Origin of the sequence: Bradyrhizobium sp. 190, assembly GCF_023073415.1 — a bacterium.
Taxonomy (GTDB): domain Bacteria; phylum Pseudomonadota; class Alphaproteobacteria; order Rhizobiales; family Xanthobacteraceae; genus Bradyrhizobium.
The window spans coordinates 1-48,033 of record NZ_JADPJL010000028.1 but is presented as its reverse complement, the minus strand read 5'-3'; the positions used below and the strand labels follow the sequence as shown (position 1 = coordinate 48,033).

Sequence of the window (48,033 nt, the reverse complement as noted above, 5' to 3'; positions counted from 1 at the left end):
CGCACCAAACCCGGCCCCATCACCATCAGGCATGGCCTCCAATACTTCTTGGGCGTCGCCTCCGCGTGGGAAACCCTCAAAGATGTGTGAATCAGCTAGTGCGAACGCAGGGACGACAACGAAATTGTGCCTCAGCGCTTGCGCTCGGCGCCGCAGACCGCGCGCCCGGCTACCAGCGCTTCGATCTCGCTCTTCGAATAGCCGAACTCGCCCAGCACCTCTGATGTGTGCTGGCTGAACTTCGGCGGCGTCCGGCGTAGGCTCGGCTTGGTCCGCTCGAGCCGGATCGGGGAGGCGACGCCCTTGTACCAATCCTTCTCAATGATATCGCCGCGATGCAGCGTATGCGGATTGGTCAGCGCCTGGTCGATCTTCTGCACCGGGCCTGCCGGCAGGCCGGCCGCCAGCAGGCGATTGCAGAGCGGCTCGGCCTCGTGCTGGCTGAACACGGCGGCGAGTTCGGCGCGCAGCGCGTCGCGGTTGGCGATGCGGTCCTTGTTGCGGGCAAAGCGTCGATCGGTGCCGAGCTCGGGCTTGCCGATTTCCTTGGCGAGCTTGCGGAAGGTGCCGTCATTGCCGACGCCGATAAAGATGTCATCGGTCCTGGTCGGGAAGATCGCATATGGCACGAGGTTCGGATGCTCGTTGCCGGTCAGGCCAGGCGGCTTGCCATGCATGAAATAATTCGCGGTGTGCGGATGCATGATCGCAAGGCCGGTTTCATACAGCGTGGTTTCCAGAAACTGACCGAGACCCGACCGCTGCCGCTCCGACAGCGCCATCAGGATTCCGATCGCCGCGTAAAGCCCGGTGGTGATGTCGACCAGCGGAACGCCGATTCGCATCGGGCCGCTCTCGGGCGAGCCGGTCGCCGCGATCATGCCGGTCATGGCCTGAATGATCGCGTCATAGCCGGGATTGCCGCCGCGCGGGCCGTCGGCGCCGAAGCCGGAAATCCGGCAATGCACCAGCTTTGGAAATTTCGCGCGCAGCACGTCGTTGCCGATGCCCCATTTGTCGAGCGTGCCCGGCTTGAAATTCTCGATCAGGACGTCGGCGGTCTCCAGCATCTTCAGCAGAACGGCGCGGCCGCCCTCGGAGGCGAGGTCGAGCCCGATCGAGCGCTTGTTGCGGTTGATGCCGACGAAATAGGCTGCGTCCTCCTCGTGGAACGGAGGGCCCCAGTCGCGCACCTCGTCGCCGGCCGGCGGTTCGACCTTGATGACGTCGGCGCCGTGGTCGGCGAGGATTTGCGTGCAATAGGGGCCGCCGAGCACGCGCGTGAGATCGATGACGCGCAGGCCGGTCATTGCGCCGGGAGCGGCTGCAGAACTCATGGACAAGAACCTTCGCTCAAGGAGAAAATCGAGGTCTTGAGCTAGCGGTCTTCAGGCGCGGCGGCAATGGCGTCTCGCGCAAAGGCGCATGACGTAGCTGCCGTAGCAAAGCCTGCGGAAAATTCCGTGAGGCGCGCGAACGGCCCGCCGGTATCAGCGGCGGGCCGTTCGGACGTCGTCTTACACAACCGCCGGTCGTTACACGACCGTCAGGCGCACATCCACGTTGCCGCGGGTGGCGTTGGAGTAGGGGCACACCTGATGCGCTTTCGCGACAAGGGCTTCCGCTTCCGCCTTGGGAACGCCGGGCAGCGAGACGGCGAGGTCGATATCGAGGCCAAAGCCGCCTTCCGAACGCGGGCCGATGCCGACAGTGGAGGTCACTGTGGCGTCAGCGGGCACCTTCGGACCGCCCTGCGAAGCGACGAATTTCATCGCGCCGATGAAGCAGGCGGCATAGCCGGCCGCGAATAGTTGCTCGGGATTGTTGCCGGCGCCACCGCCGCCGCCGAGTTCCTTCGGGGTCGTGAGCTTGACGTCGAGCGCGCCATCGAGGGTCGCGGCGGTGCCGTCACGGCCGCCGGTGGCCTTGGCGCTGGTCTTGTAGAGCACGTTCACGGACATATCGGTCTCCCTTGGGTTTGCCGTTTCGATGAACGATATATTGCACGCAACTAGATTGTGCGCAATATAAATTGTTGCAGGCTGCGCGATTTAATTGTATGCAATTGAAATCAAGCGCTTAGCCACCATATCAGGGTCTGGGCGCTGCTCGTTGACGAGGACGTGATGGCCAGGAAATCTGCAGCAGACCTTCCGCTCCGGCTCGATAATCAGATTTGCTTCGCGGTGTATTCCACCGCGCACGCGTTCAACCGCGTCTACAAGCCGCTGCTCGACAAACTCGGTCTCACCTATCCGCAATATCTGGTCATGCTGGTGCTGTGGGAACGCGACGGTGTGCCGGTCAAGGACATCGGCGAACGGCTGCTGCTGGATTCCGGCACGCTGACGCCGCTGCTGAAGCGGCTGGAGGCGGCCGAACTGGTCAAGCGCACGCGCAGCACCGAGGACGAGAGGCAGGTGCTGATCGCGCTGACGCCAAAGGGCGATGCGCTGCGGGAGAAAGCGAGAGCGGTGCCGCAATCGATCCTCGCGGCATCAGCCTGCTCGGTCGGCGAACTGGTGGCGATGAAGAACGAGATCGTCGCGCTGCGCGACCGGTTGAATGCGGTGTTGGGGGAGTAGGGCCGGTCGGAGGCGTTTTTTCGCGAAGGCTCGGCCGGAATGGGATTTGAGATATTTCTCGAAGGCTAGCGCTTTGTACTTGTCAGGAAAGGCGCAGTACCAAATCAATTCCCAAGGTTTGAATTTGGCAGTGTGCGCGGATTTTCCGGCATTGTGCTCGGGTAACCGTCGCTTCAAATCTGCGGTTGCGCCGATGTATTCCTGATCGGGAAAGCTGATACTGCGGATGATATAGACGTACCACATGATAATCCGCGAGATCGCGATCAGAGGATATCACGCAACGTCTACCAGCCCGTCTTCGCCCTGCGGGCTACGCCGGGCACCACGCTTCGCCCTTCGGCCATCACGTGGCTGCGCCACGCGAAGCCCGAAGGGCGAAGCGTGGTGGAGCCAGGCGGGATCGAACCGCCGACCTCTTGCATGCCATGCAAGCGCTCTCCCAGCTGAGCTATGGCCCCGTCACAGTCAGGGCACGGTCTTCTTCGACCATGCTCCCGCAAGCCTTGGGCGACTTGCGGGGGAGACCCAGAACACAGTTCTGGGCCGATCTCAAGTCTCTTCGTCGCCTCCGACATCACCGATGATGTCGGTGACGTCCTCATCGCCTTCCTCCTCGTCGGGAATGAAGGTGGAATCGTCGTCGTCATCGCCCTCGATGGTTTCGTCGATCTCGATATCGTCTTCCGATTCGGGAACCACGGCCTTGACCTTGCCGGTATTCTCCTCCGCGTCGGCCTCCTCGAGCGAGACCAACTCTTCGGCCTCGGCGGCCTCCGGCATATCGGCAGCGGCGGTGGCCGAAGCGGCAGCCGCGGCGCGTGCGGCATCGCCACGGGCAGCCCGCGGTGGCGCAATCGGCGCAATCGGCACGACCTCGCCAGTGTAGGGCGAGATCACCGGGTTCTTGTTGAGATCATAGAATTTCTTACCCGTCGTCGGGCAAATGCGTTTGGTTCCGAGATCGGATTTGGCCACGTGTGGATCCTGGGAAATTCTGAAAAACGGTGCTTCACTTGGCTAGTTGAGGGGCCGGTGTCAATAGCGGTTTGTCGCATTTGACGGCCGCGTGACGCGGTGGGGCCCATGTGGTACTGCCGCCCCCGCAGAGGACCCCAATCTTGACCGATTCAACCACCCAAACCCCGCTGGAATCCCGCGCAAGCGGCGCTTTGAGCGGTAAAGTCCGCGTTCCCGGCGACAAGTCGATTTCGCACCGCGCCCTCATCCTGGGGGCCCTTTCGGTCGGCGAAACCACAATTTCTGGCCTGCTGGAGGGCGAAGACGTCCTCAATACCGCCAAATCCATGCAGGCGCTGGGCGCCAAGGTCGAGCGGACCGGGCCGTTCGCCTGGAAGGTCGACGGTGTGGGCGTGGCGGGCTTTGCCCAGCCGGCCGCTCCGCTCGATTTCGGCAATTCCGGCACCGGCTGCCGGCTGGTGATGGGGGCGGTGGCCGGATGCCCGATTACGGCCGTGTTCGACGGCGACGCCTCGCTGCGGTCCCGCCCGATGCGCCGGATCCTCGATCCTCTGGAGTTGATGGGGGCCAAAGCCGGCGAGGCCAAGGAAGGCGGCCGCCTGCCGCTGACGCTGCACGGCGCGCGCGATCCCGTGCCGATCCTCTACCGGACCCCGGTGGCCTCGGCCCAGATCAAGTCGGCGGTGCTGCTGGCGGGGCTCGCCGCGCCTGGTATCACCACGGTCATCGAGCAGGAAGCCAGCCGCGACCACACCGAACTGATGCTGAAACATTTCGGCGCCGAGATCATCTCCGTCAATGAAGGCAGCCACGGCCGCAAGATCGCGCTGACGGGCCAGCCTGAATTGCATGGCGCTGACGTCGTGGTGCCTGCCGATCCGTCCTCGGCCGCATTCCCGATCGTGGCGGCGCTGGTCGTCGAAGGCTCCGACGTGACCTTCTCCGACGTCATGACCAATCCGCTGCGGACCGGCCTGTTCGCGACGCTGCGCGAGATGGGCGCTTCGATCGAGGAAAGCGAAGTCCGCGGCGACGCCGGCGAGCCGATGGCGACCTTGCGCGTGCGCGCCTCAAAACTGCGCGGCGTCGAGGTGCCGCCGGAGCGCGCGCCTTCGATGATCGACGAATATCTGGTGCTGGCGGTCGCAGCCTCCTTCGCCGAAGGCACCACCGTCATGCGCGGCCTTCAGGAATTGCGCGTCAAGGAATCCGACCGGCTCGAGGCCACCGCCGCCATGCTGCGCGTCAACGGCGTCAGGGTCGAGATCGCAGGCGACGATTTGATCGTCGAGGGCCGCGGCCACGTGCCCGGCGGCGGCCTCGTCGCGACCCACATGGATCACCGCATCGCGATGTCGGCGCTGGTGATGGGATTGGCCGCCGACAAGCCGGTCAGGGTCGACGACACGGCTTTCATCGCCACCAGCTTTCCGGATTTCATCCCGATGATGCGGTCGCTGGGGGCGGAGTTTTCATGAGGCAGGCGCGATGAGTGCAGGCTTCGACCGCGACGCGCTACTCGACGCCTTCGACAGGATCGGCCGTGCAGCGGCGCAGGCGGGAACGAAGCTGCAGATCGCGATTTACGACGGTTCGGCGCTGATGTTGGCAAGCAATTTCCGGTTCGCTACGGAAGATGTTGACGTGTCCAAACTTGATCGCCCCTGGTTTACAGCGGCAGACCCTTCGGATGCCATGCGCGAATATTTGACCTTCAGCAGCCCCGCCGAGTTTGCATCGCGCAACATTTTCACCGAAGAACGGCCGCTGCGTCGCGCGCGCGGCCCGTATCCATCCAGGCAATAGGGTATCATGATCATCGCCATCGACGGACCGGCGGCATCCGGCAAGGGCACGCTCGGCAAACGGCTCGCTCACCATTACGGCTATCGCCATCTCGACACCGGCGTGATCTATCGCGCGGTGGCGAAAGCGCTGCTGGACGAAGGGTTTGACCTCACCGACGAGGCGCGGGCGGTGGCGGCTGCCATGGAGCTCGATCCCGAAAAGTTCGGCCACCCCGAGTTGAAGACGCAGCGCATCGGCGATGCCGCCTCTGTCGTGTCGGCAATTCCCAGCGTGCGTCAGGCCCTGGTCAATTTTCAGCGCCAGTTCGCAGCCGATCCGCCGGGCGCCGTGCTCGACGGGCGCGACATCGGAACCGTGATCTGCCCGAATGCCGATGTGAAGATTTTCGTGGTCGCCGACCCGCATGTGCGGGCCCGTCGCCGGACGCTGGAAGCGCTGGCGCGCGGCGAATCCGCGGACGAGTCGCTGGTTCTGGCCGATATCCTCAAGCGCGACGAACGGGACAAGAACCGCGCCGCCGCTCCCCTCAAGGCGGCCGAGGACGCCCATATCCTCGACAATTCAAATCTCGACATCGAAGCCGGCGTTCGGGCCGCCATCGCCATCGTCGAGGCGGTTCGCGCCGGACGGTGAAGGTTTCGCTAGAGGAAGCGAGGCGAGGGCGAGGATCAGTTCTTCGAGCGCTCGCGGTCGAACGGCAATTGCCGTTCGGCCATCATGACGGGCTTCGCCTTGGCCGCGGCAATCGCCTTATCGGTCGCAAAAGCGGCCGGCTTGCCGGCAACGGCAATGGCAACGGTAAAGACGGCGATGGCGATCACGGCGATCAGGCTCTTCATGGTGGCACCCCTGTTTTTGGACGGTGCCATCCTGTGGGGCGGCGCTTAAGGTTGGGTTCCATACCGCCGAGGGCTGCGGACCTTTCGCTTCATGCGGTCAACAGGGCGTTGAAAGCGCGGGCCCATGGTTAGCGTCCGTCAGCCTTAAGGGCCCGTAAAGCGGGCATTTCCGGCTTGCCGAAAATGGCCCTTGGGGCTATATCCACGGCCATCCGGGCCGCCATCGATAAGATCAGGGCTGTCCGAGCGGGCCGGCGGGAGGTTTGAACCCCCGCCGTCATTGGAGGAAAGTCCGCTCCAGGTTCTTGAAGTCGATACGCTCGTTTCAGGCTCCGGATAAAATCAAACGTACCGAACGTGCAGGCATGCTGCCGGCCCGCTTTTGCGCCTCCCGCAAACGCGGTCGTCAGGGTTCGCGGACCCCTGACACTTCACGCGCGATACGCCCTTTAACCCGAACGGCCGGCAATATCCCGCATTGGAGAACAAATGGCTTCGACTGCTGCTTCTTATAATCCTACCCGTGACGATTTCGCTGCAATGCTGGACGAGTCCTTCGCCGGCGGCAATCTGCAGGAAAGCTCCGTCATCAAGGGCAAGGTAGTTGCAATTGAAAAGGACATGGCCGTCATTGACGTCGGCCTGAAGACCGAAGGCCGCGTGGCGCTGCGCGAATTCGCCGGCCCCGGCCGCGAAAGCGATCTCAAGGTTGGCGACGAAGTCGAGGTGTTCCTCGACCGGATCGAAAATGCGCTCGGCGAAGCCGTGCTGTCGCGCGACAAGGCGCGCCGCGAGGAAAGCTGGGGCAAGCTCGAGAAGGCCTTCAACAACAACGAGAAGGTTCACGGCGTCATCTTCAACCAGGTCAAGGGTGGCTTCACCGTCGACCTCGACGGCGCGGTCGCCTTCCTGCCGCGCTCGCAGGTCGATATCCGCCCGATCCGCGATGTCGCGCCGCTGATGAACAACTCGCAGCCGTTCCAGATCCTCAAGATGGATCGCCGCCGCGGCAACATCGTGGTGTCGCGCCGCACGGTTCTCGAAGAGACCCGCGCCGAGCAGCGCCAGGAGCTGGTGCAGAACCTCGAAGAGGGTCAGGTGATCGACGGCGTGGTCAAGAACATCACCGATTACGGTGCGTTCGTTGATCTCGGCGGCATCGACGGCCTGCTTCACGTCACCGATATCGCCTGGCGCCGGGTCAATCACCCGACCGAGGTGCTCACCATCGGCCAGACCGTGAAGGTCAAGATCATCAAGATCAACCACGAGACCCACCGCATTTCGCTCGGCATGAAGCAGTTGCTGGACGATCCGTGGCAGGGAATCGAGGCGAAGTACCCGCTGAACGCGCGCTTCACCGGCCGCGTCACCAACATCACCGACTACGGCGCGTTCGTCGAACTGGAGCCGGGCATCGAAGGCCTGATCCACGTCTCGGAAATGTCGTGGACCAAGAAGAACATGCATCCCGGCAAGATCGTTTCGACCTCGCAGGAAGTCGAAGTGCAGGTCTTGGAAGTCGATTCGGTCAAGCGCCGCATCTCGCTTGGTCTCAAGCAGACCATGCGCAATCCCTGGGAAGTCTTCGTCGAGAAGTTCCCGGTCGGTTCGACCGTCGAAGGCGAAGTCAAGAACAAGACCGAGTTCGGTCTGTTCCTGGGTCTCGACGGCGATGTCGACGGCATGGTCCATCTGTCCGACCTCGACTGGAAACTTCCGGGCGAGCAGGTCATCGACAACTTCAAGAAGGGCGACATGGTCAAGGCCGTGGTGCTCGACGTCGATGTCGAGAAGGAGCGCATCTCGCTCGGCGTCAAGCAGCTTGAAGGCGATCCCTTCGCCGAGCCGGGCGACGTCAAGAAGGGCGCGGTCGTGACCTGCGAAGTGCTCGAAGTGAAGGAAGCCGGCATCGAGGTGAAGATCTCGGGCACCGACTTCACCACCTTCATCAAGCGCTCCGAACTGGCCCGTGACCGCAACGATCAGCGCGCAGAGCGTTTCGCCGTCGGCGAGAAGGTCGATGCCCGCGTGATCCAGTTCGACAAGAAGGCCCGCAAGGTGCAGGTCTCGATCAAGGCGCTGGAAGTCGCCGAAGAGAAGGAAGCCATCGCGCAGTACGGCTCCTCCGATTCGGGAGCGACGCTGGGCGATATTCTCGGCACCGCGCTCAAGAACCGCGACAAGTAAGTTTCAGCTTATCAGGCTGCGACATCAGGCCCCGGTTTCGACCGGGGCCTTTTTCGTTCGGGGCGCGCCGCCTCTTCCTTCTCCCCTTGTGGGAGAAGGTGGCGCGAAGCGCCGGATGAGGGGTCTCTATCCGCGGAGACAGACCCCTCATCCGGCTCGCCGCCGCTTCGCGCCCATAGCCGATGCAAAGCATCGGCGTCCTCTTCTAAGTACGGCGGCCGACGGCCGCCTATGCCACCTTCTCCCACAAGGGGAGAAGGAAGAGGGCCTTGTTTTCTTCAAATTGCGTCGCAATTGATGTAATCAGATAACGCTTCGCTAGCGCTGCGGATGCAAAACGCGCTGATGACTTCAGGAGAAATTCGATGTCGCTCGATTCGGACGTGATCGTCGATCGCCGCAGGATCCGCCGCAAGCTGACCTTCTGGCGCGTCGTGGCTGGCCTGGTTGCGATCGCGGCGATCGTCACCGTCGGCGCGATCGCGACAAGGAGCGGGCCGGCTGCGCTGACGGCATCGGGATCGATCGCGCGGGTCAATATCGAAGGGCTGATCCGCAGCGACCAGCAACGCGTCGAGGCGCTGGAGCGGTTGGAGAAAACGAGCCATGCGGCCGTCATCGTGCACATCAATTCGCCTGGCGGCACCACGGCCGGCTCCGAGCAGCTCTATGACGCGCTGGTGCGCCTGAAGGCCAAGAAGCCGCTGGTCGTGGTGGTTGAGGGGCTGGCCGCGTCGGGCGGTTACATCACGGCGATGGCCGCCGATCATATCGTCGCCCGCCAGAGCTCACTGGTCGGTTCGATCGGCGTGCTGTTCCAGTTTCCGAATTTCACCGAGCTGATGAAGACCGTGGGCGTCAAGGTCGAGGAAGTGAAATCCTCGCCGTTGAAGGCCGCACCCAACGGCTTCGAACCGACCAGCCCGGAGGCGCGCGCCGCCCTCGACGCGCTGGTGAAGGATTCCTATGCCTGGTTCCGCGGCCTGGTGAAGGAGCGGCGCGCCATGGATGACGCGCTGCTCGAAAAGGTCGCGGACGGGCGGGTCTTCACCGGCCGTCAGGCGGTGGAACTGAAGCTGGTTGATCAGCTCGGCGATGAAAAAGCAGCCGTTGCCTGGCTGGTTGCCGAAAAGAAGATCAAAAGCGATCTGCCAGTGCGCGATTACAAGCTTAACCCGCAGTTCGGGGACCTGACGTTCCTGCGCGCGGCGGCTTCCATCACATTCGATGCGCTCGGCCTGAGTTCCATCGCGCGCCAGATCGAGCAGGCCGGCGTTGTTCAGGCGGTCGATCAGCTCTCGCTGGACGGCATGTTGGCGCTGTGGCGCCCCGCAGCCGCCAACTGAGCCGCACCGGCTGCTCTTTGTCACATTTTCCCGCACTGCGGGTGTCGTCACAAATCCCTCCGGGACGCATGTTACGTGCTTTCGCGTTGCCCAAAATTGATTTAGCGTCTTGACAGATCAAGGTATTTTCACGGAAATGGATATCCGCACGATCCCGGATCCCAACTTCGATGATCAAATCCGAACTTGTTCAGCGCATCGCCGAGCACAACCCGCACCTCTATCAGCGGGATGTGGAGAACATTGTGAACGCGATCCTCGATGAGATCGTCGCGGCGCTCGCGCGCGGCGATCGTGTCGAGTTGCGCGGGTTCGGCGCTTTTTCGGTAAAGCATCGCCCCGCGCGCGCAGGCCGCAATCCGCGTACTGGCGCCCATGTTCCGGTCGACCAGAAGAGCGTCCCGTTCTTCAAGACCGGCAAGGAAATGCGCGAGCGGCTGAACCGCGACGACAGCTCGCCCGAGGCCGGCGCGTAGGCTTTTCGATTCGACCGGATGTAGCCGTGTTGCGGGTCTTTGGCCCCGCCTTTCTCCATCACTACGAGAGATGGTCATGCGAAAGTTCTTCACGGCGCTGGTCGTCATTCCGTTAGGCCTTATCTTCATCGTCTTTGCGGTCGCCAACCGCCATTTCGTGACGGTGTCGTTCGATCCCTTCAATTCGACCGATCCAGCGATCGCGGTGTCGATGCCGCTGTTTGCCGTGATCATTGCGGTGGCCATTCTGGGGGTGGCGGCGGGCGGCATGGCGACCTGGTTCCGCCAGCGCCACTGGCGCCGCGCGGCGCGCCAGCATGAGGCGGATGCACGCCGGGCAAGGGCGGAAACGGCTGATTTGCGGGCTGCGGCGGCAGTTTCCCGGGTCGATCAGCAGCGGCTTCCGGCGCCCTCCCAGTACGGGTTCTATGGGGCCACAGGGCGAGACAAGCAGGGCGCGACGTTGTAGAACCCGCCCCGTCAGCTTGTTCCAATTACCACGGCGGCCTCCCGCCCTTGAGAGACCATGTCCCTGCTCGTCAAAATTTGCGGCCTGTCCACGCGCGAGACGCTCGACACGGCGCTTGAGGCGGGCGCCGACATGGTGGGATTCGTGTTTTTTCCGCCGTCGCCGCGGCACCTCAGCCTCGAGACCGCGCGGGAACTCGGCCGGCAAGCCAAGGGCCGCGCCGCCAAGGTGGCGCTGACGGTCGATGCCGACGACGCGACGCTTGAAAACATCGTCGAGACGCTGCAGCCGGACCTGTTGCAACTGCACGGCAAGGAAACCATCGCACGGGTGCGTGACATCAAAGCGAAGTTCGCACTTCCGGTCATGAAGGTGATCGCGGTCGAAACCTCGGCGGATCTCGCGGCGCTGCCGGGCTATGCGAGCGCGGCCGATCGCATTCTGTTCGATGCCCGCGCGCCCAAGGGCGCCACCCGCCCCGGCGGGTTAGGCGCCGTGTTCGACTGGCACCTGCTGGAAAACCTCGATCTCAAACTTCCTTTCATGGTCTCGGGCGGGCTTTCCGCCGACAACGTCGCGGAGGCCGTTCGCGTCACCCGCGCCGGCGGCATCGACGTGTCCTCCGGCGTCGAAAGCGCGCCCGGTATCAAGGATCCCGAGATGATCCGCAATTTCATTCGCGCCGCACGCGCCACCGAAGAATTGATGGTCCGATGAATCCAAGCCTGCCCAATTCCTTCCGCACCGGCCCCGACGAGAGCGGGCATTTCGGCAATTTCGGCGGCCGCTTTGTCGCGGAAACGCTGATGCCGCTGATCCTCGATCTGGAAAAGGCCTATGCGGCGGCCAAGGCCGATCCGTCGTTCCAGGCCGAGATGAACGGCTACCTCAAGGATTATGTCGGCCGGCCGTCGCCGCTCTATTTTGCCGAACGCCTGACGGAGCATCTCGGCGGTGCCAAGATCTATTTGAAGCGCGAGGAGCTCAACCACACCGGCTCGCACAAGGTCAACAACGTGCTTGGCCAGATCATGGTCGCGCGGCGCATGGGCAAGAAGCGCATCATTGCCGAGACTGGCGCTGGCCAGCATGGCGTTGCCACCGCGACGCTGTGCGCGCGCTTTGGGCTGGAATGCGTGGTCTATATGGGCGCAGTCGATGTAGCCCGTCAGGCGCCGAACGTGTTCCGCATGGAGATGCTGGGCGCCAAGGTCGTTCCGGTGCAGTCGGGCACGCGCACGCTGAAGGACGCGATGAACGAGGCGCTGCGCGACTGGGTCACCAACGTGCACAACACATTCTATTGCATCGGCACGGTGGCGGGCCCGCACCCCTATCCGATGATGGTGCGCGACTTCCAGTCCGTGATCGGCGACGAGACTCGCAAGCAGATGCAAGAGGCCGAAGGCCGTCTGCCGAATTCGCTGGTCGCCTGCATCGGCGGCGGCTCCAATGCGATGGGCTTGTTCCACCCATTCCTCGATGATCCATCCGTCGAAATTTTTGGCGTCGAAGCCGCCGGTCACGGCCTGACGCAGCTTCATGCGGCGTCGATCGCCGGCGGCCGTCCAGGCGTGCTGCACGGCAACCGCACCTATCTGCTGATGGACGATGACGGCCAGATCCAGGACGCGCATTCGATCTCGGCGGGGCTCGACTATCCCGGCATCGGGCCGGAGCACTCCTGGCTGCACGAGACCGGCCGCGTCACCTATCTGTCGGCGACCGACGACGAAGCGCTCGCTGCCTTCATGCTGTTGTCGCGGCTGGAGGGCATCCCGCCGGCGCTGGAATCCGCGCATGCGATCGCCAAGGTCACGGAGCTCGCGCCCAAGCGGCCGAAAGATCATCTGATGGTGGTTAATCTGTCCGGCCGTGGCGACAAGGACATTCCGCAGATCACGGAGATTTTGAAAGGCAAGAAGCAGTGACTACCCGCATCGACGCACGCTTTGCCGAACTCAAGAAAGAGGGCCGCTCGGCTTTCGTCACCTTCCTGATGGCCGGCGATCCGGACCCTGCGACGTCGCTCGATATCATCAAGGCGCTGCCGAAGGCCGGCGCCGACATCATCGAGATCGGCATGCCCTTTACCGACCCGATGGCAGACGGTCCGTCGATCCAGGCGGCGGGCCTGCGCGCGCTCAAGGGCGGGATGACGTTGAAGAAGACGCTGGAGATGGTCCGCGGCTTCCGCAAGGACGACAACACAACGCCGCTGGTGCTGATGGGCTACTACAATCCGATCTACATCTATGGCGTCGACAAGTTTCTCGCCGACGCCAAGACGGCCGGCGTCGATGGCCTGATCATCGTCGACCTGCCGCCGGAGGAGGACGAGGAGCTGTGCATTCCCGCGCTGAAGGCCGGGCTCAACTTCATCCGACTGGCGACGCCGACCACCGATGACAAGCGCTTGCCGGCCGTGCTCGCGAACACTTCCGGCTTTGTCTATTACGTCTCGATCACCGGTATCACCGGCGCAGCTGCGGCCGACTCGACGGTCGTCGGGGATGCCGTGGCGCGGATCAAGCGCCACACCAAGCTGCCGGTGTGTGTCGGCTTCGGTATCCGTACCCCGCAGGCGGCGCGGGCGATTGCGGAGAAGGCCAACGGCGCCGTGGTCGGTACCGCGCTGGTCGACGCGTTGCGTGATAGCCTGGACACGAAGGGGCAGGCGACCACCAAGACGGTCGCGGCGGTGGCCGATCTCGTGGCCTCCCTGGCGCAGGGTGTCCGGGGCGCGAAGCAGGCGGCTGAATAAGCCACAATTCCCTGCCAATGGGACCGAAAGGGGCGGCTTGCCCGGAGTGATTCGGGCCGCCATATATTCCACTTGATGCGTTAGCCGCATTTCGGAGCGAACCATGAACTGGCTCACCAATGTCGTCCGGCCAAAAATCCGCAACATCCTGCGCCGCGAGACGCCGGAGAACCTGTGGATCAAGTGCCCGGATTCCGGGCAGCTCGTGTTCTACAAGGACGTCGAGGCCAACCAGTTCGTCATCCCCGGCTCGAACTACCACATGCGCATGGGCGCGGTAGCGCGGCTGAAGTCGATCTTCGACAACGAGACCTGGTACGACATCGCGCTGCCGGAAGTGACGGCCGATCCGCTCAAATTCCGCGATGAGCGCAAATATGTCGACCGCATCAAGGACGCCCGGGCCAAGACCGGGCTGAACGACGCCATCAAGGTCGGCTACGGAAAGCTAGAGGGCGCCGGCGTCGTCGTCGCGGTGCAGGATTTCGATTTCATGGGCGGTTCGCTCGGCATGGCCGCGGGCGAGGCGATCGTGCGCGGGCTCGAGCTTGCGGTGGAGAAGAAGTCGCCGTTCATCATGTTCGCGGCCTCGGGCGGCGCGCGCATGCAGGAAGGCATTCTGTCGCTGATGCAGATGCCGCGCACCACCGTCGGCGTGCAGATGCTGCGGGAAGCGAAGCTGCCCTACATCGTGGTGCTGACCAATCCGACCACCGGCGGCGTCACCGCGTCCTATGCCATGCTGGGCGACGTGCAGATCGCCGAACCCGGCGCGCTGATCGGCTTTGCCGGCGCGCGGGTGATCGAGCAGACCATCCGCGAGAAACTGCCGGAAGGATTCCAGCGCGCCGAATATCTGCTCGATCACGGCATGATCGACATGGTCGTGCATCGCCACGAGATGCGTCCGACGCTGGCGCGGTTGTGCCGGCTGTTGACCAAATCCCCGGCGCTCGACGTCGCTTCAAAGCCCGCGCCGCAGGTCACGGACCCGGCCCAGATCGTCTTGGCGCCGGAAGCCGTGCCGGCTGCGCCCCACGCGTGAATCTACCTGCCGCCAGATCCCAGCCGCTCGGTGAATTGATCGCGCGGCTGGCTGCCTTGCATCCGAAGCGCATCGATCTCAGCCTCGATCGCATGCACCGGTTGCTGGAACGGCTCGATCATCCGGAGCGGACGCTGCCGCCGGTGATCCATGTCGCCGGCACCAACGGCAAGGGTTCGACCATCGCCTATCTTCGCGCGATCCTCGAGGCCGCAGGCCTGCGCGTGCACGTCTACACCTCGCCCTACCTGGTGCGGATCAACGAATGCTTCCGCATCGGCGAGGAGGGCGGCGGCAAGCTGGCTGATGATGCCGAGTTGCGCCGGGTGCTGGAGCACTGCGAACAGGTCAATGCGGGCGAGCCGATCACGATTTTCGAGATGGAGACCGCGGCGGCGTTTTGCCTGTTCGCGGAGCATGAGGCCGATGTCGTGCTGCTGGAAACCGGCCTTGGCGGGCGGCTCGACGCCACCAACGTCATTGACCGGCCGATCGCGACCGTCATCGCGCCGGTCAGCATGGATCACATGGAATTCCTCGGCAGCACGCTGACCGCGATCGCCGGCGAAAAGGCCGCCATCATCAAACGCGGCACGCCGGTGATTTGTGCCGAGCAGGCGCCGGAGGCAATGTCTGTCATCGAGGCGCAGGCGACGCGCATGCGCGCGCCGATGCATGCGGCGGGACAGCAATGGCATGTCGGCGTCGAACGCGGGCGGCTGGTCTATCAGGACGAGCGTGGCCTGATGGACCTTGCGGCGCCAAGGCTGTTCGGACGGCATCAGTTCGACAATGCCGGTCTTGCGATTGCGACGTTGCGGGCGATCGAGGCGTTCAAAATCGGAATGCGGGCGTTCGAGGCCGGCATCGTTGGCGCCGAATGGCCGGCGCGGATGCAGCGGCTGGTCGCGGGCGCGCTGGTCGATCAGGGGCCGAAGGGGTGTGAGATCTGGCTCGATGGCGGGCACAACGCAGAAGGCGGCCGCGTCGCGGCTGCAGCGCTCGGCGACCTCGAAGAGCGGGTATCGCGCCCGCTGGTGGTGATCGCGGGCATGATGGCGAATAAGGATGCGGGCGCGTTCCTCGCCAATTTCGCCGGCCTGACGCGCCACATCATGGCGATACCGATTCCCGGACGCGACAACGCGATGCCGCCGGACAGGCTGGCGGATGCGGCGCGCGCGCTCGGCATGCGCGTGGAAAATGCTGGAAGCGTCGACGCTGCGCTACATGCGCTGTCGCGGTTGGCTTACGAAGTGCCGCCGCGCATCCTGATCACCGGCTCGCTCTATCTCGCCGGCCATGTGCTTGATATCAACGGCACGCCGCCGGGATAGCGCCGAAGAAAAATTAGTCCGAAGAAATTAAATGGCCGCTGAAATTGCTTCCAGCGGCCGCCCGGGTAGAAATAATTGATTGCTTATGAATTCTCCAGCCCCGGTCTTTGCAAAGACTAGCCAAGACGCCCGCCGACTGCGAGTCGGAACCCGGGTTCCGCGCTAGAACCAATGGGGGATGTTGCGGGGCGGCTTCACCCAAATGAGGTAGATCGTCATAGTATCGTTCTTGAAGGTTGTGACGTCAGTTGTCGATAGCTGGAATTGAGAATCAACATGCGCTTTGTCGCGATTGCCGATGTGCACGGAAACTATCTCGCGCTGGAAGCCGTGTTGGCCGACATCCGCGCACAGGGCATTGGTGAGATCGTCAATCTCGGCGACATGGCGAGCGGCCCGCTCGACGCGCGGCGAACCATGGACGCGCTGATGGCGCTCGACGCCGTTCACGTGCTTGGCAATCATGATCGCTACCTGATTGATCGGCCGCCGGAGAAAATGGGATCATGGGATCGCCCCGCCCATGCGCAGCTCGAACAACGCCATCTGGACTGGCTGCGCGCCGTGCCAAAGACCGCCGTGTTTCGCGATCAGGTCTTTCTCTGTCACGCGACGCCCAACCATGACGAAGTCTATTGGCTGGAGACGGTGTTGCCCGACGGCACCGTGCGAATGTCCCCGCGGGAGGCGATCGAGGAGCACGCCAAGGGCATCACGCAGTCCTTGATCCTGTGCGCGCACACCCATCTCGCCCGCGCGGTCAGGCTTCGCGATGGCCGATTGATCGTCAATCCCGGTAGCGTCGGTTCACCCGGCTATCGCGATACTCATCCGTTTCCGCATGTGATCGAAGCCGGCACGCCGGATGCACGCTATGCCATCCTCGAATTCGCCGACGGCGTCTGGCGTGTCACCTTCCGTCACGTGCCATATGATCATGAGGCGATGGCAACGCTGGCGCGGCAGAACGGCCACGTCGAACTCGCCACCGCGCTGGCGACGGGATGGATCAACGTGTAGCCCGGATGGAGCGAAGCGCACTCCGGGAGTTGGTGCCGCAACGGCAGAGTCCCGGGTTACGCTTCGCTGCACCCGGGCTACAACTCTTATTCAGCGCGGCTGATCGGCAACATCGGACACGCCGACGTGATCGCGATAGACCATCTCCCAGCCCTTCCAGCCGGTGAAGAGCAGGATCAGCACCACGATGAACGACAGGAGCAGGCCCGTCGGGATAATGGCCGAGGTTCCTTCCGTGTAGCGCGAATACCAGTTGTAGAGCGCGATCACGACCGCAACGACGTTGCCGCCGGCGTGCAGCCACGCGTCGTTGAGATTGCGAATGCGATCGTCTCCCATCAGATCGATCGCGCCCACGACCGCCGCGAGCGCGGCCATGATCAGGCCTATTCCCAACAGCCAGAGCGAGGCGCTGGCCCAGAACTCATTCGAGGTTCTCCAGAACGCCACGTCTGAAACGAAGGCCAGGACGAAGCAGGCGACCGGAAAAGGAATGAGCATCGGATGGATCGGATGACCTGCAATTTGTGCAGTCGATTTAGGGTTTGTCATATGTGCCTCCTAAAGTGGCAATAGGTATTCAACTGCCTGTTATGAGGCGGGTTCCTGCGTGAAGCCGTCACAGCCGGCAGGTGCGTCGCAACAAATGTCAGGGAATGCCCGCTTCGCGACATAGGGCCTGTAGCCCGGATGGAGCGCAGCGCAATCCGGGATAGCGCTCAACGCTGCAGGGGAGCTCCCCGGGTTACGCTTTCGCTCCACCCGGGCCACGAGACTACGGCACCTTCACTTCAGCAGTTTCATCGGGTCGGCGGCCTTCTGCCGGAGCTGGTCGAAGCTGCATTGCCGCGGCGCCTTGTCGGGCCGCCAGCGCAGGATGGAGGTGCCGTGGCGGAAGCGTTCGCCGCTGAAATGATCGTAGCAAACCTCGATCACCAGTTTTGGCTCCAGCGGGCACCACTTTGCCGAACGTTCGGTCGACCATCGGCTCGGCCCGCCCGGCGCGTTGCCGGTGAAGCCGGGCGGCGCGATTAGCGGCTCAAGCCTGTCCGTCAGCGCCGGCTTGTCCGCCTGCTTGATGGCGGAGGTGAAGCCGACATGATGCAATAGTCCCTGATCGTCATAGAGGCCGAGCAGCAGTGAGCCCACGACCTTGCGGTTCGCGATTCTGTTGGTGGCGTAGCGGAAGCCGCCGACCACGCAATCGGCGCTGCGGAATTTCTTGATCTTCTGCATGCCATCGCGGTTGCCGGCCTGATAGGGCAGGTCGACGCGCTTGGCGATCACGCCGTCGGAACCGCCGCCGGATTGCTTCAGCCATTTTTGCGCGGTCGCATAGCTCGTCGCAACCGGCGAAAGGCGAAACGTCGGGTGCGATTTGAACTGGGTTTTCGCAAAGGTTTGCAGCGCCGGGCGGCGCTTGCGTAAGGGTAATGCGGCGAGCTTCTTGTTCGCCGCTGACGCCAGCAGATCGAAAGCGAGAAAAAGCGCCGGCGTTTCCTGCGACAGCTTTTTGATCCGGCTCGCGGCGGGATGAATCCGCTGCAGCAGATCATCGAACGAAAACGCTTCGCCGTGCGGCACGACGATTTCGCCATCGAGCAGGAATACATCCGCTTTCAGCGCCAGCGCGGCGCTGACCAGTTCGGGAAAATAGCGTGCGAGATCCTCGCCGGACTTCGAACGGAGATCGACGGCCTCGCCGTGGCGGGATAGCAGGCAACGGAAGCCATCCCATTTCGGCTCGTACTGCCATTCCGGGCCGCGCGGGATCGCATCGACCGAGCGTGCCTCCATTGCCGCGAGCGGGGCGGGTCGCCGGCGAGCCTTTCCGGATGGCAGGCTCAGGGACTCTTCAACGCGAGACATACCGTCTCAACGCAAACGGCCGGCTATTCGCCGGCCGTTGTCGGAAAAATTCTCAAAGAACCGATCAGACCGCAGCGGTGATCCACTGCTGCAGCTTCGCCTTCGGCGCGGCGCCGACCTGACGGGAGGCCATCTCGCCGCCCTTGAAGATCATCAGGGTCGGGATCGACATCACGCCGTATTTCGAGGCCGTCTTCGGGCTCTCGTCGACGTTCAGCTTCACGATCTTGACCTTGTCGCCCATGGCGCCGGAAATCTCGTCGAGCGCAGGCGCGATCATGCGACAGGGGCCGCACCATTCGGCCCAGAAATCGACGACCACCGGCCCGGTCGCCTTGAGCACTTCGGCTTCGAAATCGGCGTCAGAAACCTTGCCAACGGCCATGGGAATTACCTCGTTCGGTTAGGAATTAAGGGGCGCGGGATGAGAATCGCGCCCGCAATGATAGGATCAAACCTATGAACGCGATCCTGCCGGGTCAAGCACGGGTCACGCCGAGATGATGGATGCCAGCTCGGCCTCCAGCGCGGAGGCTGAAATCTCCATTAATTCAGCGCTTTCGGTCCAAAGCAGCGCCGCTCGAACCACCCGCTGGGGATAGAGCTTGCCCAGCACCGCCCGGTACAGCGCGAGCTGGCGGACGTAGCCCCTCGGCGCCCCGTCTGGCCGGCTTGGCGGGGCATGGTTGGTCTTGAAATCGACGATCAGGACCTCGCTGTCGGTGACCACGAGGCGGTCGATCTGCCCGGATACCAGCGCCGGCCGGCCGCCCGGCCGCTCCAGCCGTCCGACGATCGAGACTTCGGCTCGGCTGCCGGGGGCAAACACGGCTGCGAAGCGGGCATCTGCGATCAAGGCCAGCGTGCTTTCGGTCAGCGCCTGCCGTTCCTCCTCGGTCCAGCCATCGGCGTTGCGGGCCAGATAGGCCAGCGCGGCCTCTCGGCGGCGCCCGGCGGCGATATCGGGCAGCGATTGCAGCAGACGGTGCACCAGCGTACCCCGCTGCAGGGCGCGGGCGCGCTGCGTGAGCGATTCGGCCGTCCGTACCGGGTGGCGCTCGCTGTCTGCGGGGTCCGAGGGCCGCAACAAGCTTTCCGGGGAAATCTCAGGCTGGGCCGGGGTCAGCAGCCAGTAGGGCAGCACCAGCGGCGCCGGCGCGGGCGGCGCCGCAGCGGGAGCGGCCGGCGGCGCGGTCTCCTCGGGGCGCGTATAGCGTTTCACCCGGCCTATCGCGGTCTCGATCTCCTGAAGCAGCAGGGTGGAACCGTCGAGCCCCTTGGTGATCAGGTCGTACCAGGATAGCGGCCGGACACTCCTCATGTTGCCGGGCAGGCAGCCGCCAACGATCAGGCGGTCCGCCGCGCGCGTCATCGCGACATAGAGCAGGCGGCGGTATTCATCCTCGGTATCGCCGATCATCGCCGCGCGCGCCGCGACGACGGCCGGCGGATCCTCCGCCTTGCGGCCGGCCCAGACCACGACGCCGGGCGCATGCGGATCGGCATTGCCCTGCGGCAGGTTGATGAGTTTTAGCCGCTGCGTATCCGAGGGCGACGTCGTGGTGTCCACCAGGAACACGACGGAAGCCTCCAGGCCCTTGGCGCCGTGTACGGTCATGACGCGGACCTCGTCGCGCGAGATTTCCATGTCGCGCTTCACTTCGAGATCGGCCGTGCGCAGCCACGCCATAAAGCCCTGCAACGAGGCGGGCGCCTTGCGTTCATAGTTCAGCGCCAGCTCCAGGAACTCATCGAGCGCGTCGTTCGCCTCGTGTCCGAGCCGGCGCAGGATTCGTGCGCGGCCGCCATCGCCGCCGAGCAGCCAGGCATAAAACGCGAACGGCGTTTCGCTTGCAAAGCGGCGCTCGCATTGTTCAAGCCGCCACAGTGCATCCCGCAGCCGGCCGTCGGCCGCGGCGCGCTCAGCCAATGCCGTGCGCAACGATCCCTTGCGCTGCCAGGCGATCTTGAACAGGTCGTCATCGCCAAGGCCGAACAGCGGGCTCTTCAGCGCCACTGCCAGCGCCAGGTCGTCCTGCGGAAGCAGCAGCGCATCAGCGAGATTCATCAGGTCGATTATCGCGATGTGCTCGGTCAGCTTGAGGCGATCTGCGCCGGCGACCGGGATACCCGCGTGCTTCAGCGCCTGGATCACGGCATCGAACGCGTTGCCGCGCCGCCGTACCAGCACCAGCATGTCGCCATAGCGGAGCAGTCGGCGGTCGCCCTTGCTGCCGGTTGTTACACCGCTGCCGACCAGCGTCTTGATCTCGGCCTGAATGCGCCGGGCAAGCTTCACTTCGGGGCTGGTCGCGGCGACGCCATCGAACGGCGCACGCCAGCCCTCGATGTCCTGCCGGTCGTCCGCTTCCGCGAGTTCCCAGAGATCTATCTGGCTCGGACCGGCATCGGCCAGCGCGTGATGAATCGGATTTCCGATATCGACCGCATGGATGCTGCGAAAGATATCCTGCTCGCGAAACACCTGATCGACCGCATGCAGGATCGTCGGTCCCGACCGGAACGAATAGGTAAAGGACACCGGATCGAACTTCAGCCCGGCGCCCTCGAACTTCCTCTGCAACGCGCGGCGGCGCAGGTCGAATTCGCGCGGGGCTGCACCCTGGAACGAAAAGATCGACTGCTTCTCGTCGCCGACCGCGAATACCGTTCGCACCACGCCGTCGCGCGCGCCTGCGCCCGAGGTGAATTCGGAGATGATATGCGCGACGATGTCCCATTGCCGCGGGCTGGTGTCCTGCGCCTCGTCGATCAGCACATGGTCGACGCCGCGGTCTAGCTTGTAATGCACCCAGCCCGAGGAGACGCGGTCAAGCATTTCCAGCGTCTTGTCGATCAGATCGTCATAGTCGAGCAGGCCGCGTTCCTGCTTCTCGCGGCGGTAATTGGCGGCGGCAGCCGTGGCGATATGCAGAAGCGCCTCGGTGCGGTCGCGGGCGGTCACCGCGCGGCGTTTGGCGATCAGGGGCGCGAGGCGATCAATCTCGGATTCGAACAGACGTCCTACCGCAGGATTATCCCGCGCAAAGTTCTTTGTAACGACGGATTTGCGCGGCGTGCGATCGGCGTCCGTGAGGAACACGCAGAGATACTCGTCCACCTGGGCTGCACCGGAAAACGCCAACGCGGCGCGAAGCTGCGCCGCCTGGCCCTGATCGGTTTTGCTCCCGGTATCCAGGAGTTGTGCGATTTCCTGCCAGCGCGACCGCGGCAGGTTCGGTCCGTCCAATATCTCGCGCTCGACGTCTTCGAGGCGATCATCGGGATCAACGCCGAGCGCCGCCGAAATCTGCACGGCGGCGGCCTGCGCGCTGCCGGCGGCGTCCGTCCAGGCCATGAAATGATCGCGGCTGAGGCAGGCCTCGCGCACCACGTCCTTGAAGGTGACGTCGGCGGCGCTCGCCATTGCCGTCATGAGCGCGCGGCCCGTCGCGCTTTCGGGGTTGCGCGACGCCTCGAGGAAAACCCCGAGATTGGCGCGCTCCATCATCTCGTTCTGGTCGCGGTCGTCGAGCACGGCAAACCGCGCGGGCACATTGGCCTCGAACGGGAATTGCTGCAGCAGCCGCGCGCACAGCGCGTGGATGGTCTGCACCTTCAGCCCGCCCGGCGTCTCCAGCGCGCAGGCGAACAGTTTGCGGGCCGATTTGCGCAAGCGTGCGCCGGGATGCGGAATGCCGGCCTCGCGGATCGCCGCATCCAGCGCGTCGTCGTCGAGCGTCACCCAATGGCCGAGGGTGGTGAACACGCGCTCCGCCATGTTGGCGGCGGCGGCTTTTGTAAACGTGATGCAGAGGATCTTTTCCGGCGCCACGTCGTCGAGCAGCAGCCGGATCACCCGCTGCACCAGCACATGCGTCTTGCCCGAGCCCGCATTCGCCGAGACGAAGGCGGAAGCCGCCGGATCGGAGGCGCGCGCCTGCGTGGCGCGAACGGCGTCGGGAATGGTACGGGCAGCCTTCACCATTCCTCGATCCCCAGTCCGCCGGCCGCCGACCATTCCTTGATCCGGGCGAGATCGTCATAGGCGCCGTAGCGGTTCGACCACATCGACAGGTTCAGCGACGTGTAGGCGGTCTCCTCGTTCTCGAATTTGCGGATCAGCGCTTCAAGCTGCTCGCGGGCGTAGTCCGCCGCTTCGTCCGGCCGCTGCGGCGTATCGTTGTTCCTGATTTTCAGCTCCAGCGAGCGCTGCTCGCCGGGCGGATTGTTGCCGCTGAGCCTGACATAGACGAGTTCGCCGACGGATGAACCTGCGTGGATATTTTCAAAGCCGCCCTCGCGCAGGATCGCAGCCTCCAGCGTCAATTGCGGCGACAGGCCCATGCGGACCTGCTTGCCGGTCGGCGGCTGGCCGGTCTTGTAATCGAGGATCGCAAAGCTGCCGTCATAGCGCTGCTCGATCCGGTCGGCGCGCGCCGACAGCGTGAAGATGCGTTCGTTGTCGAGCGGAATCTTGATCTCGCCCCCGATCTCGGCGACGATTTTGTCGATCTCGCCGCGCCGCGCCAGTTCCCAGTCCGCAAACCAGGTAGCGATGCGCTGAAACCGCGGCCACCACAGCGCCCGCGCCTCGGGACGCTCCATCAGCGGCGCAAAGTATTTTTCACCGATGCCGCGCAGCACCAGCGCGGGCTGCGCGGGAAGCGCGTCTGCGAATTCTTGCGTGAACTCGCCGAGCGCGTCATGGATCGCCGAGCCGCGATCGGCCGCCGACAATGGCATGTCGACGGGATCGAGCGGATCGAGCCGCAGGATATACTTCGCGTAAATCGTGTAGGGATCGCGCAGCCAATCCTCGATCGCCGTGACCGACAGTTTTGTCGGCCGCGTCGCGACGGGCGGCTTCGGTGCGGGCTGCTCGATAGGCACGACCGCGTCGGGCTGGTCGAGTTCGGCGGCGAAGCGGACGTAATTTTCACCAGTGCTTTTGGCCGCGTCCCAGCGCGCTTCGCCGGCGACGGCCTCCAAGCGGTGCAGAAAGCGCGAGGCGACCGCCGGCGCGCCGCCGACTTTCGCCGAATGGGTCAGGATCACATCGTCCGTTCCCAGCAATTGCGCAAAATCGTGCGCGGAGAGGCCGATGCGTCGCTCCGGCAGATCAAGGCCGAGTTCATGGCGCATCGGCCGGCTCAGCCAGGGATCGACCCGCGGCGCCGGCGGCCATACGCCTTCGACCAGCCCGCCAAGGATGATGCGATCGGACTCGGTCAGCCGCGCTTCGAGCTGGCCGTAGATGTGTAGTTGCGCGCTCGACGATTCCGGCCGCCGTACCATGCGATCGGCATAGGCGGTCTGGAACACATCGGGGTAATCGCCGAGCTGCACCATAAGGCCGCTCGGCTTTTGCTCAGCGAGCAGGTCGTCGAACGCCGCTGACAATGCCGAACCCTGCGCTTCCTCGAAGACAACGGCAACGCCGTTTTGATCTGCAGACAACGCGATCAGCGTTTCGCGATGGCGTTGCGCCAGCTCGGCGAAATCGAACGGTTTTGACGCGCCCATGATTTCCAGCGGCGACAGCGCCTTCTGCAGCGCCGCGATCAGCGCCTGCGCCTGGTCGAGTTCGCCGTCTCTTAATTTGGCGCGCGGCTCGGAGGCGTGAAGCGAGGATGTCTCACGGCTCCTGAGCTTTTTGAGCTCCACACGGAAGCGATCGAAGTCGCGCGCCAATCCGGCCGTTCCTGCCTGTGGCCGAGTGCCGCGCAGCAGCGCCAGTTCGAGTATCTCGATGGCGTGCTTGAACGCGCCGCATGCGCCGCCGAGCCGAAACTGCGGATGTTTCAGCAGCGCGAGCAACGTTGGCGGCTCCAGCCCCTTGCTGGCAGCTTCCGCGGCGAGGCGGGCAAAAATGCCGCTTGGCGTGTCCATCAATGCGTCGCCGCCTGAATCGTCGAACTCGAGATTCCAGCGCCTCAGCGCCGCCATCACCCGCCGCGCCAGCGCGCGATCCGGCGTAACCAGCGCCGCCGACTTGTTCAGATGCCGCGCCTCGCGCATCGCCACTGCAATCGCCAGCGCCTCCATCTCCGAGTTGGGCGCCTCGACGACGGCTAGCTTGGTCATGCCGCCTGCGATCCTTAACGAGACATCCGGCTGGGCCAGACGGTCGTGCCATTGTTCGGTCGCGCTCGACGGCCGCATCGTCTCGGACACCAGCATCTCGCGCCCGTGTTGTGCCGGTGTACCCAGGATCTCGACGTCGCTCCGTTTGATACCGAAGCGATCCAGCAAGGCGTGCATCGCGAATTGCGGATGGTTCGAGGAGGGCTGCGTGGTGAATTTGCCCTGCGCGTCCCTGACGCCGCCGATCGTCTGCCAAGCTTCCTCGTCGAGATCGGTGTCGAGCCCCGGCAGCACCACGGCGCCTTGCTTCAGGCCGGCAACGGCAGTGAGGAATTTCGCGGTTGCCGGCATCGAACCGGTCGAGCCGGCTGCCACCACCGGTCCCTCATGATGAGCGGTCAGGCGCGCTGCTTCCGCATCGATCAGGCGGTCGCGCCGTTCGGCGGGTTCGATCCTGCCGATTTCCTTCAGATGCTCCGGCCATGCCTTGCGCGCGATGCGCAGGAATTCCAGCGAGTGCTGCCAGTATTTGTCGAACTGGTCGGGCACCAGCTTGTCGAGCGCTTCCCAGGCGACGCCGCGCGTCACCATGTCGTCCATCAGCCGCGCCAGGTCGCCGGCGAGCGCCAGTGTCGAGGCCGGGCCGCCGACCACGAGCGGCGCCGACACCGGGCTTTTCGCCCATGCTGCAACCAGATGCGCCAGCGTCAGGCGGCGCTCCAGTTCGCCGAGCCGTGGCGGAATGTCGAGCGGCGCCACGCCGCTGAATTGTTCGGAGCCTTCCGCAAATGCCAGCTCGTCCTCGTCGATGTCACCCAGCGCCACGATGCGCGGCAGGATCGCCGCGTCGGTATTCAGTTCATCGAGAAAGATCTCGCGCGCCAGCCGCCCGGCACGCCGGGTCGGCAAATAGAGCGTCGCCGTTGCGAGATTGAGAGGATCCTTGCGCGCCTCGAATCCTTCGACGAGGCGGCCGTCGACCAGCGCCGCGATGACGGTGCGCAGGAACGGCACGGAGACGGGAACGCTGAAAACGCGCATGGGCTTCCTGATTCGAGGTCAGGGGCAATATAGGGAGGTAAGAGGGGTAGGTCATGGGTGGGCGCGGATAACCCCCACTACACACCGTCGTCACCGAAACAGTAGGGTGGGCAAAGCGCAAGCGTGCCCACCATCTATCCGCGACCGGTGCCTTGAATGGTGGGCACGCTGCGCTTTGCCCACCCTACGAAGCTACTTTGCATGGGGTTGTTTTCGAGATTTTCGTCCGAGCCCGCGGCGGAATCAGGCCACGCTTTCCAGAAACGCCTCTTCCGCGGCCTGTACCGCGTCGGGGGTTCCGACGTGCATCCAGACGCCGTCGAGCCGCAGGCCGAACAGCCGCTCCTGCTCGTTGGCGCGGTCGAACATTTTCGTCAGCGAAAACTCGCCGGCCGGTGCATCGGCGAACAGCGAGGGCGACATGATTGCCGCGCCCGCATAGACGAACGGCACCACCTGGTGTTCGCGCCGCTTGCGCAACGCGCCGTCCGGCAGCATCGCGTAGTCGCCGCGGCCGGCATAGCCGATGCTGCTCGTGGTCGGCGCCATCAAGAGCAGGATGTCCATCCGGTCAGGGGCGAAGGTTTCGGCAAGCCGCGCCAGATTGGGGCGCACGCCGTCGATCCACATCGTGTCTGCGTTGACGTGGAAGAACGGCTCTGTGCCGAGCAGGGGCAGCGCCTTCACGACCGCGCCGCCGGTGCCAAGCACCTCGTCGCGTTCGTCGGAGATGATGATGCGGGGGAGGGCGCGACCGGCCGTATGCTCAATGATCTGGTCGGGCAGGTAATGCACATTGACCACGGCTTCGCCGACGCCGGCACCAGCGAGCTTGTCCAGCACGTGATCGAGCAACGGCTGGCCGGCCACGCGCACCAGCGGCTTCGGCATATGGTCGGTCAATGGGCGCATGCGCAAACCGAGACCGGCGGCAAGGACCATGGCTTTGGTGGGCGTAACGGACATTCCTGGGATTTCTCTTGGAATTTCTCGAACCATCAAATCGGGCCGCGGATCATACCACGGCGAGTAGCTTGAGCCAGCAACCATGAGGCCTTAGTGGCCGCACATGACGGCCGTACGACGGCCGCCGGCGCGGCCAAATCTCAGACTTCGGCGTCCTCGGCCCCGCGCTTGGCCGCCTTCTTCTTCTTGTCGCCCTGCTTCAGGAAGTTGACGCCGATCTGATCGCCATTGACCCATGCCAGCTCGCAGCGCCGATAGGCTAGGCCCGTGGACGACAGCAGCAGGAAGAATTCCTTCAAGTGCAGACCCTCAACCGAACCTTCGACCGTCAGCTTGGCGCCGGTCTCGGAGACGTCTTCCATTACGCAGTCACGCCGCCAGGTGCCATCGATGCCCATCATGTGCGCCGCAAAGCCGCGCTCGAATACGACTCGATCTCCCTTGCGACGTTCCGCCCCCGCCATGGCCGTCTTCCCGTGTCAAAGCTGAATGCGCCATGCCTCCACAGCATGGCCGGCTCCAGATTAAATGCGGGGTGGCTAACAGGAGGTAAATCAGGGCAGCGGCGGCGGCACGTTGGCGGCATACCATTCGCGAAACGCCGCCAGCGCCGGGTGCGCCAGCGAACGGTTCAGATAGGTCCAGATCCGGGGCTGGTGGCGCAGATATTGCGGCTTGCCATCGCGGCGGTTGAGCCGGGCGAAAGTGCCGAGCAGCCGGGTATTCCGCTGCGCCGACATGATGGCGTAAAGCTCGGCAAAGCTGGCCGGATCGAACTGACCATCCGCGGCGCGGCGTGCCTTGATGTAACGGGTCAAGAGCGTCAATTCGAGTTGTTCGGGAACGTCGAGTCGCGCGTCCTGCAGCAGCGACACCAGATCGTAGGCGGCGGGGCCAAGCACGGCATCCTGGAAGTCGATGATCCCGACGCGCAGGATCCCCGTGCGCTCGCCGAGCCAGATGATGTTGGGCGAATGAAAATCTCGCATCACCCAGGTTCGCGGCGCAGCCGCTGGCTTCTCCAGCAGCGTTCGCCACATCGTGACGAACTCGTCGCGCTGCTGCTGGCTGACTTCGGCTCCGCGATCCGGCAGATACCATTCGAGCATCAGGCTGATCTCGACCAGCCATGTATCGATATCGTAGACCGGAATTTGGTATGAGCCCTGCGGCCCCAGCGGCGCCGTTTCGGGCAAGGCTTTGCGGTGCAGCTCCGCCAGCATATCGGTCGCCGCCTCGTAGCACTCGACGATCGGTCGCGGCGGATCGCCTTCGATGACGCCGGCGCTGCCGAAATCCTCGGTGATCAGGAAACCGGAATCGAGGTCGGCGTGGCGGATCGCGGGTGCCGAGAAGCCCTGCGCGCGCAAGCCATTGTCGATGGCGACGAACGGCTTGACGTCCTCGGCGAGATGGACGGCCGCGCTGTAGGATTTTCCGTCATAGATCGCGGGCCCATCCGGACGGCGCGGCGAATTCATCAGGATCGACGTGCCGTCGTCGCGGATCAGACGCGCATAGGAGCGCGTTGAGGCGTCGCCGGGCATGCGCTCGCGCGCCGCATCCAGGAAGCCGGCATCTGCGAGAAACTTGCGCAGCGCCTCCAATCGGGCCACCTGCGCCGCCGCCTTGCCATAGCCGGTGATTTCAGCGGCGCGCGCGGTGGACCCGAGCGCCGGGCGATGGCTGAAGGCGATGTCGATACGATCTTCAGGCAACGCATCGCCTGCACGCTCCGGCCATTCGATCAGCGCCAGCGTGCCCTCCGGCAGCGGCGACAATCCGATTTCCTCCAGCTCGCTCGAATCATTGATCCGATAGAGATCGGCGTGAAGAAGCGGAAACGGCAGGTCATAGCTCTGCGCCAGCGTGAATGTCGGACTCGGCACTTCCAGCGCGGGATCGTCGGCGAGATAGCGGATCATCGACCGCGCCGCGGCCGTCTTCCCCGCGCCGAGGTCGCCCGAGAGTGTGATGACGTCGCCCGGACCGACCAGCAGCGCGAGGTCGGCCATCAGATGCGCCGTCGCCGTCTCGTTCGCAAGCGCTGCCGTAAATGTCGCGGGCGCTGTCATTCGGCGGCGTTGCGATGCGCGTTCTGGTCGATCGGAAAGTCGCAGGTGACCGTGGTGCCCTTGCCCACCACCGAATCGACGCGCACCTTGCCGCCGTGCAGTTCGACGAAGGAGCGCACCAGCGACAGGCCGAGGCCGGCGCCGCGATGCCGCGAGCCGTGGGAGTGGCTCTCGAACCAGTCGAACACCTTGTCTTTCACATCAGCCGGAATGCCGGGGCCGGAATCGCTGACGATGAAGATCACGCGATGCGCGGTCCGCCGCGCGCTGATCGTGACCGCGGCATCGTGCGGCGAGAACCCAACGGCGTTGGCAAGCAGATTATAGAGCACCTGCACGACGCGCCGCTCGTCGCCGGTGAAGTTGCCGATATCAGGATCGATATCGACCCGGAGTTCGATGCGGTCGGTCGCCAGCCGGTCCTGAATGCCTTCGGCGGCGGCCTGGATGGCTTTTTCGATATTGACCGGGCCGAGTTCGAGCTTCATGGCGCCGGCATCGATGGTGGCGAGATCTAGGATGTTGTTGGTGAGCGCGAGCAGTGCGTTGGTCGATTTGGTGACGTAGTCGAGATATTCGGCCTGCTTTGGCGTCAGCGGGCCGGTCGAGGGATCGCTGAGGAAATGCGCGAAGCCGATGATGGTGGTGAGGGGCGCGCGCAGTTCGTAGGACACGTGGTGGACGAAATCGACCTTCATCTGGTCGGCGGCTTCCAGCGCCTCGTTGCGTTCGCGCAACGCGCGCTCGACATTCTCGGTGTCGGTGATGTCCTGGAAAGTCAGCATGGTCGCGCCATCCGGCAGCGGCATGGTCATGCAGTCCAGCACGCTGCCATCCTTGCGCTCGAGTTTCAGCGCGACCTGCGCCCGGTTCTCGATCGCGGTGATCGCCTCGCGCAGCGCCCGCCAGGTCAGCGCGTCGTCGAACAGCGGCTTGCACCACGCTTCGACGGTCTCGATGTGGGGTTGCTCCTTGAGCGCTTCCGCCGACAGCTTCCACATTTTCTCGAAAGCGGGATTGAACAGTTCCACGCGGCCATTGCTGCCGAACACCGCGACCGCTTCAGCGAGATTGTCGAGCGTCTCATGCTGGACCCGGGTCAGCCGGTCGTATCGGCGTGCGAGATCGAGGCTCTCGGTGACATTGTCGAACAGGTAGGTGACGCCGCCCTCAAGATTCGGCGTGGTAACGACGCTGACGGCGCGGCCGTCGGGCAGGAACCAGGTGTAGTTCTCCGGCTCCACGGCGCGGTAGGCTTGGTGCAGCTTGGCCTTCCAGGCCCGGAAGTCGGGCTGTTCGGGCAGTTTGCGCGCCGCGCGCAGCCGGTCGAGCACGCTTGAATCGTCGGGATTGGAGTCGAGGAAGGCCTGATCGAGGCCCCACAGCCGCCGGTAGGATTCGTTGTAGAAGGCAAGCCGCCGCTGGCCGTCGAACACGGCAACCCCCGACGACAATTGGTCGAGGGTGCGGCGATGGGCTTCCGCCATCCGCTCCATCGCGTCGCGCAACGCAGTCGCCTCGCTGGCGTCGATGGCGATGCCGGCGTTGCCGCCGCTGAGCTTGAGCGCCTGAACATCATAGATGCGCCGCTCGCCGCCGACCACGATCGGCAGCCGCGCGCTGAAGGTGGCATTGTCGTTCAGCACCCGTCCCATCTCGGCACGCTGGTCGTTCTCCAGCAGTTCGAGGCTGCGGTGGATCGTATCCGCGAGGCTTGCGCCCTCGGTGGCCCGCACATAGGCCACATTGGCGTAACGCAGATTGCCCTCGACGCTCTTGGCCCAGATCGGCCAGGGTACCGCGGCGGCGAAGTCGCGCAGCAGCTCGGTCTCTTCCAGAAGCGTCCTGTAGCGGAGATTGGATTCGGCGAGGTCCCGGCGCAACCCGCCGAGTTCGCGAATCCGCACAATGGCTTGCCCGCCAATGGCGCGGCCCATCGCTTCGATGGCGCGGCCGTTCGAGGTGGAGAGATTGAGCAGAAAGCCTTCGCCGGCCTCGCGCAGTGCGTCGACCGCATGGTCCATCTGCAGCGCCGGTTCCGGTGGCAGCCAGGTTCCAAAGGCGAGGATGCGTTGCGGCGAATTCGACTGCGCGTCCTGCGAAATCAACAGCGAGGTGTCGCCGCTGATCTGGGGCCGGTTGTCGCCCGCGGCCCAGGCGATCAGGATCTGGGGTTCGGCAAACAACAGCGCGCGCAGCCGGTCAGCCTGCACCTGCAGGTCGGCGATGTCGGAGCGCAGGTTGAGTTCCATCCGGGTGGCCCGGATGCGCGTGCGCATCACCAGGATCGCCGCCACCACGGTAAAGCCGAGCAGCGACAGCGACGTCGTCAGTGCCGCAAATTCCTGGTGATTTAGATCGAGTAGCGCGGAAATAGCCTGTGTGATGGTCAAGTCAGCGGCCAACGCGGGTTCCGGCGAGGCGGCGAGGGCAGTGGCGAGCGCGATCGCGCCGTGGCGCGCCAGTGAGGTGCACGACAGCAGGGTTCGACGCATCGCCGCGACTACGCCCAACATTATTTGCCCCAAAAACGCACGACTGCAGGTCCGGCGCTATCCCCGCCGAACACGAATCGGGTCGAGAGTATCCCCTTCGGGACTCGACCGGTAAGAGTCCAGACCGTGAACGCAAATTCGGCTGTGAAGAATTCAGCCAAGTTACCGTTGAGAGTCGTCTTTACTCGACGATTCAGCGTCCAGTCGAGCCGAAACCGCCGCTGCCGCGATCGGTTGTTGAAAGCGACACCACCGGAACCAATTGCGCCTGCACGACCGGCGCGATCACCATCTGCGCGATGCGCTCGCCGCGCTGGATCGGAAACGGCGTGTCGCCATGATTGATGAGCAGCACGTTGATCTCGCCGCGGTAATCCGCATCCACCGTGCCCGGCGAATTCAAGACGGTGACGCCATGCTTGGCGGCAAGACCGGAACGTGGCCGGACCTGCGCCTCATGGCCTGACGGCAGCGCGATCGTCAGTCCGGTCGGCACCATCGCATATCTTCCAGGCGGCAGGATCAGCGGCGTGTCCGCGGGAACCGCGGCCAGCAGGTCGAGCCCGGCGGCGTCAGCGCTTTGATACGCCGGCAGCGCGATACCTTCGCCGTGCGGCAATTGGCGGATTTCGACTTTCACGTTCGCGCTCACGAATTTTTCTCCACGGTCTTCGCAATCTTCGCTACCAGTTCGGTCGCGACCTGTTCCTTGGTCATCACTGGCCAGGAATCAACCTTGATGTCGTCGACGCTGATATCCTTCCCGTCGCGCGTCAGCAAATGAACGGTGTTGCGGTCGCCGCCCATTACGCCGGTTGCGGGCGAGACGTCGTTGGCGACGATCCAGTCGCAGCCCTTGCGCGCGATCTTGGCCTTGGCGTTGTCGATCAGATTCTCGGTCTCGGCGGCGAAGCCGATCACCAGCGGCGGGCGCTTGTCTTTCAGTTTCGAGATCGTCGCGAGAATGTCGGGGTTTTCGACCAGTTGTAGCGGCGGCATGCCGGCAGCGGTCTTTTTCAGCTTCTGCTCGCCCTCATTGGCAACGCGCCAGTCGGCAACGGCGGCTGCGAAGATCGCGATATCGGCCGGCAAGGCGGCTTCCACCCGATGCAGCATGTCGCGCGCCGATTCCACACGGATGACGTTCACACCAGCGGGATCGCGCAATTCGACAGGCCCGGAGACCAGCGTGACATCGGCGCCCGCAGCCTGCGCTGCAGCGGCGATGGCAAAGCCCTGCTTGCCGGAGGAACGGTTGGCGATATAGCGCACGGGATCGATCGCCTCATGTGTCGGTCCCGCCGTGATCAGCACGCGCTTGCCCGCGAGCGGACGCGGTCGTGGCGGGCGGAGAATGCCGACTGCGGCAGCAGCGATTTCGATCGCCTCCGACATCCGCCCGATGCCGGCCTCGTTGGACTCGGCCATTTCGCCGGCGCTGGGGCCGATCATATGGATGCCGTCGCGCCGAAGCTGCAGCACGTTGCGTCGCGTGGCGGCGTTGTTCCACATCAGGGGGTTCATCGCGGGCGCCAGCAGGATCGGCCGGTCGGCCGCCAGCAGGATCGCGCTGGCGAGATCGTCGGCGTGGCCCTGCGCCATCTTCGCCATCAGGTCGGCGGTCGCCGGCGCCACCACGATCAGGTCGCATTCGCGGGCGAGGCGGATGTGACCGGCGTCGAATTCGCTGCCGGGGTCGAACAGATCGGTATAGACGCGCTCATGCGACAGTGCGCTGGCCGAAAGCGGCGTGACGAATTGCTGCGCGGCCTTGGTCAGCACACAGCGGACGTCGATGTGCCGCTCCTTCAGCCGCCGGATCAGTTCCATCGATTTGAAGGCGGCGATGCCGCCGCCGATAATCAGGGTGACGCTGGCCTGGCCGGCGGTGTTTGCACGCTCGACAGCAGGCCGTTCAGTCGGAGCGGACGGCGAGGTCAATGAAGCTGTTGGCGCCGGGCTCCCCTCGCAATAGTCGCGCAGGATCACCCGCACTTCTTCCTCGACCGAGCGGCCGTTCTTGGCCGAGCGCAGCCGCAGGTAGGACTTGATGGCGTCGTCGAGTTTTCGGATCGTCAGGCTGGCCATGGGCGGCCTCCAGCATAGTATGCAGTCAATGCTATCATATCATGATGGCATTGCAATCATAGCTGCCGGATGGCCACCAGAATTCCGATAAAGGTCGCCGCGATGATCCAGAGCGCTACCGTCCGCCAGCGGCTCTTGCGGCCCTCGGCACGGCCCAAGGCGGCAATCGACTCTGGTGACAGCGTCAGGCCCTCCCGCGTCATCTTCTCCATGTTTTCGAGCACGGCAACCGCCCGCGAAGCGATCGCAGGTAGGCTCGCCGCCACGCGGCCGAGTTCGCCCGCGCCGGACATCGCGCCCTGAATCCGCCCCATGGGCCCGAGATTGCGCTCGATCCATTCGCGCACCACGGGATCGGCGACCTTCCAGATATCGAGCTTGGGATCGAACCCTCGCGCGACCCCTTCGACCACCACCATGGTCTTCTGCAGCAGGATCAGTTCGGGCCGGGTCTGCATGTCGAACAGGCCGGTGACCTCGAGCAGCAGGGTCAGCAGCTTCGCCATCGAGATTTCTTCGGCGGTGCGGTTGTGGATCGGCTCGCCGATGGCGCGGATGGCTTGCGCGAAATTCTCCACCGAATGATGGCCCGGCACATAGCCGGCCTCGAAATGCACCTCGGCGACGCGGCGGTAGTCGCGCGTGATGAAGCCCAGTAGAATTTCGGCGAGGAAACGCCGCTCCTTCAGCCCGAGCCGGCCCATGATGCCGAAATCGACCGCCACCAGCCGGCCGGCATCATCGAGAAACAGATTGCCGGGATGCATGTCGGCGTGGAAGAAGCCGTCGCGCAGCGCATGGCGCAGAAAGCTCTGGATCACCTTGCGGCCGAGATCGGGCAGGTCGACGTGGGATTTTTCGAGCCGCGCACGGTCATTGAGCGCGATGCCGTCGATCCACTCCATCGTCAGCACGTTGTGGGTGGTGCGGTCCCAATCGACGGTCGGCACGCGGAAATCCGGATCGTCGCTTGTGTTCTCCGCCATCTCGGACAAAGCGGCCGCTTCCAGCCGCAGGTCCATCTCCATCGCGACCGAGCGCGACATTGTGTTGATAACCTCGATCAACCGCAGCCGCCGTGCTTCGGCCGAGTGCGCTTCCGCATTGTGCGCGACGAAGAAGAAATCGCCGAGGTCGCGGCGAAAACGCGAGGCGACATGGGGCCGGAGCACTTTTACGGCGACCGGCTGGCGTACGCCATCGTGCTCCACCTCGCCGCGATGCACCTGGGCGATCGAGGCGGCGGCGACCGCCGGGCCGAGGCTGACAAACGCCTTGGCCAGAGGGCGTTCCAGCGATGCGGCGATCACGGCCTCGGCTTCGGCTTGCGAAAACGGCGGCAGGCGGTCCTGCAGGGCTTCCAGATCGCGCGCCATCGCGACGCCGACCACGTCGGGCCGGGTCGCCAGAAACTGGCCGAGTTTGAGGTAAGCGGGGCCGAGCCGCGTCAGCGCGCGCGACAGCCGTGGGCCGGATTTGGCGCCGGGCCGTTCGATCAGGCGCGCCAGCCGCAGCGCGAGCTGCCCGGGCGGTGGCACCAGGCTCGGATCGACGACGCCGAACACGCCTTCGCGCGCGAACACGTAAGCGGCGCGGACGAGCCGCGCGATGTGGGTCGCGGCAGAAATCACAAACGCCAGCCCGAATGCAACGCCACGATGCCGCCGGAGAGGCTTTCCCACTTCACCCGCGAAAAGCCGGCGGCGCGGATCATCTCGGCAAATACATTGGGCCGGGGGAATTTCCGGATCGATTCGACGAGGTACTGGTAGGACTCCGCATCGCCCGTCACGGCGCGGCCGAGCGGCGGGATCACCTTGAACGAGAACTGATCATACAGCCAGTCGAGCCCGGGGACGTCGACCGTGGAGAATTCCAGGCACAAAAATCTACTGCCGGGCCGCAGCACGCGATAGGCTTCGCGCAGCGCGGTATCGATCCGCGGCACGTTGCGAATGCCGAACGCGATGGTGTAGGCGTCGAAGCTGCGGTCGCCGAATGCCAGCGTCTCGGCATTGCCCTCGACGAAGGAAACCTGGTGGTCGAGATGACGCGCCAGCGCGCGGTTGCGGCCAACCTCGAGCATGTCGGTGTTGATGTCGCAGGCGGTGGCGTGGAAGCCTGCGCCCGCGGCCCCGGCGGCGCGGAAGGCAATGTCGCCGGTGCCGCCCGCGACGTCGAGCAGGGCAAAGGGCGCATCGGTTTTCGGCGGATTGAGCGCATTGATCATGATGTCCTTCCAGACCCGGTGCAGGCCCGCCGACATCAGATCGTTCATCAGGTCGTAGCGGGAGGCCACGCTGTGAAAGACGTCGTTCACCAGCGTCTGCTTGTCCCCCAGGGGTACGTCCCTGAAGCCAAAATGGGTGGTTTGGTCCGGCCGATCCATCAACTCATACTCCGTCGGCCGACCATAGCGCGCCGGCCGCAATGGCGCTATCACGTCACCTCCATAAGGTGAATGCCTGCATGCCTGAATTGCCTGAAGTTGAGACCGTCCGCCGCGGCCTGCAACCCGCCATGGAGGGGTCGAAAATCCTCAAAGCGGAAGCCCGGCGCAAGGATTTGCGGTTTCCCTTTCAAAAAGACTTTACCGCGCGGCTGGAGGGCCAGACCGTGACCGGTCTCGGCCGCCGCGCCAAATACCTGATGGCGGATCTCGGCTCCGGCGACGTGCTCTTGATGCATCTGGGCATGTCCGGTTCGTTCCGGGTGCTGGAAGGTGGCCATAACAACACGCCGGGCCAATTCCACCATCCGCGCAGCGAGGATCGCGCGCACGATCACGTGGTGTTTCACATGTCATCGGGCGCTTCCGTCGTGTTCAACGATCCGCGCCGCTTTGGGTACATGAAGATCATCGCCCGCAACGCGCTGGAGGACGAACCACTGTTGAAGGACCTCGGCCCGGAGCCGCTCGGCAACGAATTCGACGCCGCGATGCTGGCGCGCTCGTGTTTCAACAAGAAGACCAGCCTGAAGGCCGCGCTGCTCGACCAGCGCGTGGTCGCAGGCCTCGGCAATATCTATGTCTGCGAAGCGCTGTACCGGTCGCATCTGTCGCCACGGCGACTGGCGGCGACGCTGGCAACCAAAGCCGGACAACGCAAGGGCGTTGCCGGGGGCGAGCCGACCGATCACGCCGGGCGGCTGGTGAATGCGATTCATTCGGTGCTCAATCAGGCGATCAAGGCCGGCGGCTCCTCGATCAGCGATCATCGGCTGACGTCGGGCGAACTCGGCTATTTCCAGCACTCGTTCCAGGTCTATGACCGCGAGGGCGAAAAGTGCCAGACCAAGGCCTGCGGCGGCATCGTGCGGCGCTTCGTTCAAAACGGCCGCTCGACCTTTTGGTGCCCGAAATGCCAGAAATAACCATCACGCCGACGCTGCAAACGGAGCGCCTGATCTTGCGGCCGCTCGCAATGTCGGATGCGCCCGCGATCCAGCGCCATTTCAACAACTGGAATATCATCCAGCATCTCGCATCGGTTGTCCCCTGGCCGTATCCAGAGGACGGCGCGGAGACTTTCATTACGAGGGAGTTGGAGAAGGTCGCCGCGGGCGAGGAGATCTATAATTGGATGCTGGTGCTGCGCGGCGGCGATGGCGAGGCGATCGGGAATATTCGCTTTCGCCCCGGGTCGGACGATGCGAAAGGCAACCGCGGCTTCTGGCTCGCGGAGCGCTATTGGAATCAGGGATTGATGAGCGAAGCCGTCTCGGCAGTGAACGATTTTGCCTTCCGCACGCTCGGGATCGAGAGCTTCTACGCCTGCAATGCGGCGACCAACGTGGCGTCACGCCGGGTCAAGCAAAAGACCGGCGCCGAACTCGTCGGCTACATCGAGCTTGCCCATCATAGCGGTCAGACGCTCGCGGAAAAATGGCGCGTGACGCGGGAGAACTGGCTGCGTCGAAATCCATAGCGAAGCGAAGCAATCCGGCGGGGCTGGCGGCCGGTTGCTTCCGCCTTCGCCTCGCGCATTTACCTTGCGCGAAGCGTGATATCAGACGCGAGCCGGGGTTCTCAGGAAGACTGCGCTGTCGGTGTCGAAAGACGGGAGCGCAGCCCATTTGGGAATAATTGCGGGTATTTCCACGAACTCCTCGATGATCGGTTCGTCAGTAGCCGCAATCGCATTGCCCAGCCGCGATTCGGTCCACTGCCAGAGGGCGCGCATTTCCTCCGCGGACTTGCCGCCCGGTGCATGTTCGCAGACGGCGAGGCCGGCGCTCAGCGCGTCCTGGTGATCGTTGCGCATCACGATAAGGGGTCTGGCAACGATATCATCGATGTCGAGCGCGGCCTCGTTGCTCAACGCATTTTCCGCACCGGCGAGGCGTGCCGCGGCCCGGATCGGGGTCTGGTTCAGGACGTAGGCAAACGGCTTGTGCCAGGCCCTGATGACGCGGAGCGTCGCGGCGGTCGCCTCGATGTCGGCGATGCTCGGTCGCGTCGGAATCAGGCAGAGGTCGGAATAACGAATGGCCGAATTGGTCGCGGCGCTTTCGCCGCCGGCGGTATCCACGATCGTCACCGTAACGCCGTCGTGCGCGAGCGATTGCAGGCGCTGTTCGACCTCCCGGGCGGCGTAGATCGGCTCGATGATCGGCGCGGCATAGGGACGGCGGCGCTTCCAGTTCGAAACAGTGCCCTGGGGGTCCGTCTCGATCAGGCGGACATTATGGCCGGCCCGGATGGCGGCAAGTGTAAGGCCGATGGCAAGCGTGCTTTTCCCCGAGCCACCCTTCTGGGTGGCCAATACGATCGTCTGCATTTCACGTCCTCTGGATGGCTTTCAGGCATTTGGGTTACGCCACACGAGCTGCGCCGCATTCTGCGACGCCGAGTTACGCGCTCGTTCAGACGTGCCCAGCCCGATCCAAAGGTAGGGGGATCGCGGTTGTCCGAATCAGTCAGCTTGCAATGATGCCCGATTCTGGAATTGTGGTCATCCGGGCAAATACTGCCGGGCGGTGCATTTGCGCCCGATGAAACCATAACAAGAAGCGGGAAAACAGCATGACGGGTCATTGGCGGGATCGCGCAGCCACAGGTTTTCAATGTCAGAAGCAGCCGGCGACGGGGAGCCGCGGCATGGTGGTCAGCAATCACCCCCTGGCATCGAGCGCGGGCGCGGAAATGCTGGCGGCCGGCGGCAACGCCATCGACGCGGCGATCGCGACGCTGTTCGTGCTGACGGTGGTCGAGCCGATGATGGTCGGCATCATCGGCGGCGGCATGGCCCATATCCGGCTGGCCGACGACAGCCATCGCTTCATCGACGGCCAGAGCACCGTGCCCTTGGCGGTCCGGCCCGATACCTACACCTCGAAGCCCGGCTCGGCGCATGACGTGTTCGATACCGTGGGCGATGAAAATCTCAACGGCCCGAAAGCCGTCGCCGTGCCTGGCTCGCTGAAAGCCTGGTGCGAGACGCTGCAGCGGTTCGGCACCATGTCGCTCGCCGACGTCATGCAGCCTGCGATCAGGCATGCCTCACGCGGCTATGCCGTGACGCCCTATCTGCATGAATGCATTTCCGACAGCGCCCAGGAGATGCTCAAGGACAAGGCCATCTCGGCGATCTACCTGCCCAAGGGGATGCCGCTGAAAGCCGGTGAGCGCGTGCTGCAGTCGGAATATGCGGAGACGCTGCGCTACATCTCGCAGCATGGCGAAGCGGCACTCTATCACGGGCGGCTCGGCGACATTCTCGTCGATTACATGGAGAAGAACGGCGGCTTCATCGCCCGCGAGGATCTGGCGACCTACAGGACCGTCGAGCGCCAGCCGATCCGCGCCGATTATCGCGGCTGGGAAATTCTGGGCCCGCCGCCGCCCGCGGCTTCCGGCGTGCACATCGCGCAAATGCTCAACATTCTCGAAGGCTATGATATCGCAAAGCTCGGCTTCGGCTCCGCCGCCACGATCCATTATCTTGCCGAGGTGCTCAAGATCGCCTTCGCCGACCGCGCCGCCGCCAGCGGTGATCCTGACTTCATCAACGTGCCGGTCGAACGCCTGATCTCGAAGGCCTATGCCGACGAGCGCCGCCGCGCGATCGATCCAAACCGTGCGCAGGCATGGGGCGCCGGCGTGGCGCAGCTCGAAAGTGCTGATACCACCCACATGACGGCGGCGGATGGGTTCGGCAATGTGGTCGCGACCACGCAGACCATCAACAATCTGTTCGGCGCAAAAATCCTGATTCCCGGCCTCGGCGCCATCCCGAACAATTACATGAACCTCTACGATCCGCGCCCCAGCCATGCGCTATCGCTGGCGCCGGGCAAGCGCGTCACCACCTCGATGTCGCCGATGATGGCGCTTCGCGGCGGCAAGCTCGTCTATGCGCTCGGCCTGCCCGGGGGAAAGCGGATCTTTCCGAGCGCGATGCAGGCGTTGATCAACTTGATCGACCACCGCATGAGCCTGCAGGAGGCGGTCGAAGCGCCGCGGGTGTGGACCGAAGGCAATGCGCTCGAAGTCGAACGCGCGGTGCCCGACGATGTTCGCGCCAAACTTGTCGCGATAGGTCACAAGGTGCTGGCCGTGCCGACGGTTGCCGGCGGCATGAACGCGATCCAGTTTCACGAGGACGGGACGATGTCGGGCGCGGCCTGCTGGCGCGCGGACGGGACGCCGATAGGCATCGCCGGCGGGTTAGCGCGTGCCGGCGTGAGGTTTGGGTTGAGCTGAGAGCCGTACTCCAGCCGCACCAAAGACTGTCATACCCGCGAAGGCGGTATCCAGTACGCCGCGGCCTATCGGGTCTATCACGAACGTCTCTGGAATACTGGGTCACCCGCCCCAGTGCGCAATTGCGCACAAGGCGGGTGACGACGGCCGTGGCCTTACTTCCTTACGCAGATCACACGAACCACGGACGCCTTCGCGTCGGTCGATTCACCTGCCACATTCACGCCATTGGCCTTGAGGAAGCCCCGCAGAGTTTCGGCGGTCACCAGCACCGCCTGCGCCGCGGGGACGCCATTGGTAGGCCCCGCTACCTGAATCGGCTTCAGCAACGCGATGCCGGCAAACCTGCCGTCGCCGTCAAGCGCGGGTGCGCCGGAAAAGCCGAGCGCCGGCGCGGGCGTCAGCGCGATATCGCTGCCGCTGCCAAGCTGGGCCACGGAACCCTTGGCGCTGGTCACCACGGCGCCGCCGCCCTGGTTCTGCGGATCGGCAATGCCGGTGAGGTCGAGCGCCGTCTTGGTGGCGGCGTTGGCGAGATTGAGCGCTTTCAGTCCGCGTGCGCCATAGATGCGCAGCAGCGCGAGATCGTGCGCCTTGTCCTCGGCGACGCGATCGGCATTGCCAAAGCCAGCGATGGCGACCATCAGGCAGCCGTCGGTGATCTGGCGGTCGGTGATGATCGCGCCATCGTCACTGACGACGACGCCGGTGCCGTATTCCACGGTCTTGCGCGGCGGAGGTCCCGCCGTTTGCGCCGCCGCCGGAAACGCATTGAACGCGCTCGACATCGCGATCACGATCGGTTCCACGGTATTCTCGGTCGCCTGATCGTAGAGGATGGTGAGGATGCGGACTTCGTCGCCCTTGAACGTACCGCGCAGGTAAAATTTCTTCAGGCCCTGCAGGCCGGACAGCACGAAAAAGTCCGGCTTGACCACGGTGTAGTCGATGTTGCGCCCCGGCTCTTTCTTTTCGCGCTCGGCCAGCTTTGCCGTGACGGCACCGGCTTCCTTGCGCCGCGCCAGTTGAATCTGGATCGTGCCGGTTGGCGAAGTCCATTTGGTGCCGTTGGCGTCGCTGGCTTGCTGCGGCACCAGTTTGGTGGGGATCCCCAGCCGCACGCCGGTGAGGGGATCGGTGACGATTTTCCAGCCGACACTCTCCTGCTTTTTCTTGGCGGTGTCGGCCAAGGTGCCGCGCTCCTGCGAATTGAGCACGCCGGTCTGCTTGGCCCCGCGGGATTTCTGGAATTCCTTGATCGCATTGACCATGCGCTCGCTGACGTCGCCCGTGATGGCGCCGTTGTACTGCCCGACCCAGGCAAGGTCCGACTGCAGCGCCAGCCGCTCGGCCTGCCCCAACGCCTTGGCCGTGTCCTCTGGCTTCTGCAGCGCGGGACGGATCGGCACCGTTGTCACCGGTTTCACCTTGGCGCCGGCCGTGGAGGGCGGCGTCATCTGCGCCTGTGCGTGCGAGGCCGCAAAAACCCAGGCCGCCATCATCAATGTTGCCGAAAGCACCGATCTCATGACAAATCCAGGAGAATGCCGGAGTGGAATAGGGAGCGCTCATTGACGTCCCGCCAATTAAGCACATCTGCTTAGTCGGCAACAACCGCGCCCTGGTTCAGGGGATTGATTGAGGTAGTGCGACCATGCTGACGGCCGACGAACTCGAACGCTACGCCCGCCATATCGTGCTGCGCGAAGTCGGCGGCCCGGGGCAGGCCGCGCTGAAGGAGGCGTCCGTGCTGGTGATCGGCGCCGGCGGTCTCGGCGCGCCGGTCCTGATGTATCTGGCGGCCGCCGGCGTCGGCACGCTCGGCGCGGTTGATGACGACATCGTCTCGCTGTCCAACCTGCAGCGGCAGATCATCCACACCACGCCCGACATCGGACGGCGCAAGGTCGACAGCGCCGCCGAAGTGATTCACGCCCTCAATCCGCATGTTCACTTCGAGGCGCATGCGGTGCGTCTCGATGCAAAGAATGTGATGTCGCTGATCGGCGGCTACGATCTCGTGCTCGACGGCTCCGACAATTTCGAAACGCGCTATCTGGTGTCCGACGCCTGCTTCTTTGCTGGCAAGCCGCTGATCACGGCGGCGCTGGGGATGTTCGACGGATCGCTGACCACGATCCGTGCCCATGAGCGCAACGAGCAGGGCGAGTTCAATCCGACCTATCGCTGCCTGTTTCCCGAGCCGCCGCCGCCCGGCACCGTGCCGGCCTGCGCGGAGGCCGGCGTCATGGGCGCGCTGGCGGGCATGCTGGGCTCGATGATGGCGCTGGAGGCGATCCGCGAGATCGTCGGTTTTGGCGAGAGTCTGGTCGGCCGGCTCGTGATGGTGGACGCGCGCGCGATGCGGTTCGAAACCTTGCGCTACGCGCGCGATCCGGCCAATCCGCTCAACGGCGATACGCCCACGATCACTGATTTGAGCGGCTACGCGGCGTAGTGTCCCCGAGCCAGCGTCGGTTAGGCCCCGACCGCCTCACGCTCCGACGCGCTTCTCGCTGTCCATATGCGCGAGCTGCGCCTCGGGGTAGCGCGCGCCCGCGGCCACGCCCGGCGGGAACGCTTCGGCAAGTGCGGCCAGATGAGCCGGCGTCAGCTCCACCTCGAGTGAACCCAGCGCTTCGGCGAGACGGTCGCGGCGGCGCGCGCCGACCAGCGGCACGATATCGCTGCCCTGCGCTGCGACCCAGGCGATGGCGACCTGCGCTGACGAAGCGCCGACATCGTCGGCAATCCGCTGCAACGAGTTCGCCAGCATCAGATTGGCGTCGAGATTGGCGCCCTGAAGCGTGGGCTTAGGCTGCGAAAATCCTGCGCGCCGGAACGATCCTTGGTCCAGTGACCGCTGATCAGGCCGCGCGCCAGCACGCCATAGGCGGTGATGCCGATACCGAGCTCGCGGCAGGTTTTCAGGATGTCGTTCTCGATGCCGCGTGCGAGCAGCGAATATTCGATCTGCAGGTCGACGATCGGATGCACGGCGTGCGCCCGACGAATGGTGTCGGAGCCGACTTCGGAAAGGCCGATATGCCTGATCCAGCCGGCCTTCACCATGTCGGCCATTGCGCCGACGGTTTCCTCGATCGGTACATCCGGATCAAGCCGTGCGGGCCGATAGATGTCGATGGTGTCGACGCCGAGCCGCTGCAGCGAATAGGCGACAAAATTCCTGATCGCGGCTGGGCGGCTGTCATAGCCGAGAAAGCCCTTGTTGGGATCGCGGAGCGCGCCGAACTTCACGCTGATCTGCAGATTGTCGCGGTTGCGCCCGGCGAGCGCTTCGCGGATCAGCATCTCATTGTGGCCCATGCCGTAGAAATCGCCGGTGTCGAGCAGGGTGATGCCGGCATCGAGCGCGGCGTGGACGGTGGCGATGCTCTCGCTGCGGTCGGCCGGGCCGTAGAAATCCGACATGCCCATGCAGCCGAGGCCGATGGCCGAGACGGTTGGGCCGGTAGTGCCGAGTTTGCGTTTTTCCATGATGGTTCTCCTCGAAATCGGTGGGGCGTTACGCGCCGTGATGACGAGGCTGATATGAACCCTCCCAGCTGAAGCGATAAGCTGGACAATCATAAATAGCTTGTTCAGTATATCGAACAATGAAGAATTTCGACCTCCGCGACCTCGATGCGTTCGTCGCCGTGGCGCGCACCCGGAATTTCCGTCGCGCCGCGACAGAGCAGGGCGTCTCCGTTTCGAGCCTCAGCCAGCGGCTGCGCGACATGGAGGAGCGGCTCGGCGTCCGCCTGATGAACCGCACCACGCGCAGCGTAGCCCTCACCGAAGCCGGCGAATTGTTGCTGGCCCGTGTCGGCCCTGCCATGTCGGATGTCGGCGCGGCGCTCGATCAGGTGCGCGGCTTGCGAGCCGTTCCGTCGGGGCGCCTGCGCATCAATGCGCCACCGCCGGCGATCGATCTGGTGCTGGCGCCGATGGTCGCCCCGTTTCTTGCAGCCTATCCCAAGATCGATCTGGAGATCGTCGGCGAGAGCTCGTTCGTCGATATCGTGGCCGGTGGTTTTGACGCCGGCGTGCGCTATGGCGAGCATCTGGCGCAGGACATGATCGCGGTCTCGCTCGGTGCGCCGCAGCGCTACGCGGTGGTGGCCTCGCGCGAATATGTGGCGCGGTACGGAAGCCCGAAGCATCCGAAGGACCTGCTGGAGCATTCCTGCATCCGCACCCGCTTCGGCAGCGGCGCGATGCTGGATTGGGAATTCGAGAAGGCGGGCCGCGTCGTGAAGGTCTCACCGCCGCCGAAATTGATTGCGACCTATCTCGGCCTGGCGTTGCGCGCCGTGCATGACGGCGTCGGCTTCTGGATGACGTTCGAGGGTTACGTTCGCTACGGCATCAAATCGGGTGCGCTGGTCAGCGTGCTCGACGATTGGTGCGCGCCGTTTCCGGGACCGTTTCTGTATTACCCGAGCCGTCGCCAGCCGCCGCCGGCGCTTGCCGCGTTCGTCGCCTTCGTCGCGGAATGGCGCAAGCGGGAGCGGCGGAAGAGCAATAAACCGTAGCCGCGCAACCAATCCATCGTCGTCCCGGCCTTGAGCCGGGACCCATACGCCGCGGCTCCTCGGTTTGGCACAGGCATCCGATACCTTCTGTAACCTACAACCGCCGCGGCGTATGGGTCCCGGCGTTCGCCGGGACGACCCCTACAGCATGCTGGGCAGCACGCGGTCCGGCGGCTTGTGGTTGTCGAGGAAGGTCCGGATGTTGATAATTACCTTCTCGCCCATCTCGACACGGCCTTCGATGGTCGCCGAGCCCATATGCGGCAGCAGCGTCACCTTGCCGGCCTTGGCCAGCCGCACCAGTTTCGGATTGACCGCGGGCTCGTGCTCGTAGACGTCGAGACCGGCGCCGCCGATGTCGCCGGCTTCGATCAGCTTGATCAGCGTGTCCTCGTCGATCACCCCACCGCGCGCGGTGTTGACGATATAGGCGTCTTTTCGGATCAGCTTCAGCCGCCGCGCCGACAGCAGATGGTAGGTCGCCGGCGTATGCGGACAGTTCACCGAGATGATGTCCATCCGCGCCAGCATCTGGTCGAGGCTTTCCCAATAGGTCGCGCCCAGTTCTTCAGCGATGCGCGGCGCCACCGGACGTCGGTTGTGGTAGTGGATCTGCAGCCCGAAGGCGCGCGCCCGGCGGGCCACGGCTTGGCCGATACGGCCCATGCCGACGATGCCGAGCCGCTTGCCGCCGATTCGGTGGCCGAGCATCCAGGTCGGCGACCATCCCTCCCAGTTCTTGCCCTCGGTCAGAATGGTGGAGCCCTCGATCAGCCTCCGCGGCACCGCAAGAATCAGCGCCATGGTCATGTCGGCGGTGTCTTCGGTCAGCACTTTCGGCGTGTTGGTCACCGTGATGCCGCGCGCATGCGCCGCCGTGACGTCGATATTGTCGACGCCGTTGCCGAAATTGGCGATCATGCGCACCTTGCAGTCGGGATCTTTGAGGATCGCCTCGCTGATCATGTCGGTGACGGTCGGCACCAGCACGTCGGCGGTGCGGACCGCGTCCGCGATCTGTTCCGGCGTCATCGGTGTGTCGTCGAGGTTCAACGTCGCGTCGAACAGTTCGCGCATCCGGGTCTCGATCGAGTCCGGCAGCTTGCGGGTGACGACGACGAGAGGTTTTTTCTTAACCGACATGTCCTGCTCTCATGAGGCAATGGCTCGCCGGAGCTCGCCGTTCAGACCTCATTAACCCGGTTGTTCGACACTGCTGACGCCACGCGGTCCCGGTGTCCCGCCGTTTCCTCAGGTAAGTCCTTGGGTTCCCAAATACTTGCCGCGGATTTTCAGCGGAAAATTCGGGTGTTCTTGTTCTCGACGTTCCGTCCTCTCTATCAGAAGGCCGGGCCAAGACAAGAACCCCTCGAAAGTCGAAAATCCGGGCACGACCATTGCGGGGCACGGGGTCTGGGGTTTTCGGGCGTAAGCGGGCGGTTTCAACTCGAAAGATTCGAGTTGCGGGTGGCTCTGCAGGAGACGGGTTGATGGCGTTGGGGCGTTTCTGTTCGGTGGCGGTGCTGGCGGCGTGCTGGCTTTTGGCATCGGTCAGCACTGGATTTTCGGCCAAAGATTCGGCCACCACGAGCGGCCTGCCGGTGCCGCGATATGTCAGCCTGAAATCCGACCATGTGAATGTCCGGGCCGGTCCGACCAAGGATAACGATGTCGCCTGGATCTATACCCGTTCAGGCCTGCCGGTCGAAATCACCGCCGAGTTCGAGAATTGGCGCCGCGTGCGCGATTCCGAGGGCTCCGAGGGCTGGGTCTATCACTCCCTGCTGTCCGGCCGGCGCACTGCGGTCGTCACCATGAAGAAAAAGGAAGAACTGGCGTCGGTCTACGATCGTCCCGATCCGACCAGCGCGATTGCGGCCCGCCTGCAGGTCGGCGTCGTCGCTCAGGTCAAGAAATGCGCCAATGGCTGGTGCCGCGTGATCGGCAATGGCTTTGACGGCTGGATCGAGCAGCAAAGGCTGTGGGGCGTCTACGCGGATGAGAAGGTGGAGTGAGCTCTCCGCTCTGAGCAGCGCCGCTGAATTGGTAGGGTGGGCAAAGCGAAGCGTGCCCACCATTATGAGCACAACAAAAATGGTGGGCACGGCGCAAACGCGCCTTTGCCCACCCTACGAATCCACAAATTTTTTATGCGAAGATCAGCGCTTCTTGCGCAGGCGCACGACCATGTCGACGCGGGCGATTTCGTAGCCTTCCGGCACGTCCGGCATCTTCGACAGCACCAGATGCGGATCGGGAATGTCGACCAGCTCGTGGTTGTTCTCGAGATAGAAGTGGTGGTGCGCGGTGACGTTGGTGTCGAAATAGGTCTTGGTGCCGTCGACCGAGACCTGGCGCAAGAGACCCGCATCGGTGAGCTGATTGAGCGTATTGTAGACGGTCGCCAGCGACACCGGGACCTTGGCCAGCGTCGCTTCCTCGTACAGCATTTCCGCGGTCAGATGGCGGGCGCCCTTGCCGAACAATAGCCAGCCCAGCGCCATGCGCTGGCGGGTCGGCCTAAGACCGGCGGCCTGCAGCATTTCGTTGACGTCGTGCCAGGGACAGCCGGTCAACGCCGGCTGATGTCCGGCGGCGCGGGCGGCCGGATCGATACCGTCGTCGTTCAGGGGTGAGGCTTGGTCGTTCATTTCCACTTCGGGCACCACGCTCTAACTCTGGCAATAATCTTGCCCAATATAAAAGGAAATCAGGTAGATGCAAGTTTTTCGCAACTAGAACCCACCCAAGGTTAAAGAGGAACCAGCGTACAAACAGAACGTTTTAGCCCGTTCCAGTGCTTTGCCGGGCCCCAATGCCTATGTTACAGAGCGCGCGGACCACATATGCGATTTCGGCAGAGGCTAATGCCGATAGCACCCAAATAGCGCCTATTTGCGGGAAACAAGTGTTCTCCCGTGGGGAAACGGGTCCGGTTCGCTCAAAAGCGCTCTATCGGGACATTTAAGAGAGGCTGGACACGATGCTGGAACGGCGCAGCGGTTACGAATACGAGGACTTGCTGGCCTGCGGTCGCGGCGAAATGTTCGGCCCCGGCAATGCGCAACTGCCGCTGCCTCCGATGCTGATGTTCGACCGCATCACGGAAATTACCGAGAAAGGCGGCGAGTTCGGCAAGGGGCTGATTCGGGCCGAACTCGATGTGAAGCCGGACCTGTGGTTTTTCGGCTGCCATTTCAAGAACGACCCGGTCATGCCGGGCTGCCTCGGCCTCGACGCGATGTGGCAGATGGTCGGCTTCTACCTCGGCTGGGTCGGCGGCGAGGCCGAGGCAGCCCGGCATGAC

General features: G+C 64.1%; 43 protein-coding genes, 1 tRNA gene and 1 pseudogene. 21 read left to right on the top strand and 24 right to left on the bottom strand.

Going from position 1 to position 48,033, the window contains the following annotated elements:
• Nucleotides 1–131 precede the first annotated feature (131 nt).
• Together IVB22_RS18630 and IVB22_RS18625 are read right to left on the bottom strand one after the other, a co-directional pair.
• The gene (locus IVB22_RS18630) at nt 132–1,337 is read right to left on the bottom strand and encodes a CaiB/BaiF CoA-transferase family protein (RefSeq protein ID WP_247518754.1); all 1,206 of its coding nucleotides are present in this window, start codon (nt 1,335–1,337) and stop codon (nt 132–134) included.
• Nucleotides 1,338–1,535: 198 nt separating this feature from the next.
• On the bottom strand, nt 1,536–1,961 hold the full coding sequence (locus IVB22_RS18625) for an organic hydroperoxide resistance protein (RefSeq protein ID WP_247518753.1): 426 nt from the start codon (nt 1,959–1,961) through the stop codon (nt 1,536–1,538).
• Nucleotides 1,962–2,126: 165 nt separating this feature from the next.
• On the opposite strand from IVB22_RS18625, the gene IVB22_RS18620 reads away from it, so the two are divergent.
• Nucleotides 2,127–2,585 carry a MarR family winged helix-turn-helix transcriptional regulator gene (locus IVB22_RS18620; RefSeq protein WP_247518752.1) on the top strand — a complete coding sequence of 153 codons (459 nt, stop codon included), beginning with the start codon at nt 2,127–2,129 and terminating at the stop codon, nt 2,583–2,585.
• Here the strand turns inward: IVB22_RS18620 and IVB22_RS18615 are convergent.
• From IVB22_RS18615 to IVB22_RS18605, 3 genes are all read right to left on the bottom strand, one after another.
• Nucleotides 2,499–2,831: a GIY-YIG nuclease family protein gene (locus tag IVB22_RS18615; protein WP_247518751.1), complete on the bottom strand. Its 333-nt coding sequence runs from the start codon at nt 2,829–2,831 to the stop codon at nt 2,499–2,501. The genes IVB22_RS18620 and IVB22_RS18615 overlap by 87 nt on opposite strands.
• A 139-nt stretch (nt 2,832–2,970) precedes the next feature.
• A tRNA-Ala gene (locus IVB22_RS18610) sits at nt 2,971–3,046 on the bottom strand.
• 91 nt (nt 3,047–3,137) lie between these two features.
• Nucleotides 3,138–3,563 carry a TIGR02300 family protein gene (locus IVB22_RS18605; RefSeq protein ID WP_214488112.1) on the bottom strand — a complete coding sequence of 142 codons (426 nt, stop codon included), beginning with the start codon at nt 3,561–3,563 and terminating at the stop codon, nt 3,138–3,140.
• Nucleotides 3,564–3,706: 143 nt separating this feature from the next.
• Between IVB22_RS18605 and aroA the strand changes: the two genes are divergently transcribed.
• From aroA to cmk, 3 genes are read left to right on the top strand one after another with little or no spacing between them, the layout of a single operon-like run.
• Nucleotides 3,707–5,044 carry a 3-phosphoshikimate 1-carboxyvinyltransferase gene (aroA, locus tag IVB22_RS18600; RefSeq protein ID WP_247518750.1) on the top strand — a complete coding sequence of 446 codons (1,338 nt, stop codon included), beginning with the start codon at nt 3,707–3,709 and terminating at the stop codon, nt 5,042–5,044.
• A 10-nt stretch (nt 5,045–5,054) separates the two neighbouring features.
• Entirely contained in the window at nt 5,055–5,372 is a 318-nt protein-coding gene (locus IVB22_RS18595) for a hypothetical protein (protein WP_247518749.1), read from the top strand.
• A gap of 6 nt (nt 5,373–5,378) precedes the next feature.
• Entirely contained in the window at nt 5,379–6,008 is a 630-nt protein-coding gene (gene cmk / locus IVB22_RS18590; protein ID WP_247518748.1) for a (d)CMP kinase, read from the top strand.
• Nucleotides 6,009–6,043: 35 nt separating this feature from the next.
• On the opposite strand, the gene IVB22_RS18585 is transcribed toward cmk, so the two are convergent.
• Nucleotides 6,044–6,214: a hypothetical protein gene (locus tag IVB22_RS18585; RefSeq protein ID WP_247518747.1), complete on the bottom strand. Its 171-nt coding sequence runs from the start codon at nt 6,212–6,214 to the stop codon at nt 6,044–6,046.
• Between the two features lie 489 nt (nt 6,215–6,703).
• On the opposite strand from IVB22_RS18585, the gene rpsA reads away from it, so the two are divergent.
• From rpsA to IVB22_RS18535, 10 genes are all read left to right on the top strand, one after another.
• Complete coding sequence (rpsA, locus tag IVB22_RS18580) at nt 6,704–8,404, top strand: 30S ribosomal protein S1 (RefSeq protein ID WP_212417156.1); 1,701 nt, start codon at nt 6,704–6,706, stop codon at nt 8,402–8,404.
• Between the two features lie 365 nt (nt 8,405–8,769).
• On the top strand, nt 8,770–9,750 hold the full coding sequence (sppA, locus tag IVB22_RS18575; RefSeq protein ID WP_247518746.1) for a signal peptide peptidase SppA: 981 nt from the start codon (nt 8,770–8,772) through the stop codon (nt 9,748–9,750).
• Nucleotides 9,751–9,920: 170 nt separating this feature from the next.
• On the top strand, nt 9,921–10,226 hold the full coding sequence (locus tag IVB22_RS18570; RefSeq protein ID WP_057837498.1) for an integration host factor subunit beta: 306 nt from the start codon (nt 9,921–9,923) through the stop codon (nt 10,224–10,226).
• Nucleotides 10,227–10,302: 76 nt separating this feature from the next.
• Entirely contained in the window at nt 10,303–10,695 is a 393-nt protein-coding gene (locus tag IVB22_RS18565) for a LapA family protein (RefSeq protein ID WP_247518745.1), read from the top strand.
• Between the two features lie 57 nt (nt 10,696–10,752).
• Nucleotides 10,753–11,412, top strand: coding sequence for a phosphoribosylanthranilate isomerase (locus tag IVB22_RS18560; protein ID WP_247518744.1), 660 nt, complete (start codon nt 10,753–10,755; stop codon nt 11,410–11,412).
• Nucleotides 11,409–12,626 carry a tryptophan synthase subunit beta gene (gene trpB, locus IVB22_RS18555; protein ID WP_247518743.1) on the top strand — a complete coding sequence of 406 codons (1,218 nt, stop codon included), beginning with the start codon at nt 11,409–11,411 and terminating at the stop codon, nt 12,624–12,626. The genes IVB22_RS18560 and trpB overlap by 4 nt, the downstream gene beginning before the upstream one ends.
• Nucleotides 12,623–13,459 (top strand): tryptophan synthase subunit alpha, encoded by an 837-nt coding sequence (gene trpA, locus IVB22_RS18550; RefSeq protein WP_247518742.1) that lies wholly within the window; start codon nt 12,623–12,625, stop codon nt 13,457–13,459. Before trpB ends, trpA begins: the two co-directional genes overlap by 4 nt.
• 103 nt (nt 13,460–13,562) lie before the next feature.
• Complete coding sequence (gene accD / locus IVB22_RS18545; protein WP_247518741.1) at nt 13,563–14,504, top strand: acetyl-CoA carboxylase, carboxyltransferase subunit beta; 942 nt, start codon at nt 13,563–13,565, stop codon at nt 14,502–14,504.
• Nucleotides 14,501–15,841: a folylpolyglutamate synthase/dihydrofolate synthase family protein gene (locus IVB22_RS18540; RefSeq protein WP_247518740.1), complete on the top strand. Its 1,341-nt coding sequence runs from the start codon at nt 14,501–14,503 to the stop codon at nt 15,839–15,841. The genes accD and IVB22_RS18540 overlap by 4 nt, the downstream gene beginning before the upstream one ends.
• Nucleotides 15,842–16,117: 276 nt before the next feature.
• Nucleotides 16,118–16,861, top strand: coding sequence for a metallophosphoesterase (locus tag IVB22_RS18535; protein WP_247518739.1), 744 nt, complete (start codon nt 16,118–16,120; stop codon nt 16,859–16,861).
• 90 nt (nt 16,862–16,951) lie between these two features.
• Here IVB22_RS18535 and IVB22_RS18530 read toward each other — a convergent pair whose 3' ends face one another.
• The 13 genes from IVB22_RS18530 to ubiE form a co-directional block, all read right to left on the bottom strand.
• Nucleotides 16,952–17,413, bottom strand: a complete 462-nt coding sequence (locus IVB22_RS18530; protein ID WP_247518738.1) for a DUF2231 domain-containing protein — start codon at nt 17,411–17,413, stop codon at nt 16,952–16,954.
• Nucleotides 17,414–17,647: 234 nt separating this feature from the next.
• A complete protein-coding gene (locus IVB22_RS18525) occupies nt 17,648–18,730 on the bottom strand; it encodes an ATP-dependent DNA ligase (RefSeq protein ID WP_256467433.1) in 1,083 nt (360 codons plus the stop codon).
• 64 nt (nt 18,731–18,794) lie between these two features.
• The gene (gene trxA, locus IVB22_RS18520; RefSeq protein WP_016847387.1) at nt 18,795–19,115 is read right to left on the bottom strand and encodes a thioredoxin; all 321 of its coding nucleotides are present in this window, start codon (nt 19,113–19,115) and stop codon (nt 18,795–18,797) included.
• 105 nt (nt 19,116–19,220) lie between these two features.
• Nucleotides 19,221–22,718: a double-strand break repair helicase AddA gene (gene addA / locus IVB22_RS18515; protein ID WP_247518737.1), complete on the bottom strand. Its 3,498-nt coding sequence runs from the start codon at nt 22,716–22,718 to the stop codon at nt 19,221–19,223.
• Nucleotides 22,712–25,858, bottom strand: a complete 3,147-nt coding sequence (gene addB / locus IVB22_RS18510; RefSeq protein ID WP_247518736.1) for a double-strand break repair protein AddB — start codon at nt 25,856–25,858, stop codon at nt 22,712–22,714. Before addB ends, addA begins: the two co-directional genes overlap by 7 nt.
• Nucleotides 25,859–26,101: 243 nt before the next feature.
• Entirely contained in the window at nt 26,102–26,824 is a 723-nt protein-coding gene (locus tag IVB22_RS18505; RefSeq protein ID WP_247518735.1) for a nucleotidyltransferase family protein, read from the bottom strand.
• A 140-nt stretch (nt 26,825–26,964) separates the two neighbouring features.
• Complete coding sequence (locus IVB22_RS18500; RefSeq protein ID WP_214488096.1) at nt 26,965–27,288, bottom strand: PilZ domain-containing protein; 324 nt, start codon at nt 27,286–27,288, stop codon at nt 26,965–26,967.
• 90 nt (nt 27,289–27,378) lie between these two features.
• Nucleotides 27,379–28,899 (bottom strand): tRNA (adenosine(37)-N6)-threonylcarbamoyltransferase complex ATPase subunit type 1 TsaE, encoded by a 1,521-nt coding sequence (gene tsaE, locus IVB22_RS18495; RefSeq protein ID WP_247518734.1) that lies wholly within the window; start codon nt 28,897–28,899, stop codon nt 27,379–27,381.
• Complete coding sequence (locus tag IVB22_RS18490) at nt 28,896–31,415, bottom strand: PAS domain-containing sensor histidine kinase (RefSeq protein WP_247518733.1); 2,520 nt, start codon at nt 31,413–31,415, stop codon at nt 28,896–28,898. The genes tsaE and IVB22_RS18490 overlap by 4 nt, the downstream gene beginning before the upstream one ends.
• A 172-nt stretch (nt 31,416–31,587) precedes the next feature.
• Nucleotides 31,588–32,046 carry a dUTP diphosphatase gene (gene dut / locus IVB22_RS18485; protein ID WP_247518732.1) on the bottom strand — a complete coding sequence of 153 codons (459 nt, stop codon included), beginning with the start codon at nt 32,044–32,046 and terminating at the stop codon, nt 31,588–31,590.
• Nucleotides 32,043–33,482 carry a bifunctional phosphopantothenoylcysteine decarboxylase/phosphopantothenate--cysteine ligase CoaBC gene (gene coaBC, locus IVB22_RS18480; protein ID WP_247518731.1) on the bottom strand — a complete coding sequence of 480 codons (1,440 nt, stop codon included), beginning with the start codon at nt 33,480–33,482 and terminating at the stop codon, nt 32,043–32,045. The genes dut and coaBC overlap by 4 nt, the downstream gene beginning before the upstream one ends.
• A 56-nt stretch (nt 33,483–33,538) precedes the next feature.
• Nucleotides 33,539–35,113, bottom strand: coding sequence for a 2-polyprenylphenol 6-hydroxylase (gene ubiB, locus IVB22_RS18475; protein WP_247518730.1), 1,575 nt, complete (start codon nt 35,111–35,113; stop codon nt 33,539–33,541).
• Complete coding sequence (gene ubiE, locus IVB22_RS18470; protein ID WP_247518755.1) at nt 35,110–35,871, bottom strand: bifunctional demethylmenaquinone methyltransferase/2-methoxy-6-polyprenyl-1,4-benzoquinol methylase UbiE; 762 nt, start codon at nt 35,869–35,871, stop codon at nt 35,110–35,112. Before ubiE ends, ubiB begins: the two co-directional genes overlap by 4 nt.
• A gap of 80 nt (nt 35,872–35,951) precedes the next feature.
• On the opposite strand from ubiE, the gene mutM reads away from it, so the two are divergent.
• Entirely contained in the window at nt 35,952–36,857 is a 906-nt protein-coding gene (mutM, locus tag IVB22_RS18465; protein WP_247518729.1) for a bifunctional DNA-formamidopyrimidine glycosylase/DNA-(apurinic or apyrimidinic site) lyase, read from the top strand.
• Nucleotides 36,845–37,411, top strand: coding sequence for a GNAT family N-acetyltransferase (locus tag IVB22_RS18460; protein WP_247518728.1), 567 nt, complete (start codon nt 36,845–36,847; stop codon nt 37,409–37,411). Before mutM ends, IVB22_RS18460 begins: the two co-directional genes overlap by 13 nt.
• Nucleotides 37,412–37,492: 81 nt before the next feature.
• Here IVB22_RS18460 and IVB22_RS18455 read toward each other — a convergent pair whose 3' ends face one another.
• Entirely contained in the window at nt 37,493–38,263 is a 771-nt protein-coding gene (locus IVB22_RS18455) for a ParA family protein (RefSeq protein ID WP_247518727.1), read from the bottom strand.
• 245 nt (nt 38,264–38,508) lie between these two features.
• Here IVB22_RS18455 and ggt point away from each other — a divergent pair, with 245 nt between their 5' ends.
• Nucleotides 38,509–40,188, top strand: coding sequence for a gamma-glutamyltransferase (ggt, locus tag IVB22_RS18450; RefSeq protein ID WP_247518726.1), 1,680 nt, complete (start codon nt 38,509–38,511; stop codon nt 40,186–40,188).
• Nucleotides 40,189–40,343: 155 nt separating this feature from the next.
• On the opposite strand, the gene IVB22_RS18445 is transcribed toward ggt, so the two are convergent.
• On the bottom strand, nt 40,344–41,717 hold the full coding sequence (locus tag IVB22_RS18445) for a serine protease (protein WP_247518725.1): 1,374 nt from the start codon (nt 41,715–41,717) through the stop codon (nt 40,344–40,346).
• Between the two features lie 125 nt (nt 41,718–41,842).
• Here IVB22_RS18445 and IVB22_RS18440 point away from each other — a divergent pair, with 125 nt between their 5' ends.
• Nucleotides 41,843–42,646, top strand: coding sequence for a molybdopterin-synthase adenylyltransferase MoeB (locus IVB22_RS18440; RefSeq protein ID WP_247518724.1), 804 nt, complete (start codon nt 41,843–41,845; stop codon nt 42,644–42,646).
• Between the two features lie 36 nt (nt 42,647–42,682).
• On the opposite strand, the pseudogene IVB22_RS18435 reads toward IVB22_RS18440, so the two are convergent.
• Nucleotides 42,683–43,686: pseudogene (locus tag IVB22_RS18435) on the bottom strand (aldo/keto reductase).
• A gap of 119 nt (nt 43,687–43,805) precedes the next feature.
• Here IVB22_RS18435 and IVB22_RS18430 point away from each other — a divergent pair.
• Complete coding sequence (locus tag IVB22_RS18430; protein WP_247518723.1) at nt 43,806–44,726, top strand: LysR family transcriptional regulator; 921 nt, start codon at nt 43,806–43,808, stop codon at nt 44,724–44,726.
• A gap of 141 nt (nt 44,727–44,867) precedes the next feature.
• On the opposite strand, the gene IVB22_RS18425 is transcribed toward IVB22_RS18430, so the two are convergent.
• Nucleotides 44,868–45,869 carry a D-glycerate dehydrogenase gene (locus IVB22_RS18425; RefSeq protein WP_247518722.1) on the bottom strand — a complete coding sequence of 334 codons (1,002 nt, stop codon included), beginning with the start codon at nt 45,867–45,869 and terminating at the stop codon, nt 44,868–44,870.
• A 347-nt stretch (nt 45,870–46,216) separates the two neighbouring features.
• Between IVB22_RS18425 and IVB22_RS18420 the strand changes: the two genes are divergently transcribed.
• Entirely contained in the window at nt 46,217–46,741 is a 525-nt protein-coding gene (locus IVB22_RS18420) for an SH3 domain-containing protein (protein ID WP_247518721.1), read from the top strand.
• A 144-nt stretch (nt 46,742–46,885) separates the two neighbouring features.
• Here the strand turns inward: IVB22_RS18420 and irrA are convergent, their stop codons facing one another.
• On the bottom strand, nt 46,886–47,377 hold the full coding sequence (gene irrA, locus IVB22_RS18415; RefSeq protein ID WP_057844747.1) for an iron response transcriptional regulator IrrA: 492 nt from the start codon (nt 47,375–47,377) through the stop codon (nt 46,886–46,888).
• Nucleotides 47,378–47,709: 332 nt separating this feature from the next.
• Here irrA and fabA point away from each other — a divergent pair.
• Nucleotides 47,710–48,033, top strand: a 324-nt coding sequence (gene fabA / locus IVB22_RS18410) for a bifunctional 3-hydroxydecanoyl-ACP dehydratase/trans-2-decenoyl-ACP isomerase (RefSeq protein ID WP_247518720.1), incomplete at its 3' end; no start/stop codon positions are given.

Bases quoted from the DNA above. Each gene is read 5' to 3' on its own strand.
- IVB22_RS18430 (WP_247518723.1), top strand. From the start codon at position 43,806: ATGAAGAATTTCGACCTCCGCGACCTCGATGCGTTCGTCGCCGTGGCG.
- trxA (WP_016847387.1), bottom strand. From the start codon at position 19,115: ATGGCCGTTGGCAAGGTTTCTGACGCCGATTTCGAAGCCGAAGTGCTC.
- IVB22_RS18460 (WP_247518728.1), top strand. From the start codon at position 36,845: ATGCCAGAAATAACCATCACGCCGACGCTGCAAACGGAGCGCCTGATC.
- tsaE (WP_247518734.1), bottom strand. From the start codon at position 28,899: ATGACAGCGCCCGCGACATTTACGGCAGCGCTTGCGAACGAGACGGCG.
- ggt (WP_247518726.1), top strand. From the start codon at position 38,509: ATGACGGGTCATTGGCGGGATCGCGCAGCCACAGGTTTTCAATGTCAG.
- IVB22_RS18530 (WP_247518738.1), bottom strand. From the start codon at position 17,413: ATGACAAACCCTAAATCGACTGCACAAATTGCAGGTCATCCGATCCAT.
- IVB22_RS18535 (WP_247518739.1), top strand. From the start codon at position 16,118: ATGCGCTTTGTCGCGATTGCCGATGTGCACGGAAACTATCTCGCGCTG.
- IVB22_RS18505 (WP_247518735.1), bottom strand. From the start codon at position 26,824: ATGTCCGTTACGCCCACCAAAGCCATGGTCCTTGCCGCCGGTCTCGGT.
- addB (WP_247518736.1), bottom strand. From the start codon at position 25,858: ATGCGCGTTTTCAGCGTTCCCGTCTCCGTGCCGTTCCTGCGCACCGTC.
- ubiE (WP_247518755.1), bottom strand. From the start codon at position 35,871: ATGGATCGGCCGGACCAAACCACCCATTTTGGCTTCAGGGACGTACCC.
- IVB22_RS18490 (WP_247518733.1), bottom strand. From the start codon at position 31,415: ATGTTGGGCGTAGTCGCGGCGATGCGTCGAACCCTGCTGTCGTGCACC.
- cmk (WP_247518748.1), top strand. From the start codon at position 5,379: ATGATCATCGCCATCGACGGACCGGCGGCATCCGGCAAGGGCACGCTC.
- mutM (WP_247518729.1), top strand. From the start codon at position 35,952: ATGCCTGAATTGCCTGAAGTTGAGACCGTCCGCCGCGGCCTGCAACCC.
- addA (WP_247518737.1), bottom strand. From the start codon at position 22,718: ATGGTGAAGGCTGCCCGTACCATTCCCGACGCCGTTCGCGCCACGCAG.
- accD (WP_247518741.1), top strand. From the start codon at position 13,563: ATGAACTGGCTCACCAATGTCGTCCGGCCAAAAATCCGCAACATCCTG.
- IVB22_RS18565 (WP_247518745.1), top strand. From the start codon at position 10,303: ATGCGAAAGTTCTTCACGGCGCTGGTCGTCATTCCGTTAGGCCTTATC.
- IVB22_RS18440 (WP_247518724.1), top strand. From the start codon at position 41,843: ATGCTGACGGCCGACGAACTCGAACGCTACGCCCGCCATATCGTGCTG.
- sppA (WP_247518746.1), top strand. From the start codon at position 8,770: ATGTCGCTCGATTCGGACGTGATCGTCGATCGCCGCAGGATCCGCCGC.
- IVB22_RS18425 (WP_247518722.1), bottom strand. From the start codon at position 45,869: ATGTCGGTTAAGAAAAAACCTCTCGTCGTCGTCACCCGCAAGCTGCCG.
- IVB22_RS18420 (WP_247518721.1), top strand. From the start codon at position 46,217: ATGGCGTTGGGGCGTTTCTGTTCGGTGGCGGTGCTGGCGGCGTGCTGG.
- IVB22_RS18595 (WP_247518749.1), top strand. From the start codon at position 5,055: ATGAGTGCAGGCTTCGACCGCGACGCGCTACTCGACGCCTTCGACAGG.
- IVB22_RS18585 (WP_247518747.1), bottom strand. From the start codon at position 6,214: ATGAAGAGCCTGATCGCCGTGATCGCCATCGCCGTCTTTACCGTTGCC.
- IVB22_RS18615 (WP_247518751.1), bottom strand. From the start codon at position 2,831: ATGTGGTACGTCTATATCATCCGCAGTATCAGCTTTCCCGATCAGGAA.
- IVB22_RS18630 (WP_247518754.1), bottom strand. From the start codon at position 1,337: ATGAGTTCTGCAGCCGCTCCCGGCGCAATGACCGGCCTGCGCGTCATC.
- IVB22_RS18455 (WP_247518727.1), bottom strand. From the start codon at position 38,263: ATGCAGACGATCGTATTGGCCACCCAGAAGGGTGGCTCGGGGAAAAGC.
- IVB22_RS18525 (WP_256467433.1), bottom strand. From the start codon at position 18,730: ATGTCTCGCGTTGAAGAGTCCCTGAGCCTGCCATCCGGAAAGGCTCGC.
- IVB22_RS18500 (WP_214488096.1), bottom strand. From the start codon at position 27,288: ATGGCGGGGGCGGAACGTCGCAAGGGAGATCGAGTCGTATTCGAGCGC.
- IVB22_RS18620 (WP_247518752.1), top strand. From the start codon at position 2,127: ATGGCCAGGAAATCTGCAGCAGACCTTCCGCTCCGGCTCGATAATCAG.
- IVB22_RS18625 (WP_247518753.1), bottom strand. From the start codon at position 1,961: ATGTCCGTGAACGTGCTCTACAAGACCAGCGCCAAGGCCACCGGCGGC.
- IVB22_RS18570 (WP_057837498.1), top strand. From the start codon at position 9,921: ATGATCAAATCCGAACTTGTTCAGCGCATCGCCGAGCACAACCCGCAC.
- rpsA (WP_212417156.1), top strand. From the start codon at position 6,704: ATGGCTTCGACTGCTGCTTCTTATAATCCTACCCGTGACGATTTCGCT.
- coaBC (WP_247518731.1), bottom strand. From the start codon at position 33,482: ATGGCCAGCCTGACGATCCGAAAACTCGACGACGCCATCAAGTCCTAC.
- irrA (WP_057844747.1), bottom strand. From the start codon at position 47,377: ATGAACGACCAAGCCTCACCCCTGAACGACGACGGTATCGATCCGGCC.
- IVB22_RS18560 (WP_247518744.1), top strand. From the start codon at position 10,753: ATGTCCCTGCTCGTCAAAATTTGCGGCCTGTCCACGCGCGAGACGCTC.
- IVB22_RS18445 (WP_247518725.1), bottom strand. From the start codon at position 41,717: ATGAGATCGGTGCTTTCGGCAACATTGATGATGGCGGCCTGGGTTTTT.
- trpB (WP_247518743.1), top strand. From the start codon at position 11,409: ATGAATCCAAGCCTGCCCAATTCCTTCCGCACCGGCCCCGACGAGAGC.